55 protein-coding genes are annotated in these 56774 nt (G+C 53.4%); 22 read left to right on the forward strand and 33 right to left on the reverse strand.

Translation table 11 applies throughout. From position 1 onward, the window contains the following. Positions 1-115: 115 nt before the first annotated feature. Entirely contained in the window at positions 116-1759 is a 1644-nt protein-coding gene (locus tag GQE98_RS06285; protein WP_161314839.1) for a serine hydrolase, read from the reverse strand. Positions 1760-1900: 141 nt separating this feature from the next. Continuing rightward, positions 1901-2770 (reverse strand): LysR family transcriptional regulator, encoded by an 870-nt coding sequence (locus GQE98_RS06290; RefSeq protein WP_161314840.1) that lies wholly within the window; start codon positions 2768-2770, stop codon positions 1901-1903. A 96-nt stretch (positions 2771-2866) separates the two neighbouring features. Between GQE98_RS06290 and GQE98_RS06295 the strand changes: the two genes are divergently transcribed. After that, a complete protein-coding gene (locus GQE98_RS06295; RefSeq protein ID WP_161314841.1) occupies positions 2867-3382 on the forward strand; it encodes a lactoylglutathione lyase family protein in 516 nt (171 codons plus the stop codon). A 156-nt stretch (positions 3383-3538) separates the two neighbouring features. Here the strand turns inward: GQE98_RS06295 and GQE98_RS06300 are convergent, their stop codons facing one another. Beyond that, positions 3539-4336 (reverse strand): glutathione S-transferase family protein, encoded by a 798-nt coding sequence (locus GQE98_RS06300; protein ID WP_161314842.1) that lies wholly within the window; start codon positions 4334-4336, stop codon positions 3539-3541. Between the two features lie 214 nt (positions 4337-4550). Between GQE98_RS06300 and GQE98_RS06305 the strand changes: the two genes are divergently transcribed. The 3 genes from GQE98_RS06305 to GQE98_RS06315 are packed head-to-tail and all read left to right on the forward strand — an operon-like array spanning position 4551 to position 9125. Continuing rightward, entirely contained in the window at positions 4551-6221 is a 1671-nt protein-coding gene (locus tag GQE98_RS06305) for an NAD-dependent malic enzyme (protein WP_161314843.1), read from the forward strand. Positions 6222-6247: 26 nt separating this feature from the next. Beyond that, positions 6248-7495 (forward strand): hypothetical protein, encoded by a 1248-nt coding sequence (locus GQE98_RS06310; protein ID WP_161314844.1) that lies wholly within the window; start codon positions 6248-6250, stop codon positions 7493-7495. A gap of 52 nt (positions 7496-7547) precedes the next feature. Next, positions 7548-9125 (forward strand): FMN-binding glutamate synthase family protein, encoded by a 1578-nt coding sequence (locus tag GQE98_RS06315; RefSeq protein ID WP_161314845.1) that lies wholly within the window; start codon positions 7548-7550, stop codon positions 9123-9125. A 7-nt stretch (positions 9126-9132) separates the two neighbouring features. On the opposite strand, the gene GQE98_RS06320 is transcribed toward GQE98_RS06315, so the two are convergent. Both GQE98_RS06320 and GQE98_RS06325 read right to left on the reverse strand, forming a co-directional pair. Beyond that, positions 9133-10854 (reverse strand): chloride channel protein, encoded by a 1722-nt coding sequence (locus tag GQE98_RS06320; RefSeq protein ID WP_161314846.1) that lies wholly within the window; start codon positions 10852-10854, stop codon positions 9133-9135. 213 nt (positions 10855-11067) lie between these two features. Next, positions 11068-12060 (reverse strand): aldo/keto reductase, encoded by a 993-nt coding sequence (locus GQE98_RS06325; RefSeq protein ID WP_161314847.1) that lies wholly within the window; start codon positions 12058-12060, stop codon positions 11068-11070. A gap of 105 nt (positions 12061-12165) precedes the next feature. Here GQE98_RS06325 and GQE98_RS06330 point away from each other — a divergent pair, with 105 nt between their 5' ends. Genes GQE98_RS06330 through GQE98_RS06340 form a run of 3 tightly spaced genes read left to right on the forward strand, consistent with a single transcriptional unit; the run spans position 12166 to position 13949 of the window. Then, complete coding sequence (locus GQE98_RS06330) at positions 12166-12774, forward strand: 2-hydroxychromene-2-carboxylate isomerase (RefSeq protein WP_161314848.1); 609 nt, start codon at positions 12166-12168, stop codon at positions 12772-12774. Positions 12775-12799: 25 nt separating this feature from the next. Then, positions 12800-13498, forward strand: a complete 699-nt coding sequence (locus GQE98_RS06335; protein WP_161314849.1) for a glutathione S-transferase N-terminal domain-containing protein — start codon at positions 12800-12802, stop codon at positions 13496-13498. A gap of 10 nt (positions 13499-13508) precedes the next feature. Further along, entirely contained in the window at positions 13509-13949 is a 441-nt protein-coding gene (locus GQE98_RS06340; protein WP_161314850.1) for a YqaA family protein, read from the forward strand. Positions 13950-13975: 26 nt separating this feature from the next. Here GQE98_RS06340 and GQE98_RS06345 read toward each other — a convergent pair whose 3' ends face one another. Continuing rightward, complete coding sequence (locus GQE98_RS06345; protein ID WP_161314851.1) at positions 13976-14389, reverse strand: SH3 domain-containing protein; 414 nt, start codon at positions 14387-14389, stop codon at positions 13976-13978. Positions 14390-14856: 467 nt separating this feature from the next. Here GQE98_RS06345 and GQE98_RS06350 point away from each other — a divergent pair, with 467 nt between their 5' ends. The 4 genes from GQE98_RS06350 (at position 14857) to GQE98_RS18395 (ending at position 20373) form a co-directional block, all read left to right on the forward strand. Next, entirely contained in the window at positions 14857-15402 is a 546-nt protein-coding gene (locus GQE98_RS06350) for a hypothetical protein (protein WP_161314852.1), read from the forward strand. A 103-nt stretch (positions 15403-15505) separates the two neighbouring features. After that, positions 15506-17053, forward strand: coding sequence for a class I adenylate-forming enzyme family protein (locus GQE98_RS06355; RefSeq protein WP_161314853.1), 1548 nt, complete (start codon positions 15506-15508; stop codon positions 17051-17053). 25 nt (positions 17054-17078) lie between these two features. Beyond that, positions 17079-18299, forward strand: coding sequence for a bifunctional alpha/beta hydrolase/OsmC family protein (locus GQE98_RS06360; protein WP_161314854.1), 1221 nt, complete (start codon positions 17079-17081; stop codon positions 18297-18299). Between the two features lie 319 nt (positions 18300-18618). Continuing rightward, a complete protein-coding gene (locus GQE98_RS18395; RefSeq protein ID WP_161314855.1) occupies positions 18619-20373 on the forward strand; it encodes an ATP-binding protein in 1755 nt (584 codons plus the stop codon). Here GQE98_RS18395 and GQE98_RS06370 read toward each other — a convergent pair. The 6 genes from GQE98_RS06370 to GQE98_RS06395 form a co-directional block, all read right to left on the reverse strand. Beyond that, the gene (locus GQE98_RS06370; RefSeq protein ID WP_161314856.1) at positions 20370-21080 is read right to left on the reverse strand and encodes a GntR family transcriptional regulator; all 711 of its coding nucleotides are present in this window, start codon (positions 21078-21080) and stop codon (positions 20370-20372) included. The two genes, GQE98_RS18395 and GQE98_RS06370, sit on opposite strands and share 4 nt — an antisense overlap. Before the next feature lie 92 nt (positions 21081-21172). Continuing rightward, complete coding sequence (locus tag GQE98_RS06375) at positions 21173-21985, reverse strand: ABC transporter permease (protein ID WP_161314857.1); 813 nt, start codon at positions 21983-21985, stop codon at positions 21173-21175. Then, positions 21975-22745 carry an ABC transporter ATP-binding protein gene (locus tag GQE98_RS06380; protein WP_161314858.1) on the reverse strand — a complete coding sequence of 257 codons (771 nt, stop codon included), beginning with the start codon at positions 22743-22745 and terminating at the stop codon, positions 21975-21977. Before GQE98_RS06380 ends, GQE98_RS06375 begins: the two co-directional genes overlap by 11 nt. Before the next feature lie 7 nt (positions 22746-22752). After that, positions 22753-23787 carry an ABC transporter substrate-binding protein gene (locus GQE98_RS06385; RefSeq protein WP_161314859.1) on the reverse strand — a complete coding sequence of 345 codons (1035 nt, stop codon included), beginning with the start codon at positions 23785-23787 and terminating at the stop codon, positions 22753-22755. A 102-nt stretch (positions 23788-23889) separates the two neighbouring features. Next, a complete protein-coding gene (gene nagA / locus GQE98_RS06390) occupies positions 23890-25020 on the reverse strand; it encodes an N-acetylglucosamine-6-phosphate deacetylase (protein WP_161314860.1) in 1131 nt (376 codons plus the stop codon). Further along, positions 25017-25928, reverse strand: a complete 912-nt coding sequence (locus tag GQE98_RS06395; protein WP_161314861.1) for a glucosamine kinase nucleotide-binding domain-containing protein — start codon at positions 25926-25928, stop codon at positions 25017-25019. Before GQE98_RS06395 ends, nagA begins: the two co-directional genes overlap by 4 nt. Positions 25929-26076: 148 nt before the next feature. On the opposite strand from GQE98_RS06395, the gene pobA reads away from it, so the two are divergent. Next, positions 26077-27258, forward strand: a complete 1182-nt coding sequence (pobA, locus tag GQE98_RS06400; RefSeq protein ID WP_161314862.1) for a 4-hydroxybenzoate 3-monooxygenase — start codon at positions 26077-26079, stop codon at positions 27256-27258. Between the two features lie 6 nt (positions 27259-27264). Here the strand turns inward: pobA and GQE98_RS06405 are convergent, their stop codons facing one another. The 5 genes from GQE98_RS06405 to GQE98_RS06425 form a co-directional block, all read right to left on the reverse strand. After that, on the reverse strand, positions 27265-28839 hold the full coding sequence (locus GQE98_RS06405) for a sulfatase-like hydrolase/transferase (RefSeq protein WP_161314863.1): 1575 nt from the start codon (positions 28837-28839) through the stop codon (positions 27265-27267). 26 nt (positions 28840-28865) lie between these two features. Next, positions 28866-29252: a DUF427 domain-containing protein gene (locus tag GQE98_RS06410; RefSeq protein WP_161314864.1), complete on the reverse strand. Its 387-nt coding sequence runs from the start codon at positions 29250-29252 to the stop codon at positions 28866-28868. A 77-nt stretch (positions 29253-29329) separates the two neighbouring features. Then, positions 29330-30007 carry an RluA family pseudouridine synthase gene (locus GQE98_RS06415; protein ID WP_161314865.1) on the reverse strand — a complete coding sequence of 226 codons (678 nt, stop codon included), beginning with the start codon at positions 30005-30007 and terminating at the stop codon, positions 29330-29332. A 13-nt stretch (positions 30008-30020) separates the two neighbouring features. After that, the gene (sugE, locus tag GQE98_RS06420; protein ID WP_161314866.1) at positions 30021-30341 is read right to left on the reverse strand and encodes a quaternary ammonium compound efflux SMR transporter SugE; all 321 of its coding nucleotides are present in this window, start codon (positions 30339-30341) and stop codon (positions 30021-30023) included. 213 nt (positions 30342-30554) lie between these two features. Continuing rightward, positions 30555-31700 carry an acyl-CoA dehydrogenase family protein gene (locus GQE98_RS06425; protein ID WP_161316203.1) on the reverse strand — a complete coding sequence of 382 codons (1146 nt, stop codon included), beginning with the start codon at positions 31698-31700 and terminating at the stop codon, positions 30555-30557. Between the two features lie 331 nt (positions 31701-32031). On the opposite strand from GQE98_RS06425, the gene GQE98_RS17980 reads away from it, so the two are divergent. The 10 genes from GQE98_RS17980 to GQE98_RS06475 all read left to right on the forward strand — a co-directional run bounded on the left by GQE98_RS17980 (position 32032) and on the right by GQE98_RS06475 (position 43906). Next, the gene (locus GQE98_RS17980; protein ID WP_202526129.1) at positions 32032-32616 is read left to right on the forward strand and encodes a hypothetical protein; all 585 of its coding nucleotides are present in this window, start codon (positions 32032-32034) and stop codon (positions 32614-32616) included. A gap of 317 nt (positions 32617-32933) precedes the next feature. Then, the gene (locus GQE98_RS06435; RefSeq protein WP_161314867.1) at positions 32934-33518 is read left to right on the forward strand and encodes a hypothetical protein; all 585 of its coding nucleotides are present in this window, start codon (positions 32934-32936) and stop codon (positions 33516-33518) included. A 268-nt stretch (positions 33519-33786) separates the two neighbouring features. Beyond that, on the forward strand, positions 33787-34380 hold the full coding sequence (locus GQE98_RS06440; RefSeq protein ID WP_161314868.1) for a hypothetical protein: 594 nt from the start codon (positions 33787-33789) through the stop codon (positions 34378-34380). Positions 34381-35004: 624 nt separating this feature from the next. Beyond that, a complete protein-coding gene (locus tag GQE98_RS06445; RefSeq protein ID WP_202526130.1) occupies positions 35005-36681 on the forward strand; it encodes an ABC transporter substrate-binding protein in 1677 nt (558 codons plus the stop codon). 75 nt (positions 36682-36756) lie between these two features. Then, positions 36757-37689, forward strand: a complete 933-nt coding sequence (locus GQE98_RS06450; protein WP_161314869.1) for an ABC transporter permease — start codon at positions 36757-36759, stop codon at positions 37687-37689. Between the two features lie 14 nt (positions 37690-37703). Further along, a complete protein-coding gene (locus tag GQE98_RS06455; RefSeq protein WP_161314870.1) occupies positions 37704-38588 on the forward strand; it encodes an ABC transporter permease in 885 nt (294 codons plus the stop codon). 10 nt (positions 38589-38598) lie between these two features. After that, complete coding sequence (locus tag GQE98_RS06460) at positions 38599-40692, forward strand: ABC transporter ATP-binding protein (protein WP_161314871.1); 2094 nt, start codon at positions 38599-38601, stop codon at positions 40690-40692. 158 nt (positions 40693-40850) lie between these two features. Then, positions 40851-41606, forward strand: coding sequence for a VPLPA-CTERM sorting domain-containing protein (locus tag GQE98_RS06465; protein WP_161314872.1), 756 nt, complete (start codon positions 40851-40853; stop codon positions 41604-41606). A gap of 155 nt (positions 41607-41761) precedes the next feature. Next, complete coding sequence (locus GQE98_RS06470; protein WP_161314873.1) at positions 41762-42529, forward strand: hypothetical protein; 768 nt, start codon at positions 41762-41764, stop codon at positions 42527-42529. 306 nt (positions 42530-42835) lie between these two features. Next, positions 42836-43906 carry a hypothetical protein gene (locus GQE98_RS06475; protein ID WP_161314874.1) on the forward strand — a complete coding sequence of 357 codons (1071 nt, stop codon included), beginning with the start codon at positions 42836-42838 and terminating at the stop codon, positions 43904-43906. Positions 43907-44151: 245 nt separating this feature from the next. On the opposite strand, the gene GQE98_RS06480 is transcribed toward GQE98_RS06475, so the two are convergent. The 16 genes from GQE98_RS06480 to GQE98_RS06550 form a co-directional block, all read right to left on the reverse strand. Then, positions 44152-45150, reverse strand: coding sequence for a hypothetical protein (locus tag GQE98_RS06480; protein ID WP_161314875.1), 999 nt, complete (start codon positions 45148-45150; stop codon positions 44152-44154). Between the two features lie 206 nt (positions 45151-45356). Beyond that, complete coding sequence (locus GQE98_RS06485) at positions 45357-45695, reverse strand: AzlD family protein (RefSeq protein ID WP_161314876.1); 339 nt, start codon at positions 45693-45695, stop codon at positions 45357-45359. Beyond that, complete coding sequence (locus tag GQE98_RS18265) at positions 45692-45817, reverse strand: hypothetical protein (protein ID WP_281351260.1); 126 nt, start codon at positions 45815-45817, stop codon at positions 45692-45694. Before GQE98_RS18265 ends, GQE98_RS06485 begins: the two co-directional genes overlap by 4 nt. Then, entirely contained in the window at positions 45799-46377 is a 579-nt protein-coding gene (locus GQE98_RS06490; RefSeq protein WP_202526131.1) for an AzlC family ABC transporter permease, read from the reverse strand. The genes GQE98_RS18265 and GQE98_RS06490 overlap by 19 nt, the downstream gene beginning before the upstream one ends. Positions 46378-46437: 60 nt before the next feature. Then, on the reverse strand, positions 46438-47118 hold the full coding sequence (locus GQE98_RS06495) for an ArsR/SmtB family transcription factor (RefSeq protein WP_161314877.1): 681 nt from the start codon (positions 47116-47118) through the stop codon (positions 46438-46440). A 128-nt stretch (positions 47119-47246) separates the two neighbouring features. After that, positions 47247-47939 (reverse strand): type 1 glutamine amidotransferase domain-containing protein, encoded by a 693-nt coding sequence (locus GQE98_RS06500; RefSeq protein WP_161314878.1) that lies wholly within the window; start codon positions 47937-47939, stop codon positions 47247-47249. Positions 47940-48212: 273 nt separating this feature from the next. Beyond that, on the reverse strand, positions 48213-49493 hold the full coding sequence (locus tag GQE98_RS06505; protein ID WP_161314879.1) for a tetratricopeptide repeat protein: 1281 nt from the start codon (positions 49491-49493) through the stop codon (positions 48213-48215). Between the two features lie 106 nt (positions 49494-49599). Further along, positions 49600-50028 (reverse strand): rhodanese-like domain-containing protein, encoded by a 429-nt coding sequence (locus GQE98_RS06510; protein WP_161314880.1) that lies wholly within the window; start codon positions 50026-50028, stop codon positions 49600-49602. A 15-nt stretch (positions 50029-50043) separates the two neighbouring features. Continuing rightward, the gene (locus GQE98_RS06515; protein ID WP_161314881.1) at positions 50044-50382 is read right to left on the reverse strand and encodes a HesB/IscA family protein; all 339 of its coding nucleotides are present in this window, start codon (positions 50380-50382) and stop codon (positions 50044-50046) included. Between the two features lie 32 nt (positions 50383-50414). After that, positions 50415-50783 carry an SUF system Fe-S cluster assembly protein gene (locus GQE98_RS06520; protein ID WP_161314882.1) on the reverse strand — a complete coding sequence of 123 codons (369 nt, stop codon included), beginning with the start codon at positions 50781-50783 and terminating at the stop codon, positions 50415-50417. A gap of 3 nt (positions 50784-50786) precedes the next feature. After that, positions 50787-51242 carry a Fe-S cluster assembly sulfur transfer protein SufU gene (sufU, locus tag GQE98_RS06525; RefSeq protein WP_161314883.1) on the reverse strand — a complete coding sequence of 152 codons (456 nt, stop codon included), beginning with the start codon at positions 51240-51242 and terminating at the stop codon, positions 50787-50789. After that, on the reverse strand, positions 51242-52474 hold the full coding sequence (locus tag GQE98_RS06530; RefSeq protein WP_343044171.1) for a cysteine desulfurase: 1233 nt from the start codon (positions 52472-52474) through the stop codon (positions 51242-51244). The genes sufU and GQE98_RS06530 overlap by 1 nt, the downstream gene beginning before the upstream one ends. Before the next feature lie 3 nt (positions 52475-52477). Then, complete coding sequence (gene sufD, locus GQE98_RS06535) at positions 52478-53767, reverse strand: Fe-S cluster assembly protein SufD (RefSeq protein WP_161314884.1); 1290 nt, start codon at positions 53765-53767, stop codon at positions 52478-52480. Between the two features lie 18 nt (positions 53768-53785). Then, entirely contained in the window at positions 53786-54529 is a 744-nt protein-coding gene (gene sufC, locus GQE98_RS06540; RefSeq protein WP_161314885.1) for a Fe-S cluster assembly ATPase SufC, read from the reverse strand. 14 nt (positions 54530-54543) lie between these two features. Then, the gene (gene sufB / locus GQE98_RS06545; protein WP_161314886.1) at positions 54544-56013 is read right to left on the reverse strand and encodes a Fe-S cluster assembly protein SufB; all 1470 of its coding nucleotides are present in this window, start codon (positions 56011-56013) and stop codon (positions 54544-54546) included. Positions 56014-56016: 3 nt separating this feature from the next. Beyond that, positions 56017-56490: an SUF system Fe-S cluster assembly regulator gene (locus GQE98_RS06550; RefSeq protein WP_161314887.1), complete on the reverse strand. Its 474-nt coding sequence runs from the start codon at positions 56488-56490 to the stop codon at positions 56017-56019. Positions 56491-56774: the final 284 nt, after the last annotated feature.

A 56774-nucleotide genomic window follows, 5' to 3' on the forward strand; every position in this document is an offset into this window, starting at 1 on the left:
GCATTGCAGTGAGTTTAGGGAGCAGGTGGACTGGAGCCGCGCCAGGGCGGCGCCCAATCGGCGTGCTAAAAAGACTCCTTATCGCGGAGGTTGGGTTTGGCATGGGCTTAAATTATTATTTCTGTCGATCAAATACCGCAAGGCCGAATTCATTTAGAAACTCGATAGTGAATGACTTCGCTGTTCCGTCTTCGCGCAAGGCAAATTTGAGCGAGGAGGTTGATCCGAACGGCATGTTTTCATTGAAAACAGGGAACCGGAAAACTTCGCCATCCCAATGGTTCAGGATAAATTCTTGCTTATCCGGACCAAGGATGAGGACCAGAGACTCATTTTTAACTTCCAGTTTCGCCATCCCGAAATAGTCACTGTTATAAAGCCCTTCCAAAAGTGTGAGCTCAGCAGATGGCTCGGGGGTCTCGGGAGGTTCTTGACCAGTGAGCTCACCAATCGGCGAATTCATCGGCGCAAACAGCTTTTGATAACCCGCCAGCCATTCTCGTTGCACTTCGCCATATTGAACCAGGTCCATGAACTGCGCCGTCAAGGCTTCGGCGGCACCAACCGGAGTGCCATTCGTAAAGACAGCTATGCCCAGTTCACTGGACGGAAGCATCATGTAGTTCGTTGCCGAACCAAGGATAAAGGCACCTGAGTGGCTGAGCATTGTCTGGCCTGATGGCCGGATATTAACGCCAACGCCGTAGCCATAAAAACCAGCAGGATCTTTGGACGTGGCCGGATGCCGTGAAATGCTCTCTGGTGTAATCGCCGGTATCAAGGCAGCTTCATCAATGATCACTTTGCCTTCGAATCGACCTTGTGAAAGTATCATGATCATCCAGCGTGAAAAATCGTTGATTGTCGAGCAGACACCCCCGGCCGGCGATTGTGGATCGGGCAAGCGCTGCAGGGCTGGCTTGAAAACCCCTTCAATAAGGGCATGGCCTACTGCCCGGTTTTCTTCCGCCATATAGTCTTCGAACCGGGAACTCGTCGATGTCATGCCAAGCGGCTCATAGACGGCGCTTTTTGACAGACTTTCCCAATCCATGCCAGACGCGGCGGCAACGGCTTCCGCGCCAGTTGTCAGACCAAAATTGGTGTAGGCATAGGTGTTGCGAAATGAATGGAGCGGGATGTATCGCAATTGTTCCAGAATATATCGCCGATCATACCCGATATCCTCCAGATCATCTCCGGCATGGTCTGGGAGGCCGGATCGATGGGCAAATAAATCGCCGATACTGACATGGCGGCTAATCCATGGATCCTGTAACTGAAACCATGGTAAATACTGCTGTACCGGGTCGTCCCAGCTAACCGTTCCTTTGCTCACTTGGTGTGCAACGACACTGGCCGAAACCGATTTTGAGAGTGATGCAATCTGAAAGACCGTATCCGGGTCGATGGGATCGTTCTTGCCGATTTCTCGGACACCGTAACCCTTGGCAAATAATGTCTTACCCTGATGCACAACGGCCACTGCCAGGCCAGGCACTTTTGTCTCCGCCATAATTGCCTGGGTGAGTTCATCAAGCTGCTCAACAGCATCCATGATCTGGCTGGCAGGAACTGGAGCCGTCGCGTCCTGTGCCTGAGACGGGTGGGAGAATGAACCTGTGGCAACTGTGATGGTAATTGCCAATGCGGCGATAATTGCAAGTTGTTTTTTCAAAAGGTGACCTATGGTTAGTTGACGTACGAAAAGCCCAGGCGATACACTCGCTCTGACAGAATATTTAAGGATCTTATTCATATTGCCCTCCCGGCCGCATTTCCTATCTTACCCGGGGTGTTGTTGTAAAGAACCTTGTTCTCGATCTATATATGATAGAATTACCATGGTTTCCGTTCTAATTTTTATCTATAAAAAGGTGATGCTACTGCCTTGATAGCCTTACCAAATAGTATTGAGACATTCCTTGATGAGCCGGTATCTATTGGGGAGCGGTTTATACTTTTTCTCGATTAAATATATGGTTTCCCTGCATGGTGTCTTTAACGTTACCTTGGTTAGTAAATCCGTCTCAGGATGCAAATCGAAAGTATTTTCCGGAATGACCGTAAAGCCCAGTCCCTGTGTAACAGGTAACAGGATTTGATTAAGTTGGTTGATGTAACCTTTAATCGGGATATCCTTAAAACCCGTAAATTTATCAGCGTAATTTTCTTCAAATACCTGCGCCGCGTAGTGGGCGCCATTTGGGTGGTTTATGTATCCCAGAGCCATTAAATCTGCCCATTCGGCTGAGTGGTTCTTGGGCAGGGCAAGGCATAATTCATCATACCCAAGTTCGGTAATTTGTATTTCAGGGTCATCGATGAAACTTGTAATTAACCCGATATCAAATTCATTCTTTTTGACCAGTTCAATCGACGCTTCATTCGGGGCTGCTTCCAATGAAATGGACAATTCCGTAAATTGCTTCTGAAGTTCTAGTAGTTTGGGGTAAAGTTGAATGGCCATGGAGCCTGAACAGGTAATCCTGCACTCTCCTTTATGAGGAGAATCCTCTTTCAGCCTGTCCCGTATTATTTTTTCGGATTGAACCTGTTTATGGGCAAACTGTCTGAAGAGCTCACCGGCAGGCGTTAGTTCTATTTTCTTTCCGGATCGATGGAACAAGGACACGTTCAATTCAGATTCAAGCGCCTTCAGATGCTGGGATACGCCCGGTTGCGTCATGTTCAACGCTTCCGCCGTTCTGGTGAAATGACGCGTTTCCGAGAGGGAAAGAAATGTTTTTATATGGGCAGAGTTTATCATAAAATTACTTTATCAAAATAATCAGAATACATAATTTTACATTATTCAGTAATATTTTAAAGTGGGTTCATCGAACAACTCACTTTAGGAAACGAAATGACCCAAATATCTCATACACCATACCCCCGGACCTTTTCCCATATTGGTCTTTCCGTGCCGGACCTGGAAGCTGCTGTAAAATTCTATACAGAGGTTCTTGGTTGGTACTTGATTATGAAACCGACGGAAATTGTAGAGGATGACTCCGCAATCGGTGAAATGTGCACGGATGTTTTTGGTGCGGGATGGGAACGCTTCCGTATTGCCCATCTATCGACAGGTGATCGCATCGGTGTGGAAATATTTGAATTTAAAAATCAGGAAAACCCTGAGAATAATTTTGAATACTGGAAGACAGGTATTTTCCATTTTTGTGTTCAGGACCCTAATGTAGAGGAACTGGCGGAAAAGATTGTTGCTGCGGGCGGCAAGAAACGGATGAAAGAACCGCGTTATTATTACCCGGGCGAAAAACCCTTCCGTATGATTTACATGGAAGATCCGTTTGGCAATATTCTGGAAATCTATAGCCACAGCTACGAAATGCATTACGCATCGGGTGCCTATAACTAAGCGTTTTTCACTCCTGGGTAATTATCATGCGACAGCGGCTTGATAGAAGTTGGCCCCTGTCATGAGTAAGCCATTTGAGATATTTATAAACCCAAATTTATTTATAAGGTTGCGGGGGTTCGTTGGTTGCGGGCCCCCGCAATCAATTCAAGAATCTCAAACCAACCCTAATTCTGCATCTGTCGCGGACTTCCCGTATTTATCCTTGGGGGGCCAAGGGCGGCTTTGCCAGTCGGGTGTGAAGGCAAAGCTGGAGACCTGGCGCCCTTCCACCAAGGCGCCATTGCCCGCCCCGAGCGCGTAGTCATAGTAGAGTTTGACAATTTCCTCCCGCGTGACCTGCTGCGCCGCTGGATGGGCGAGACAGGCTTCTCGCCATTTCCGCACGCGCGCATATTCCGGGCTGTTGGGGAGGTCAAACCCCTCATAATACTCCAGAAACCAGAAGCGCATAAACATCGGCGTGAACACACATTCGGCAAGGCCGAAATCCTCAAAAAGCCAGGTACCATCCGGGTTGTGTTCCTCAAGGAAGTCGTTGAGATCCCTGTAGAGCGACAGTATCTTGTCAAGATGCCCGTCGCGTGCGGCGGGGTCCCGGTTCATGACAAAAAGATAGCCGGCCATTGTAAACGGCCCTTCCTTGGCAATCATCATATTCTCGATTGCATGGCGATGCGGGTCGGTCGCGCGCACCTGGCCACCCGGCACGATCTCATCAAGATAACGAAGCAACACAAGGCTTTCCTTCAGAATGTCACCATCCGGCGTTTCCAGCACGGGAAGGGCCGTCGTGCCGCGCGTCTTTTTAAGGAGCGCCGGATCCCGTGGCCGGGTAATGTCCACCACCTCGAACCGGGCCTTTTCCCGCTCTCCCTTCAGGGTCAGGAGGATTTCAAGACGTTGGGAAAAAGGACAGACGGGGATATGGTAAATCGAGAATTTATCAGTCATGGCGTTAATCCTATCTGTTTGTCTTGGTGGGAGACGGGAACCATTAGCTTAAACGATCACTCCTCCGTTTTAAAACCCTTATTCCCGGGCGCTCTTGTTACAGGGATTTTCTGGCATGCCGCCTTGCTATCCATAAGCCGACCTGGCTATGTTATTATGGGCAGATATCTATCCGGGATATGCTTCTATATTGGACGCGGGGGAAGAATAACTTATGACCAGATTTACCGAAGACGTGTCGGCTGGCGTTGTCCTGCTGGGGGAGCCGACCCTGAACAAGGGCACCGCTTTCACCTTGCAGGAACGGGAAAAATATGGCCTCCTCGGATTGTTGCCGCCGCATGTCGAAACGCTTCAGGAGCAGACGGTCCGTGCCTATGATGCGCTGCAGGCGAAAGACACGGATCTGGAGCGGCATATCTATCTTCGGGCACTTCAGGACACGAACGAGGTCCTCTTCTATAATCTGGTAATCAGCCATATAGCCGAAATGATGCCGTTGATTTACACGCCGGTGGTGGGGGAGGCCTGCGAGAAGTTCAGCGAGATTTACCGGCGCCCGCGCGGCCTGTTTATTTCCTACCCGCATCGCTACGACATTGACGATATTCTTGATAACGCCGTGAACGAGACGGTGAGGGCAATTGTTGTCACCGATGGGGAGCGTATTCTCGGCCTTGGTGATCAGGGGACCGGCGGCATGGGCATCCCGATTGGCAAGCTCGCGCTCTATACGGCGGCGGGCGGGGTTGACCCTACCGTGACGCTGCCGATTATTCTCGATGTCGGCACGAATAACGAGGAACGCCTGAAAGACCCGCTCTATATCGGCTGGCGCGAGAAGCGCATCAGCGGGGATGAGTATTTTGAATTCGTCGATCTGTTCGTTCAGGCGATAAAGCGGAAATGGCCAAATGTGCTGCTCCATTTTGAGGATTTCGCACAGCCACACGCTGAACCGCTACTGGTAAAATACCGAGATCAACTCTGTACCTTCAATGACGATATACAAGGCACAGCCGCCGTCTCCGCCGGTAGCCTGCTCGCAGCCAGTAAAATGATGGATAAGCCGTTATCCCAGCATCATATTGCCTTTCTCGGCGCCGGGTCGGCGGGCGCGGGGATCGCGGAGCAGTTGATCCGGATCATGATGGATGAAGGACTCTCGGATGCAGAGGCACGAAAGCGCATCTATATGGTCGACCGCTACGGTCTATTGCACAGCGATATGGACGGCTTGATGGATTTTCAGAAGCGCCTGGTGCAGGACCATAGGAGTGTGGCTTCCTGGTCGAGTTCTAAAGATGGCAGTATCAGCCTCCTGGATGTGGTGAAGAACGGCATGCCCAGTATTCTCATTGGTGTATCGGCACAGAAGGGCCTGTTTACTGAAGAGATCATTCGGGAAATGGCTAAAAATAGTGAGCGGCCGATTATTTTTCCTCTCTCAAACCCGACATCCAAGTCCGAGGCGGTTCCTGCGGATATTCTGGAATGGACGGACGGCAGGGCCTTGATCGGGACCGGAAGCCCGTTTTCCGATGTCACCTATAACGGACAGGTCCATCATATCACGCAGAGCAACAACACCTATATTTTTCCGGGGGTTGCTCTCGGGGTCCTCGCCGTGGAGGCAACGCGGATCACGGACAATATGTTTATGGCGTCCGCCAAGGCACTTGCGGAATTGGCGCCGGTGTTGAAAGACCCGCTCGGCGCCATGTTGCCATCTGTCTCTGATATCCGTAAGGTCAGCAGGACAGTGGCCCTTGCCGTTGCCAAGCAGGCGGTGATGGATAAGGTCGCGCCCGAGCAGAGCGACGTGGATATTGAACAAAAGGTTGACGCGGCGATTTGGTCACCCGTTTATAAGAAACTGGGTTAAGATATTGAGATAAAGAGGTCTTTCTTATGGTATTTGACTACGCAGGCTATCAGCCCAAGGGGGACAAGAAAAATTCCGAGTTCTTTAATGAATTTCGCCAGAGGATTTATGAGCGGCGCAAATCCAGCGGGATCGAGGATCTGGTCGGGAATATGCGTAGCCTGGTCATGCAGGTCGAGCCGGGAACAAGCCTTGCGACGATGATCGAACTGTATGAGATGACCCCCTATCGCCATGCGGGCAGCTATATCGGGGAAACCCATAAATTCCATGTCCTGCACAGCCGGCCGGTCTTTCCCGCCCTCATCCTGATGGAACCATTGAGCGAGGCGTTTGAAGAATATATCACCCGCGTCAACCGGATGTATCCGCTTTCGCGGGCAACACCCCACAGCCGCTATGTCGGCGAGATTTATGAAAGTGCGAATAACGACGAGATCCGCAAGGCATTGGAGGATCAGTCTGTCCGTTTCGAGTATAGCGGGGAGGTTGAAAACCCCTTTTATGCGGCCAATGGCTTTCTCTTCACCATGCCGTCGGACTTCACCGGCAACCGGGTTGGCTATAGCGACCTGGATTTCAACGATCCGGACAGCCTCGGCCTCGGTGGGCGTTTCGAAATGACGGCGGATGAGCAGGCGAAGCTTGATGAGGCGGCGGATTTTGCCGAGGCGTCTGGTGTGGGGGAGCTTCTTCTCGGGGTGGATCATATGGCGACCCGTATTCTCGCCGCAGATCGGGAGGATGCAATTCTCGAGTTCCTTACTCAGGTGCCCTATTATTTCTGGGGGGCCTATAATATCATGGACATGAATTCCTCTACTAATGTCAACCGTAACGGCTCGGTGATGGATGACAAGCTTTCTCCAGCCAAGGTTTTTACCGCGAACAACACACCCTCATTCGTCAATTCCTTCGAGAATAAACCCATGCCGACGGAAACTTTCGTGCGCAATTATGGCCGCCGGATGCATCATGTCGCGATTGAGGTGCAGGACGGCGATCATGCAGCAGGCGAGAAGAATGTCGATTTCGTCGTCAACGCCCTGAAGGAGAAGGGCGTGCCGTTCCTGGCCCATGTGGTTGGGGAATGCAAGGATGAGCCGAACCTGAAGCAGATTTTCTCGAAACATTCGAAAAACACCATCCTGATCACGGAGTATGTGGAGCGATGCCACGGCTTCGACGGCTTCTTCACCAAGGACAATGTTGCGGCCCTGACCGAGGCCGCGGGCCAGGATGAGCAATACAAGCATGGACAGATTTTCGATTGACGGGTTACTTTTCGAAAAATAATTAGAAATAGGGACGAAGGGGCGACGCAATATGGCACGTAACATCTTTTTCGGAGTATCCGCAGCAGGATTACTTCTGATCTTTATCGTGCAGTTTTTCTGGTCACCAATCGTTCATCTGCTCTGGGTGCTGGTCCCTTATATTCTGCTCGGCTTTTATGATATGCATTTCGCCAGTCATAATGTGCTGCGCAACTACCCGGTTGTTGGTCATTTGCGCTATGCCCTGGAGTTTATCAGCCCGGAAATACAGCAGTATTTTATAGAAACCAATGAGAGCGGCCGGCCTTATAACCGGCAGCAGCGTAATCTTGTATACGCCCGGGCGCATGGCGGACTGGACACGCAGCCCTTTGGCACACAATGGGACATCCTTGATGTCGGATATCAGCGGGCGAGCCATTCGCTGGCGCCCAAGCATGTCGTGCCGGAGAAGGCCCGTGTTGTCGTTGGTGGTCCGCAATGCAAGCGACCTTACGAGGCATCGCGCCTCAATATCTCTGCCATGAGCTTTGGCGCGCTCAGTGCCAACGCGATCCATGCGCTGAATGCGGGCGCCAAGATCGGTGGTTTTGCCCACAACACCGGGGAAGGGGGGCTCAGCCCCTATCATCTGGCGGGCGGCGGCGATATTATCTGGCAGATCGGGACCGGTTATTTCGGTTGCCGCACGGCGGAGGGCAATTTCGACGCGGAAAAATTCAAGGCCAATGCCAACCGCGATGTGGTCAAGATGATCGAGATCAAGCTCTCTCAGGGCGCGAAACCCGCCCATGGCGGTGTACTGCCCGCGGCCAAGGTGGATGAGGAAATTTCCAGAATTCGTGGTGTTCCGATGGGCAAGGACGTATTGTCCCCGGCCGCCCATACTGCCTTCTCGACGCCTGAGGGGCTATTGCAGTTTGTCGAGGATCTGCGCGGCATGACAGACGGCAAGCCGGTCGGGTTCAAGCTCTGCATCGGGCGGCGCAGCGAGTTTATGGGGATTTGCAAGGCGATGCTGAAAACCGGCATCCTGCCCGATTTTATCACTGTCGACGGGGCAGAGGGCGGCACTGGTGCCGCGCCGCCTGAATTTTCCAACCGGCTCGGCGTGCCCATTGATGAGGCGTTGGTTTTTGTCCATAACTGCCTTGTCGGGACTGGCCTGCGACAGGATATCCGCATTATTGCCAGTGGAAAGGTCGTCACCGGCTTCGACCTGATGGAGAAGATTGCTCTTGGTGCAGATATGTGTAACGCCGCCCGGCCGATGATGTTTGCGCTTGGCTGTATTCAGTCCCTCCGGTGTAATACAAATACCTGCCCGACCGGGATTGCCACGCAGGATCAGACGCGCGCGCGCGCTGTGGATGTGTCGCTACGCAAGCAGCATGTTGCGAACTATCATGACGCGACGATAGAAAGTTTCCGTGAACTGGTCGGGGCTTGTGGGCTTGAAGACCCTGTAGACCTGACGCCCCATCATATTTACCAGCGCCTCGCGGATCAGTCGGAGAAGTCATCGGATGAAATCTACGATTATCTCGACGAGGGCGAACTGTTATCTGATATGATCCGCCCGAGCTACCTCAAGGACTGGGACAAGGCCCGTGCGGAGGCATTCTAAGTGTGGACTATTGCAGGATAGCGGCGTCTTTCAAGGCGTTAGAAATTTCCGTCACTGTAACCACCCCAACGATATCCGCCGCAATTTTTGTGTTTGGTGCGGCGGAGACGAGGGCGATTTCCGCCTGACGTTGCTGCAGTTTTTGCAGAACTTCAACCAAGCCCATTGCCTCTGGCACAATAAGGTGTCTTTCGGCGATGCCGACGGAGAGGGCTTCTTCGGCCCGGTTCTTATCGACAAAACGCCGTTCCACCGAGAGGACATTCCCGTTCCCTGTCCAGATGACGACACCGGGGCTGTTAGGCGGGGTTTCCCCTTTGGGCAGTGCCGTGAAATTATGCGCCATGATATCCTTGATCTCCTTCGCCGCGAGGAAGGCGGACGTCATCCCCTCCGGCACTGCATGGCCACGCCTGTTAAGCTTCAGGGTGTAGATGCTGGCGGGGGAGAGATATCGGCGTAGCGCATAAGCGACCGCCGTTGTGAGAACTGTCGGCAGGACGGTGTTATGATCGCCGGTCATTTCCGCCAGCATGACGACGCTTGTAAAGACCGCACCGGTAGTGGAGCCGATCATGGCCGCCATCCCGGAAATGGCGAAAACCGTGATGCCAACCTCAAGCCCCGGAAAGATCATATGCATAACATTGCCGAAGGCCGCGCCAAGGGTCGCGCCCATAAAGAGCGATGGCGAGAACACACCACCCGAGGCGCCGGAACCAAGCGTGAGACAGGTCGCGATCATTTTAAGGGCGAACAGCAACAGGAGAAACCAGGGATCAGAGAGCGCATTCATCAACACATCAAGGATGGTGGCATAGCCGACGCCCTGTATATAGAAATGCCCGGCATAAAGCTGCATCACATAGATCATCACCCCGACGATCGCCATGCCGAGCATATGCCGGCTGTAATAGTTGCCGGGAATTGCATCAAACTTGTCTTCCGCCCAGTAGATTGCCCGCACGAAGAACGTTGCCGCCACCCCGCAGATCAGGCCAAAAGGGAGAAACAGGATAAGGCCCCAGTTTGCCCCGACCCCGAAGTCTGGAATTTCCAGTGCAGGCACATTGAAGCTTGGCGTCATGCTCAGAAGTTGGCGCCCGATATAGGTCGCCATGATCGACGAAGTGGCGAGAAGGAAGATACTTTCTGCGCTGATCGAGACAAGCAGCAGTTCAACCGCAAACAATATACCGCCAAGCGGCGCGTTGAAAGTGGCCGCGATCCCGGCACCAGCACCCGCCGCTACAAGAATGACCCGCTGACGCGTTGGCATGGCGACCCAGTTTCCAATCAGGGAGCCAAACGTTGCCCCAATCTGGATAATCGGTCCTTCCCGCCCGATGGCGCCGCCGCTGCCGATGGAGAGGGCGGAGGCGAGGGATTTAACGATTACCACCACAGGCCGGATTTGACCCTCGTTATAATAGATGGCATCCATTACCTCGGGGACGCCGTGGCCCTTGGCCTCCGGTGCGAAGGTTTTTACAAGCCAGGCGACGCCGACGGCACCAATAACCGGCACAAGGATCACCCACGCGCCCCAGACATCGGTGGGCGTATGAATACTGGCGTCATATTGCAGGCTGAATTTTCCCAAAAACAGGAGGTTATGGAACAGACCGATCAGAAGCCGGAAAACCCAGGCCCCGATACCGCCGATAACGCCGACAAAAATGGCAAGCAGACATAGCAGCACAAGGCTGCGGTTCTCAGTCTCCGGCATTTCGACCCCCCTCGATACCTAAATTTGTTGCGCATCATAGGGTTTTTCCCGTGGGTTTAAAGCACTTATCGGAAATATTTATATATTAAAGGGGGGCATATTTCTAAGCCTGAAACGTTGTCGAGATTGGCAATTTTAATATTGATCGTCAAGGTGGTGCGCACTGTCAGTTCCTTTCTGGTAAGTCCCTGACAGCGCTAGCGGATTAAAAAATCAGCCGTAGACTGCCGTCCCCCAAAGTTGGTTATGGCTATAACGGGCCCCATGGGCAAAACCGAGGGGGAGGATCTTCTCGATCTCCGCAAGGTCGGTGGCCGTAAGGTTCATGGCGTCCGCTTCCGCGCATTCCTGCATATGATCGGCACTCCGGGTACCGGGGATCGGGATCATGTCGCCGTCCTGTGCCAGCACCCAGGCGATGGCGAGCGTAGCCGGGGAGACGCCCTTGTCGGCGGCCAGGGCGTTGAAGGGCTCGATCGCCTTCATGTTATGCGAGAAGTTCGGCTCGACAAAGCGGGGGTTGTTCTTCCTGAAATCCGAGTCCGAGAAGGTTGAGGGATCGAGGGGTTTCCTGCTGAAAATACCCCGCCCGACGGGAGAGAAGGGAACGAAGGTCACGCCAAGTTCCCGGCAGGCCTGAACCATACCCAGCTCCGGCAGGCGGGTCCAGATGGAATATTCACTCTGTACCGCCATCACCGGATGGACCGCATGGGCGCGTCGGAGGGTCGCGGGCGATATCTCGGAAAAGCCGAAGCCGCCGATCTTGCCTTCCTTCTTGAACTTGACCAGGGTCTCCACCACTTCCTCGACCGGGCGGCTCTGGTCCTGTCGATGGATATAGTAAAGGTCCACATACTCGACACCAAGCCGCTTAAGTGATTTCTCAAGTTCACCACGTAAATATGCTTCACTGTTATCAAATGTGCGTTCCGTCGCGCCGGGTTCGCGCTTGATGCCACCCTTCGTTGCAATCTTGAAAAAATTCGGGTGATCCTTGAGGAAGGCCCCGATAACCTCTTCTGACTTGCCCGCGCCATAGACATTGGAGGTGTCGAGGAAATCAACCCCGAGATCCATCGCCTTGGCCAGCGTCGCATGGCTTTCCGTGATATCCGTCGCCCCGTAAAAACCTGCAAAACTCATACAGCCAAGGCCGACAGCCCCCACCATTAATCCGTCACTTCCAAGCGGTCGCTTCTGCATTTAACAACATCCTTTTTTTCAGCGTCTTGTTTTTTATCCAATAATGTTACTATGTTAAGACCACGGCGCAAGCGGTTAAAAAAATAAAGAGAAGGGACCGACCCCATGCATAAACTTGAGTTTTTCTTCGATTGTTCCAGCCCCTGGACTTTTCTGGCTTTTGAAAGCCTGCAGCAGATGCTGACCCGTCATCCCGACCTGGAGGTCCAGTATCGGCCGTTTTTGGTGGGTGGGGTTTTCAATACCGTCAATCCCTCGGTTTATGCCTCCCGCGAGAACCCGGTGGTCCCCAAGCAGCGCTATGGTAAGAAGGACCTGCAGGACTGGGCAGACTATGTCGGCATCAAGATCATTCCGGCGTCCGACCTGTCCGTTTTTCCCGTCAACAGCGTCAAGGCCATGCGCGGCGCCTTTGTCGCGATTGAGGAGGATTGCCTCGTCCCTTATGCTCGCCGGGTGTTTGAGCGGTACTGGAGCGAAGGCGCGGATATTTCGCAGGAAGAGGAGCTGAACGGCATTATCGCCCGAGTTGGGCTCGACAAGTTCGATTTCTACGACAAGATCAATGATCAAAAATACAAGGATATGCTAAAGGACAATACCACGGAAGTGATCGAGCGGGGCGGCTTCGGCACGCCAACGATGTTCCTTGACGGGACGGACATGTATTTCGGCAATGACCGGTTTCAGCTCATCGAAGCGAAACTAAAATAATAGCCAGTTTTCATAAGGTATTAAAATGATTGATCTTTATTACTGGCCTACACCGAACGGCTGGAAAATATCCATCGCGCTTGAAGAGATGGGGCTCGACTACCGCGTGGTGCCGGTGAATATCGGCAAGGGCGAACAGTTCGAGCCGGATTTCCTAAAAATCAGCCCGAATAACCGTATGCCCGCCATCATCGACCAGGATCCGGCCGACGGCGGGGAGCCGATCTCCGTCTTCGAGACCGGGGCGATCCTCATCTATCTCGCCGAGAAATGCGGCAAATTCCTGCCGAGCGACCTTCGTAGCCGGAAAGAGGTGATCGAATGGGTGATGTGGCAGATGGGCGGCCTTGGCCCGATGCTCGGCCAGAATGGGCATTTCAAGTTCTATGCGCCCGAAAAAATTCCTTACGCGCAGGAACGCTACTCCACCGAGGTACTTCGGCTCTTTGACGTGCTGAATTCCCGGCTGGAAGGGCGGGACTATATCTGCGGGGAATATTCCATCGCCGATATGGCCTGCTGGCCGTGGATCATCACCTATAAACGCCAGGAGATCGACCTCGGCGAGTTTCCCAATATCCGCCGCTGGTATGACAATCTGAAAACCCGTCCGGCGCTTCGGCGCGGCTATGAGGTCGGGCGGGAGTTGAGCAAGCCGACCGGGGAATGGAGCGAGGAATCGCGTAAGCACCTGACAGCGCAGCGTCGGCCAGCCAAGGGTTGATCGCCAACCGATGACGGCAGCCGCCACCTATGTGACCCTGTTCGTCAGTGCCTTTCTCTCGGCAACACTGCTTCCGGGAGCATCGGAGGCAGCGTTTGCCCTGTTCCTAGCCGACGGGGTTGGCGCGCCAGTCCTGCTTCTTATCGCGGCAGTGACGGGGAATGTGCTGGGGTCAGTGGTCAACTGGTTCCTGGGGCGGTTCTTTGCGGAGTTTCGGGATCGGCGATGGTTCCCGATCAAGGAGGCGCATTATACCCGCGCGGTCCGCTGGTTCGATAAATATGGGAAATGGTCGCTTCTGCTCGCCTGGGCACCGATGATCGGTGATCCACTCACGATTGTCGCGGGCGCCCTGCGGGTGCCCTTTGGGGTGTTTTTGCTGCTGGTGAGCATCGGCAAATTAGCGCGCTATCTTTTTATTCTTCAGGCGGCGCTCATCTGGCTAGGGTAACGGCAACAAAGTCGAATGTTCTTGGGTTACTCCGGGCGGTCGGCTTCAAGATACTGGCCGGCGGTCCAGCCAACCATACCATTATACTTGATATTGCACCATTTACGGCGGGTTTCGACTTTACGAATGGCCGTCGTGGAGTTGCGCCATTCAAGATATGGCATCCCGACATGACAGCCGAGATTGACGATCCCGTCTGTTTCCGCCGCCAGGGCACCGATTTTCTTGCCCTTCAACGAGGGGTCCTTACGGACATTTAGGGTCGCCCCCGGTTTCATGTTAACCCGAAAAAACTTTGGATCATCGACCTCTGCATTTGCCGGGGAGGCAAGCGGGGTAAGGGCGACACTCAGCCCTGTGGCAAGAATGCCAATGTAGAAAGCGGTCTTAACTGTCGTCATCAATTTCATTGCGGCAAACGCATCCTGTTTATGGCTCACAATACACCTCATCGGGATAGTAATCTAAATTGACACTTCCAGATGATCAACAAAAGTTATTAAAAAACGGTTGTTAAAATAAGTTAAGAGTTTGTGAAGAATGTCTCCGGTCGCGGTTTTGTGACGGTTGATACAGCTTTTTTCTGCCTGCGGCGGTATTTGATCGTTCTGTTTCGGGCCTTGAAACCCGACTTTTAGGTTAACCAAGTTTGGGTCAGAAAAGACTAAGTCACGGTTTCCATGGAAAGAAATTTCAGCCGTATGGTAAATTTTATCTTCCCTGAAGATTTAATGGAATGGAATCCTCTAATACATTGAATTTTATTAAAAATTTTACGTTTATTTTTTTACATTTATCCCCCGAATGAGGTATGCAATGACCATCTTCCTTCGCTACTCTTTTCTTATTATAAATCTGTCAGGGTTCATTTCAGTACCGTTGAGAGATCACTTAAATGGATAGTCAAATGTTTAGAGAAGACGTTGGTCGGGACATACTGTTTGGGGGAGATGAAAGTGATACACTCTTCATCTCTGCCGTTGAGCAGGACCCGGAAACTATTGAACTTATAAAAAATTTCCCTCATATGCTTGGTGATGAAGAAGAGATATTCGCCGTTGATGCGGTCGCTTATAATGCGGACCCGGTCGACGCGGATATTCCTGTAGATCTGGACGAGGATACTTTTGATCCTGACCTGGTTCTTGCCAAGGTGGACCTACATGCAGAGGATTTCCCTTTACCGCAGTCAATAGAGAATATGGTCATGGAACCAGCGGCGGGACGGGTCGATCTTGATCAGCTATTTGACATCATGCAGGTCAAGCCGCATGCCGGCTATACGGAAATCGACGGTTATGAAACCAGTGGGTATCTTTCCGATGACAAGGGGGCGCCCGCTGAAGGCCGACTGGATAGTTCCGACCTTCCTATGGTGGCGCTCGATGCCCTTTCTTCCAACGCCGGAATTGACGATATTTTCGGAAAACTGGTTTATAGCGACGAAAGTTGAGAGCCTCTTTCACCTCGCAATTAAGTGATTGCGACAATGCCTTTGACGCGGACATATGTTCGTTTATCATCCCCCTAAACTAGAATAAGAAAATGGGGGAGAAATGTCAGCACTTGACGATACCAATGTATTCCTGCCAGAGCTCTGGCATACCTACGCCACTGTCACGCCGGAAAAAGATGCCCTGATCTGCGGCGATAAGAAAAGATCCTGGAGAGATTTCGACAAGAATATGAGCCGGATCGCCAATGCGCTGATCGCCCGCGGGATTGGCCGGGGGGACAAGGTCGCCGTGCTGGTCAGTAATAATATTGAGGCGATGGAGATTATTTATGGCGTGACCCGCGCGGGGGCCTGTGTGGTTCCCTTGAGCGGGCTGCTGACAGCGGAACAGCTTGCGGTGCTGATTGATGACTGCGATGCGTCTTGCCTGATCGCGACAGATAGCTATCTGGACCGGATCTCCGAAATCAGGGACAAACTAACAAAGATCCCGCCGGAAAATTTGATTGCGGCGGATTTCACGGCAGATGGCTGGGTCGGTTTTGACCGCTTTCTCGGCGATGCCTCTGATGCAATGCCGACTGTCAAGTATCGTCTCGAGGATAACTTCAACATCATCTACAGCTCCGGCACCACAGGGTTGCCCAAGGGGATAGTGCAGACTCACCGCGCGCGGCAGCACTGGTCCTACAGCAATGCAGTTGAACTCCGCTTTCACAGAAATGCGGTGGCGATGACGACAACCTCGCTCTATTCCAACGGCACCTGGCTCATGATGCTGCCCAGTCTCTTTGTCGGGGGCACCCTTGTCATCATGCCGGAGTTCAGCCCGGAGGCGTTTCTGGAAACGGCGGTTGCCCATAAGATTACCCATACTTTTATGGTCCCGACACAATTTATCGTCACGCTGGATCACCCAAATTTTGATGACTACGACCTCAGCCAACTTGAATCGGTTCTTTGTGCGGGATCTCCGCTCCGGCCCGACACAAAAGCAGACGTCTTAAAACGCCTGACACCGAACCTGAGCGAGCTTTATGGCTGCACCGAAGGTTTTGCCTCCATGTGCAATCCCGATATGCATGCCGTCAAGCCGGGCAGTGTCGGCAAACCGGTGCTGGGTTTTGATCTCAAAATCTTCGATGATGACGGCAATGAACTCGCCCGGGATGAGGTAGGGGAGATTTGCGGTTACGGCGCCGGTATGATGAAGGAATATTACAAGCGCGAAGACCTGACCGAGGAAATTATCGTGCGGGACCACCATGGCCGGACATTCCTGCGCTCCGGCGATATTGGCCGCATTGATGAGGATGGCTATCTCTATATTATGGACCGCAAGAAGGACATGATTATTTCCGGCGGCTTCAATATCTTCCCTGCGGATATCGAGTCGATCATCGGGGAGCATCCGGATGTCCTCGATGTAACCGTGATCGGTGTGCCCCATGAAAAATGGGGAGAAAGCCCGCTCGCGCTCATCATCGGTCGCAAGGGGCTTGAAGGGACGGCGGAAATAGTTAAATGGGCTAATAGCCGGCTCGCCAAAAGTCAGCGCATAATTGGCGCTGAATTGCGCCAAGATTTTCCGCGCAATGCCCTTGGTAAGGTAGTCAAACGCGAACTCAGGGATCCCTACTGGGAATAATTCCCAAACAGGAAGGAAGAGGCAGATGCGCTCAGAAAAGGTAATGTTCGAGGGGACAAGTGGCAATTTGGCAGCGCGGCTGGACCTGCCGGAAGGGCAGCCATTGATGTATGCGTTGTTTGCCCATTGCTTTACCTGCTCGAAGGATGTGTTTGCCGCTTCGCGCGTGTCGGCAGTGCTGGCAGGTCTGGGTATTGCCACCCTGCGTTTTGACTTTACCGGCCTTGGCGAGAGCGACGGGGAGTTCGAGAACACCAATTTCACATCCAATATCGCGGATCTCCTCCATGCGGCCGGGTTTCTCGCCGAGAAATACGAAGCGCCGAAACTGCTGATCGGGCATAGCCTGGGCGGCGCGGCGGTGCTGGCCGCGGCCTCGGACATACCGGCGGTGAAAGCTGTCGCCACTATCGGCGCGCCCTTTGATCCGGCCCATGTCGGACAGCATTTCATCGACCAGCATGAGAAGATTAAGAAGGAGGGAGTCGTCAAGGTGGACATCGGCGGGCGACCCTTCAATGTCAGCCGTCAGTTCCTGGAGGATATCGAGGATCAGGCCCAGTCAGAAAAGCTTGGCAAGTTACGAAAGGCCCTGCTTATCTTTCACAGCCCGCTCGATAATATCGTCGGGATCAATAATGCGACGAACATATTCGTCGCCGCCAAGCACCCCAAAAGCTTCATCTCCCTCGACAAGGCCGATCATCTGCTCAGTCGGAAGGAGGATTCCCAATATGTAGCTGAAGTCATTGCGAGTTGGGCCCGTCGCTATATCCCGGAACTTATCCGGACGAAACCAAAAACGGGGTTAAAGGCCGGGGCGGGGGATACTCTTGTTATCGGGGCACCGCAGGAAAAATTTCTGCAATATGTCGATACTAACGGTCATCCACTGCTCGCGGACGAACCGCTCAGCTACGGCGGGACAAACCGGGGACCATCGCCTTATGATTTGCTGCTCTCCGGGCTTGGCGCCTGTACTTCGATGACGATCAAGATGTACGCGGACCGTAAAAAATGGCCGCTCGATAACGTGGCCGTGCGCCTGAGCCACAAGAAAATTCATGCAACTGACTGCATCGACTGCGAGACGACGGACGGAAAGATCGACGTGATCGAGCGGGAAATAGAACTTACAGGAAACCTGTCCGGCGAACAGCGCGATCGCCTGATGGAGATTGCCGATCGTTGCCCGGTTCATAAAACACTGCATTCAGAAGTAAAAATCGAGACGGTCCTGGCCTGACAGACGCCTGTGCACACGGCCCTGTGGTTTGTGTCGGTGGGTACATTGAAGCTGACCCTCGCGGGGTAGGTATTTTTGAGCCTTGTGAGGGAAAAAACCGATTCAAACAAAGTTTCGCCATGATTGTATTAGAGAATGGTAAACTGGATAAAAATTTACCAAAATGCATCTTAAATGCCACATATTTTATCCTGCCATAATTTCCTTTCTGCGGTACATTTATAAATTAACAGTATCTTAAACTTTGCCTGAGAGAATATCTGTAGGACCACTGTACCCATCGTTTTTGTATTGAGTATCGATGTAAGGATATTTTTCCGTGACCGAGCAATTTCATAAGAATTTTGGCGTTATTCTCGCCTTTCTTGCAGCGCTCTTCGCCCTGCTTTTTTTCTGGACGTATCAGGTATATTCCCTGAATGCTCCAGCCCGTTGGCTGAATGCGGAGCAGCATTTCAGCGAGACCACTATCAGCAGTGAACAGGTAATGAACCTGGTTGGCTTTCATAGCATGGTTCACAACTTTAAAGATTATATACTCCGTGGCGATCCCAATGATAAAGAGCAGTTTTTTGCTCATTTTGAAGATGCGCGGGAGGAACTGAACCTACTTCGCGCTCATTTTGGGGTGGCCGCAGAGGCGGAAATTTCGGCGATTGATACGACCCTCCGCGACTATTTTGTCAGCATTAACCGGATCGACCAACTCCGCGAAGAGGGAAAATCCATCGCGGAAATTGACAGCAGCATTTCCATCAATGACAGCACTGCCTTCGCCGCGTTTCAACAAATTCTCGAAATGTATCAAAAAGAGAAGGCTGATATCCGTACCCTGGTCCTGGAAGCAATGGATCAGGACCGCAGCAATTTGCAGTCTCTCTATACAACGCTATTCGCCATTGGCCTTCTCCTTGCGATCGCGGTTGTCATGGGACTGCGCTTTGAGTATCTGAAGCGGCGGGCGCTTCAGGAAAAATCAGAGACAAAATCCCTGTTGGAAGGTTTTCTGGATTATTCAACCGTTCCCTTCCTGATAGCCGGTCCGGACAAGATTATCCGTCATTGTAACAAGGCGGCAGCCCGCCTTCTTGAAACCAAACCTGGCAATCTTGTCGGTGCATCGCTTGCGCAGATTGTCGATGTGGATCTGCCCGAGGGGGAGGTGCAATCGTTTAGCGGTGGCCGTGCCAAGCGGATCAGTACGGTTATTGAGTTGCACAGCGGGCGGAAAATTCCAGTATATGCCGATTTTTCAACAAACCGGGATGGGACCATGCGCATTGTTGCCCTGTTCGACCAGAGCACGGAACTTAAAATCCGTGAACGCATCCTGTTCGAGGCGGAGCACAAGCTGGCCAATGACACCATTGACGGCAGTCTTTCGATCCGCCGCGATATCCAGAAATTTAATGACCTGGTGGCTGAATTTGCAGAACATATTGGCGAGGATCGCAAAGATTTCGCGCGCCGTGCCCTCGACATTACCCAGTCGCTGAAATCCAGCCTCACCGATTTTATTTCGCTGTCCAATCCGGTGACTGAAGGGCGGCTTGCTGTCAATTTGGGGGGGCCGGCATCACAGAAAATCGACAAGACCATTTCCGATACGCTTGAAAAATTCAAAAGCGTGATCGCGGACAAGGAACTGATGTTCAACTGGGTTAATCATGTCCCGGAAGGGCGGGAAATTGATTTCCCCGCGCAGTTGCAACGTATCCTGAATAACCTGGTCAGCAATGCCGTCAAATACACAAAAAATGGCGGCGCGATTAAGATTTCCACCTCGCTGGAGGCAGAAAACCTGATGTTGAAGATCGAGGATACTGGAATTGGTATCGAGGAAGAAGATATTCCCCGGATTTTCGAACGCGGCGTGCGGATGAAGAATGCGGCCCAGATGAGCGGCGGGCTCGGTATTGGCCTGTATGCCGTGCAAGAAACATTGCGCAATCTCCACGGTGAGATTACCTGCAATTCCTATGCGGGGATCGGGTCTGATTTCGTTGTGAAAATTCCCATGTCGCAGCAATCAGGAACAGTGATTGCCCTTCAGTCAGCCGCATCGGCGAACTAGAGCCGCGTAATCTCTTTCTCTGCGAGGGTATTGGCAATAACGGTGCCCAGCCATTTATTATGCTCAAGATACCGTTCCCGCGCATAATTTTCATCTGCCCGGAGCAGGAGTTCCTTAACCTCGTTATGATCGCGCAGGCATCGCATTCTGTCGTCCGCCGCGATATGGCGCAGGGCTTCCATGTTGGCGCGTTGGATGATGTCGCGGAAGTTGATGCCGGCTTCCTGTAATCTCGGGTTGCCGTTCAATATAAACAAGCTGCGGTGAAACTTCTCATCCGCATCCGCCCAGGCCTCAAAATTTTCGGCGCGTAAGGCTGCTTCCTCCGCGGACAGGGCATAGAGAAGGGGCATAATATCTGTCCGCGTTAGCTTGCGGGCGCAGATGTTCCCAAGGGCCTGTAACTCCAGCCCGGCGACAATCTGGTAATAGTTGGCAAGGTCGCCAGCACTTAACGCGAGCACGCGAATGCCCCGCTTGGGCACAATTTCCACCACCTTTTCTGTCTGCAGGCGTAACATCGCCTCGCGGATCGGGGTGCGGCTCATCTCCAGTTGATGCTCGATTTCAGGTATATTGATAAAACTGTCGAGCGGAATTTTGCCGGCATTGATCTCTGCCTTGATGGCGGAATAGGCCATGTCGGTCAGCGATTGCTTCTTTGGGACGAGCGACGGGCGCGCTTTATAATGGAGAACTGTTGTCATGATGGCCGCAGTGTGCCATCGGGATAGTTGCAAAAAGGTTAATCAAGACACGAACTTCCGCAAATCTTTATGTTTTTGAATAGGAAAACCTCTTAACGCCATTTCAGGAAATATTTCTCTGCGCGCCCGATGAGCCAGGCGAATATCAAGCCGAGACAGGAGAGAATGGCCACCCCTGTGATCAACTGGTCCGTTGCCATCAGGCTGCCCGCCATAAGAATATAGGCGCCGACCCCGAACTCGGCGGCGATCATTTCCGCGGCCACTAAAAGAATGATCGCGATAGCCGCAGAAATCCGGGCGCCGGAAAGAATTGCGGGCAGGGCGCCGGGCAGGATGATTTTTCGGATAATCGACATCCGGGAAAGTCCAAAGGACTGGCCCATCCGGATCAATCCGCGATCCACATTGTCGATTCCGCCGTAGGTGGCGATAACTGTCGGGAAAAAGGTGCCGAACAGGATGGTGGCGACCTTTGATCCCTCACCAATCCCGAACCAGATGATAAACAGGGGCAGGAGAGCGATTTTAGGGATCGGGAAGATCGCGGATACCAGCGGTTGCAGCCCGGAACGGGCGACGGAAAAGAGCCCGATCATCGTCCCGACGATAACGCCGAGCAGGGTTCCGCAAAACCAGCCGATCAAGAGCCGCTGCAATGAGGCGGCGAGATGTTGCCAGAGAAGACCGGAGCTTAAAAGGTTCTTGAAGGCCTCGAATGCTTCTGACGGGGCCGGAAGGATCAGCGGGCTGATAAAGCCAGTGCGAGCGCCCCATTCCCAGAAGGCAACCAGCCCAATAAAAAGGATTGGCGCGACAATTTTTCGCGACCGTGGCAGGAAACCACCGCCCCGAAAGGGAACCGGCTTACCCATGGGCGTACCATCGGCGACTTTATCGCTCATTTACAAGCTCCATATCGGCGGCGCGGGCCTCATCCCGCATCAGGTTCCAGAGCCGCTTCTGGATTTTTTCCAACTCGGCATTCTCGTTTGTACGCTCGGACAGCGGCATGTTAATCTCGACAATCTCGTGAATTTCACCGGGCCGGCGGGACAGCACGACAATCTTGTGTCCAAGCCGCACCGCCTCGGCAAGGTTATGGGTGACGTAACAGGCGGTATAATTCTCTTTTTCCCAGAGATCGACGAGATCATCCATCAGAAGCTCCCGCGTCTGGCTATCGAGCGCGGATAGCGGCTCATCCATCAGCAAGACGGCCGGGCGAACGCTGAGCGCGCGGGCAATGGCGACGCGCTGTTTCATGCCGCCGGAAAGTTGGCGGGGATAAGCGCTCCGAAATTCGCTGAGTTTGGTGCGGGCGAGGACATCGGCGATAATTTCCTCCCGCTCTGCGGCGCCAATCTTGTGGTCTTCAAGGACGAGGCCGATATTCCCTTCCACCGTCCGCCAGGGAAGGAGGGCGAAATCCTGAAAGATGTAGGTGAGGGGGTTGAGACAGTCTGCGGGCGGATCGCCAAGTTGCAGAACCTCCCCCGAAGCAGGGCGTTCCAGCCCGCCAATCATGCGTAAGAGTGTTGACTTCCCGCAGCCGGACGGGCCGATGATGCAGACGATCTGCCCCTGTTTGATATCCAGATTGATATCGCGAAGGACCTCAACCTCATCATAGTGGTGGGTGATATTGCGAAGACTGAGATCCATAAGCGAACTAAAACGTTTTGACGAAGTTAGTGTTAACCAGGGTATCGATGGTAATGCTCTCCTTGACCAGGCCTTCCGCCTTGAACCAGTTGAGCTGGTCCGTCACATTGGTGAGGTTAAGCGCAGCGTCCTTGTTGATGCGCATCGCCCCATTTCGAATGGATGGGGCCGCTTTTTCAATCGGCCGGTCGGCATACACATATTTATGGATCAGCTCCACCATGGCGGTGGCACCTTCTTCGCCTTCCGTCTTGTCGACGAGCGCCGCGTTGAAGTCATCCGCGCCCTTGGAGAAGGCCGCAAGAAAGCGCTTCGCAATATCTTGCTTATTCTCTGCGATCTCTGTGGATGTGAAGACCGTCGTAACCTGATAATCCGGAATATAGTCGGCGACCACACCGATCTGGAAAATTTCCGGGCTCTTTACCAACCCTTTGGCGATATGGGGCACGATGGTCCAGCTATCAATCTGGCCCGATTTCAGGGCACCGATGAGCGCGCCGACTTTCTGCAGCGGGACGAGTTTTATATCGGCGGTCGAAAATCCTTCCTTCTCGGCGATTTTAGAGGCCATGTAATGGAAGGAGGAGCCGACCTGCGTAATACCGAAGCTGCGGCCTTTTAATTGGGCTGGGCTTGTCACGCCGTCCTCATAGGCCATTTTGGAAACGAGGATTATCTGACCGTCAATGCCGGGCTCTTCCTGCAGGGCGCCGCCGATCACCTTAATCGCGCCTTTGTCCGCGAGGTTGATCAGTCCTCCGGAAATGGCAGTAATGCCAAAATCCACATCGCCCGAGGCAATGGCGACGGCCATTGGCTGTGCAGCCTGGAAGAACTTGAATTCAACCTCCAACCCTTCGTCGGTGAAGTACCCTTTCTCAAACGCGACAAAGCTCGGCGCATGGGATGTAAACCGGAGTGCGCCGACGGTAATCTTGTCTGCCGCACTTGCGCTGAATGTCATGCCGGCGATTGTCGCAAGTGCGGTTAACCCGCCCAGCAACGTCTTGTTAAAAGACCGTTTTGTCATTGAGATCATGAACAGGTTCCTCCCCGATACAGAAAACTTATATTTAGCGTCAGAAATTTGGCCTTTATCTACGTGCTTAAGCCCTCGGGTGTCAATTATTAAACTGACGCCTTATCGGCCTGCGATCCAGCTTTTCAGGACATTCATTCCGGCATCAACGAGGACAAGATCGGCGCGGTAACCTGTGGCAATACGACCCCTGGACTTTTCAAGGCCCAGATAGGTCGCCGGCGTGCAGGTTGCCATGGGAAGGGCCTCCTCCAGCGGAAGACCAAGCAGGGAGGTTGCGTTGCGGATGGCCGTTGCCATATCAAGAGCGGATCCTGCAAGGGTGCCTTCCTCCGTGGTGAGCCTGCCATCCTTCAGTTTTATCAATGTATCCCCCAGGTGAAATTCGGTCATGTCCGTGCCAATAGTGCTCATGGCATCCGTGACCAGCATTAACCGATCGATCCCTTTCGCGGCGATAACCACTTTCAGGGTTGCCGGATGCACATGATGGCCATCATTGATTATACCGCAGTAACAGTCTGGGCAGGTCAGCGCGGCGCCAATCAGGCCCGGAGAGCGGCTTTCCATCGGGGGCATGGCATTGAAAAGATGGGTGGTACCGGTCAGCCCGGCATCGATAGCGGCGGTCATTTCATCGAAACTGGCGGCACTGTGCCCGGCGGAGACACGCACACCCTTGGCGGTGAGTTTCCGGATAGTTTCAAGAGGGACTTTTTCCGGCGCGAGTGTTACCAGGACACAGCCAAGGTCGCCCTGCGTTACGAGGTCGATAAATTTGTCGTCCAGTGCGCGGATCTGCCTCTTGTCATGGACGCCGTTGCGGACCGGGTTGAGATAGGGGCCCTCGAAATGAATGCCGAGAATGCCGGGAACGCCCTTGGCGATGGCCTCCCGGATCAGGGCGGCAACTTCGGTCATCCGCTCCCAGCTATCAGTGATCAGCGTTGGCAGCATTCCGGTGGTGCCAAACTTGCGATGTGCGGCGGCAATGGTCTCAATATCGGCAAGGGTGCGCGCATCGTTCAGCATCATCCCGCCGCCTCCATTGACCTGTATGTCTATAAAGCCTGGCAGGAGATAACCGCCAGCCAGGTCTTCACATTCATAGCCGACGGGGCAGTCGGCAACCCGGCAGAGACCACTGATCTTTTCATCTTCTATCAGTAGGGCCAGTTCATCCTGCCAGGTATGCCCGGTGAGTATATGGCTATTTACCAATGCTTTTTTCATTCCCGTGCCTTTCCGGTCTTGTTGATCAACCCGGTCCGGTTATTGATCAGGCGAAGCGCCCCATCGAACACATCCCCGCGGGGCTTTGCCAGATAGCGCCCATGCGCTTTGTCCAGCCAGGGGCGGATTGGTTCGGCAAAACCGCCGATATGATGAATCTCCTTTACGTCCCGCCGGACGAGCGAGCGGATCATCTGATTAACTTCCTCCGCGATGGTCCGAACAAGGCTCCTTGCGACTTCGTCCTCTTTTACGGCATACTCGATAACAGTGCTGGCGAGGGCCCCGTAGTCAGCGGGCTTTGCCGTACGTGCCCAGCCGGATACCTCTGGCGGATGCGTCCCTACCTCGGCCAAGATTTTCTTGCATAAGGGGGATGTTGGCAGGATGTCGTCATAGGCCTGCAATGCGCGGCGCACGGCAAGATGACCAAGGCGTGCCCCGGATCCCTGATCAGAGACCGGAAAGCCCCAGCCGCCGAGGTAGAATTTCTTGTCCCCTTTCACAGCAAACGCGCAGGAGCCTGTTCCGGTGATCAGCAGGCCGCCATCGCCGCCGGCAAATGCGCCCAGTTGAGCGACAAAAGCATCGGTTTCCGCTGTCATCGAAGCGAAGGGGTGAGGTATACGAAGAAATTCCTGTCGCCGCTCTTCTTCAACCAGGCCCGCAATGGCCAACCCGGCATGCAGACGGGAAAGGGGGATAGTTGCGCCGTTCAGGCGGGCAAGTGCATTTCGTGTGGCCCGGAAAACCTCGCTCAGGACCGGTTCCAGGCCAAGCGAGGCATTGGAGGGTCCTCCCAGTCCTTCACTGAGCAAGGCGCCATCTTCATTGAAAAGCCGGACCCGGCAGTTGGTGCCACCGCAGTCAGCTGCCAGATAAACGGGTGTTTCATCGGATGCTGTCATGAAATACCGCTGTACCTCCCCAACTTATTGAAATTTCTTATTCCCTTTGTTCCAAAATGAAATTCGGTCCCGGGCCTCGTGTCTATAGTATTGCGCTAAATAACAGGCTGCAATGGCGCCATTGGGAAAACTAGGGCAGGGTCCAAAAATGAGAACGCAAGTCGCCATTATTGGAAGTGGCCCTTCCGGTTTGCTGCTTGGTCAGTTGCTCAACCAACAAGGTATCAACAATATCATTCTTGATCGGGTAAGTCCTGATTATATTCTGGGGCGGATCCGTGCGGGCGTCATCGAGCAGGGATTTGTTGACCTGATGACGGAGGCGGGGGTTGCGGAGCGTATGCTGCGCGAGGGCGAGATTCACCATGAGGTCGACATTGCCGTTCACGGAGAATATCACAGCATCAACCTGCTGCAACTGACGGGCGGCAAGTCAGTCACCGTCTATGGTCAGACGGAGATCACCCAAGACTTGATGGACGCACGTAATGCCTCCGCGCAGATATCCTATTACGGGGCGGAGAATGTCGCCCCCCATGACATGAACAGCGACAACCCTTATGTCACCTTTGAGAAGGACGGGGAGACCTTCCGCATCGACTGCGACTATATCGCAGGCTGCGACGGTTCTCATGGCATCTGTCGGCAGAGCATACCGGCTGGCGTCCTGACTGAGTATGAGCGGGTGTATCCCTTCGGCTGGCTTGGATTGTTGTCCGATACACCGCCGGTCAATTTCGAGCTGATCTATGTGAAAAGCGATGAGGGTTTTGCACTTTGCAGCAAACGATCGGCGTCACGTAGCCGTTATTACCTACAGGTGCCGCTGGACGAAAAGGTTGAGAATTGGTCAGACGATCGATTTTGGACGGAACTCAAGAACCGTCTACCGGACGATGCAGCAGATCGATTGGTGACCGGCCCCTCAATCGAGAAGAGCATTGCGCCGCTAAGAAGTTTCGTGGTGGAGCCAATGCAGTATGGCCGCATGTTCCTGCTCGGCGATGCCGCCCATATCGTGCCACCGACAGGGGCGAAGGGGCTCAATCTCGCGGCGAGTGATGTCAACACGCTCTACCGTATTCTGGTAAAGACCTATAAGGAGGGGCGCCAAGACCTCGCAGCGCGCTATAGCGAAATTGCCCTTCGACGGGTGTGGAACGGTGTGCGTTTCTCCTGGTGGATGACCAACATGCTACATCATTTCTACAGCGACAGTATTGAGGACAAGATCCGCGATTCCGAGCTCAACTTCTTCCTTGCGTCCGAACATCGACGTCGCATCCTCGCAGAGCAATATGTCGGTCTTCCCTATGAGGACATTGAGTAGCGCGACCTACCAGACGCCGAAATAGATGCCTCGATTTTTCGCGGTATCCGTCTTCTTTTCGATTTCCTCGTGAGACGTCGTCGTGCGGTTGCGCCGGTGTCGCAGCCAGCGATTGAGCCGCTCTTCCATCTCGGCGCGGATTTCCTTATGCAAATCGCTGGCGCCAAGATCAATCAGCTCGTCCGGGTCTTTCTGCAGATCGAAGAGCTGCGGGCGAAATTGATCGTAAGAGATATATTTCCAGCGTTCGGTTCGAAGCATATAGGCGCGCGCATCGTCCGGCGTAAGGCCAAGCGAAAGGCGCGCCCCGCGCCAGGAATAATCCGCCTCGCTTATCACGAAATCGCGCCATTCCGAGCTATTATTCCCCTCAAGCAGCGGCAGAAAGGATTTGCCCTCCAGCATATGGGGTTTTGCCTCTCCGCCGAGTGCCTCGATAAAGGTCGGAATAAGGTCAATCGCCTCGATCAGCACGTGAAGCTCACTGCCGCGTGTTGACTCGCATGCACTGTCCGGATTGGAGACGATCAGTGGAATACGGACGCTTTCCTCATGGAACATTTCCTTTTCCCCAAGCCAGTGGTCCCCGAGATAGTCGCCATGATCGCTGGTAAAGACAATCATCGTATCGTCTAGGCGGCCCTGTTCCTCAAGAAAGGTCATCAACCGCCCGATATTATCGTCAATCTCCGTGATCAGGCCCATATAGGCAGGAATGACATGGCGGCGTTTTGTCTCGTCGGAGAAATTGACGCTTTCCTCATGCCCCATAAAGGCCTCGATCACCGGGTGCGGGTTTTCTTTTTCTCTCTCCCCGCGATTGGCGGCAATGACATCCTTTTCCGTATACATATTATGATAGGGCTCGGGCGCGATATAGGGCCAGTGCGGTTTGATATAGCTGAGATGCATGCACCAGGGCGTCTCTCCCAGCTCGGTGATTTTCTCCATGGCGCACATCGTCATATAGGCGGCTTCCGAATGCGCCTTGTCCACCCGGGCGGGCAGGTGGGCATTGCGCAGATACCAGCCGCTGACCACGTTCCCCGTTTCATCCACGCCGGAGTTTGCGTAAGTGTGCCACGGGTTGTCGCCGTCATATCCGTTGTCCCGGAGATAGACGTTATAGGCAAGGTTCGGGTCGGTGAAAGCGTCGGGATGCAGGCCGTCGTCACGCTCCCACGGTTCAAAGCCGCATTCGGCGGCGAGCACGCCTTGTATACTGCTCCTGTCGATCCCGAGGCGCTTCATCCCCTCGATATCGGCGGCCATATGGGTCTTGCCGACCAACCCGGTCGCTACGCCAAGGTCGCGCATATGATCGCCCAGTGTCGGCTCCCCTATTTTTAGCGGGACGCCATTATAGGTCGCCCCGTGAGACTGGACATAGCGGCCCGTATAGAAGGACATCCGGGACGAACCACAGACCGGCGCCTGACAGAAGGCATTGGTGAAGCGGACACCACGCGCGGCCAGAGCATCAATATTCGGGGTCTTGATGGAGGGATGACCGGTACAGGCGAGATAATCGGCACGAAGCTGATCACACATGATGAAGAGGATATTTCTGACGCTACCCATTTCTTCTCTTTTCTTACAGATCTTGTTCAGATGACGGGATCATCCAATCGGTCAACATAGAAGGATACATATCCTTTTATGTCCAGCATTTCCTGAAAAGGTTCCTCGTAAGACCAGGCAATATTGGCTTCTGTCCCGAAGTTCCAGTAGCTCGCCATCCCCTTATAGGGGCAATAGGTGTCTTTATCCGACATGGTGGCTTGATCGAGCCGGACATCCTCCGGCGGAAAATAAACGAGCGGTGGATAATCGGCTTCACGCAGGATAATGGCGCGCGTGGTTTGCGCAATAGGTTCCCCCTGAAGCGTCGCGATAAACTCCCGCTCCGGTCTTTCCAGCGTGATCCGGTACTCGGGGTTCTTGGCGAAACCAGGGGACGGCTCCAGCGCGGCAGCGGATGTTTCTGTTTCCATAAAATGTTTCCCTTCTAACTTGGCGGGATAGATGACCAGTATGGTCGTGCTTTTCGCCAGAATACAAGACTGTTTTTTTAGTCGCTTTTTGCACTTTCCGGGCCGGAAAGATCACTTGGTGCCTGTAATATTACCTCCTCATCCGTCATCGGATGGCGTAACTCCAGTCGCTCTGCATGGAGTTGTAATCTGCTTGCACGTTTGCGGATGACCTGGTCTGCATAGAACCGATCCCCGAGGATGGGATGGCCTATTGCCATGCAATGAACGCGGAGTTGGTGGGTGCGGCCGGTCTTTGGCGAAAGCGCCAGCAAAGTCGCATTATCGCGTCGTTCCAGTACCTGCCAGAAGGTGAGGGACGGCTTGCCGTTTTCCAGATCGACTTTCTGCAAGGGACGGTTTGGCCAGTCAACGCAAAGCGGAAGGTCAATCTCGCCCGACTCCGTAGACAACAACCCCGCGACCCAGGCGAGATAGCGTTTGGCAATCTTCCGTTCGGCGAACATGTTGCTTAAGCGACGGTGCGCCTCGGCGCCCTTGCCAAACAGCAGAATGCCGGAGGTGTCCATATCCAGCCGATGAACGGTGCGGGCATTACGATCATGTGCCTTTGCCCGCAACTCCGCGCAGTCGCCTAAGTGATCGCCACGACCGGGCACGGAGAGAAGGCCGCTCGGCTTGTTCAGTGCCAGCAGATACTCATCCTCGAATATTATGTCGCTCTTTCGCGCCGCGGGTGGATTATATGCGGGCATCGGTGTCACGATTTTACGCGTCTGATGATATCTTCAACAGGACAAGGCCCGAGACGATCAGCAATGCGGCGGTGACGCGCATTGGGTTTGCCAACTCTCCCAACACAAAGATACCGACAAGAAACGCACCGACCGCGCCAATTCCGGTCCACACCGTATAGGCAGTGCCGAGCGGCAGAGACCGCATGGCAAGGGCCAGCAGCGTGAAGCTTGCGATCATGGTAATAATGGTGACAATGCTGGGCGTGAGGCGGGAAAATCCCTCTGACTGCTTCATTGAATACGCCCATATAATTTCAAGAAGTCCCGCGGCGACGAGATAGATCCAGGCCATTTCATGGCTCCATTTGATGTGTCGGGTCGTCCCGGAAACGGCTCTGATGTGGGGGTCGTCCCCCAATAAAATTGATATATACAATCGTAGCGGGGTTGCGCAAGAACTAACCTTCTTGCGGGGTATCATTTTTCACAGTCTTTGCCATAGCTATCAGCCGACGCCGCTGCATATCTTGTTGCGGCGGTGTCGGCTGAATTGCACCCGTTTACATCAATCCGCGAGGAGGTCGCGGCTGATGATTTCCTTCATGATCTCGGACGTGCCGCCGGCAATGCGGGCCATGCGGTTGTCCGCCCAGGCGCGGCAGATGGGATATTCCCACATATAGCCATAGCCGCCATGCAACTGCACGCAGTCATCAAGCACATCCCAGAGAACCTCTGTCGATTGCATCTTCGCCATGGCGGCGGTGACGGAATCAAGCTCGCCTTTTAGGTGCGCCGCGATACAGCGATCAACAAAGGCACGCATCATCACGGCCTTTGACTTGATCTCGGCGAGCTTGAAGCGAGTGTTCTGGAACTCGGCGATGCTCTGGCCGAATGCCTTGCGTTCCTTGGTATACTCGACCGTCCATTCCAGCGCGGTCTCGATGCTGGTGGCGGATCGGACAGCGATGACCAGCCGTTCCTGCGGGAGCTGCTGCATCAGCTGCTTGAAGCCGCGCCCCTCGACGCCGAGCAGGTTGGATTTTGGCACCCGCACATCATTGAAGAACAGCTCCGATGTGTCCTGCGCCTTATACCCGACCTTCTCAAGGTTGCGCCCCCGCGAAAAGCCTTCTCGGTCGCCCTCGACCAGTACAAGGGAAACACCTTTGCCGCCCGCATTCGGGTCCGTCTTGCAGGCAACCACGATAAGATCGGCAAGCTGGCCATTGCTGATAAACACCTTCTGGCCGTTGATCACATAGTCGTCACCATCGGCGATGGCAGTTGTCCGGATATTCTGCAAATCCGATCCTGCACCGGGCTCACTCATGGCGACGGCGGCAATCGCTTCGCCTTTCACCAGCTTGGGAAGCCAATGCTTTTTCTGTTCTTCCGTGCCATAGGCGGTGATATAGGGCGCGACAATCTCCGAATGCAGGTGGAAGGAGGGGCCGCTCGTTCCGGCGCGCGCCAGTTCTTCAAGGAAGATTGCGCCAAAGAGGAAGTCGCCGCCCGCGCCGCCATATTCTTCCGGTACCGAGCAACAGAGAAAACCGCCGTCGCCAGCTTCCTGCCAGACCTCGCGGCTTACCTGGCCGTCTTTTTCCCACTGGGCATGAAAGGGGGCAATCCGCTCCTCAACAAAGCGGCGGGCGGAGGCCCGAAAGAGATTATGTTCTTCACTGAAAAGCTCGCGCTGCATGATAGTTCCATCTTGTTATTGTTATTGTTTATGTGGAATCCGTTATAATACTCCGTTGTGGCTTTGTAAATTCAAGCTTCATCATATGCCCTCCAATAGTTTGCGGCACCCTCATGAGATGTTTTTTTGGAATTTATGGTTAATTTATTATAGTAAAAACAATAGCTTGAAGTTGTATAAAAATTAATATAAAGCTAATATAAATTTTAACGGTTCATGTTTGTTTGTAAATTGCATTTGTGAGCTTTCCAGGCGCTGACAGTTACGGCGCTCACACCTAAAGCGCTCACACCTAAAGCGCTCACACCTAAAGCGCTTAAACTCGGGGGTAATAATGAAGAAATTTCTTGGATTGGCTCTCATCAGCGGATTGTTTTTTTCTGTAAATGCTGAGGCAGCACTCTATCGCGTTGATTTCAGTGGCACGGTGAATGAGGGGACTTATAATGGGTATTTCACCTATGATAATGCGGGTCTGGACCTGAACGGTTTTAATTTGGCGCCCGGTAGTATAAATTCCCCGGCGTTGCCGGAGGATGGGCTGGAAACTTCCCTGGTAATGAATATAAGCTCTACAGCCGTTTCGGTAAGCTTTGATGAAACGACGGCGGGATCGTCTTTTCTGGATTTCGCGGCGGGTGAATTGACCGGCTGGGCGATTGGAGGCAATATTCTAGGTTTTGGCACGGTTTCAAACGCCACTGCGCTTGATTTTAGTTTGTCCAATAACCTATTGGCTTTTAATACGGGATCAATTGAGGGCGGTCTAATGTATGGAAGAAGCCCTGATTGGCAGGTGACGGAACTTTCCGCCGTGCCGCTGCCGGGGGCGGTCTGGGCGTTCGGCGCCGGATTGCTCGGCCTGCTCGGGTTAAAACGTCGGCGCAAGATAAAGATGCTGCGTACCGCCACCGCGTAATGCGCAAACCCTCGATAATGAAAAGCCCGGCATTCGCCGGGTTTTTTTTGGCTAAAATTTTAAAATCAAACATCTGGTTGTCTTCTTCCCACGCCAGGCCGGAAAGCCGTTGACGGGAAAAATAGCAATGATTGATTGACAAATATTATAGTTAATTTTATGCAGAAAAATCAATAGCTTGACAGTTGTATAAAATTTATTATAAAGATAATATAAATTTTAACGGTTCATGTTTGTTTGTAAATTTCATTTGTGAGCTTTCCAGGCGCTGACAGTTGCGGCGCTCACATCTAAAGCGCTTAAACTCGGGGGAAATAATGAAGAAATTACTGGGATTGGCTCTCATCAGCGGATTGTTTTTTTCTGTAAATGCGGAGGCTGCACTCTATCGCGTTGATTTCAGCGGCACGGTGGATGATGGGACTTATAATGGGTATTTTACCTATGATAATGCGGGTCTGGACCTGAACGGTATAAATATGTCGCCCGGTGGTTTAGGTTCCGCGGCGTTGCCGGAGGATGGGCTGGAAACTTCCCTGGTAATGAATATAAGCTCTACAGCCGCTTCGGGAAGCTTTGATGAAACGACGGCGGGATCGGCTTGGTTGATTTTCGCGGCGGGTGAATTGACCAGCTGGTTGATTGGAGGCAATACTCTAGGTTTTAACACGGTTTCATCAGGCACTGTGCTTGATTTTGATTTGGCCAATGGCCACTTTATTACTAATAAGGGATTAGGTCAGAACTTTCTAGTTTTTGGATCTGCCCCTGATTGGCAGGTGACGGAACTTTCCGCCGTGCCGCTGCCGGGTGCAGTGTGGGCGTTCGGGGCCGGATTGCTCGGCCTGCTCGGGTTAAAACGTCGGCGCAAGATGAAGATGCTGCGTACCGCCACCGCGTAATGCGCAAACCCTCGATAATGAAAAGCCCGGCATTCGCCGGGTTTTTTTTGGCTAAAATTCGAAATTCATTCACCCGGATGTCTTCTTCCCACTCCAAGCCGGGAGCCGTTGTCGGTAAGACCATCAATGATTGATTGATAAATATTATGGTTAATATTTTATCAGTAAAAACAATAGTTTGACAGTTGTGTAAAAATTATTATAAATCTTGTTTATACGCTAAATTTGTGTAGATAGTATTTGGTTGATTAGCGCTGGAGGATGCGTGATGAAAAAATTACTGGGATTGGCTGTTGTCTGCGGCCTGCTTGCTTCAGGGAGCGTTCAGGCAGCCTCCTATCGCGTTGATTTCAGCGGGACCGGTTCGGATGGTGCAATATATGATGGATACTTCACCTTTGATACCGCCGGGCTTAATCTGGATGGGGTAAATGAAATACCCTGGACTTTTCCAAATCCTAATGTTGCCGGCGACGGGTTCGCGACCTCCTTCCTATACAGTTACGCTGATGACTTCGGTAATGTCGGGTCCTATGATGAGACCACGGGCGGCGTGTCAAAACTGGCCTTTACGGACGGCGAATTGACCCATTGGACCGCTGGCGGTTACGTAGGTGGATATGGGGTAAATGTTCCCGTTCCATTGAATGACTTCCTCCTCTGCACGACCGGTTGCACGAACCTGACCTATGTAAATGGTGCCTTGGGTGGGTTTTATATGCAGACCCCGACGTGGGAAGTGGCGGAACTTTCCGCCGTGCCGCTGCCGGGGGCGGTCTGGGCGTTCGGGGCAGGGTTGCTCGGCCTGCTCGGGTTAAAACGTCGGCGCAAGACGAAGATGCTGCGTACCGCCACCGCGTAACGCGCAAACCCTCGATAGTTAAAAGCCCGGCAATCGCCGGGTTTTTTTATGCACGGGGTTGGGCCGGCTCCGCGCGGTGATTTGACTTTGCCCTATTGCTTTCCCATTTTTTTCAGGAGGGACGAAAAATGGAAAAGCAGCGCGGCGCGACCGAGTGAAATTACCGCATATAGCAATTTCTCTGCAGCTTAAACTCGCCAAATAATTAAATATAATTATAATAAATTCTATTACAGTTTGGAAAATAACCTTCATGTAAGCGTGTCAATAAAAAACTATTTTAAATAGATAATTATATGTGAATTAAAAAACTTTAAAAGTTCTTATTATTTATGACTTAATATTTTAAGTATTTTATCTATTCTATATTTTATATAATAATTATTAAATAAATAATATATTTTCTGGTCTCCATTGACGGATCGTGCATGGTTTCATTATGCTAAGCGCCAGCCTAGCTCAAATCAACTGAAATTGCGGCACTATTTGCCTTCGACAGGAAAATAAGGGTCGTTATATGAACAAGTGGGTGGTCAAAACAGTGGGACACTCATATTATACAAACAAGATATACTTAAATATTCAAAATTTTTTTGATTAAACCGAACAGGGAGAAGAACCAAAATGTCAGTGAAAAAAATGGATCATGAGGCGCCAAATCGCGTCCATCCCATGATCGAAGACGTTAAGGAACAATTTCGCAGCGGAAAAATGGATCGCCGTGAATTCCTGAGAACTTCCACTTTACTCGGTTTGTCTGCGGCGGCGGCGTATTCCGTTGTCGGTATGGCCGACCCAACCATCGAGGCCCAGGCGGCGGAGCCCAAAAAGGGCGGTATCCTGAAATGCTCCATGCCGGTGCAGGAAATGGCCGATCCGGCCACCTACTCATGGAATGAAAAATCCAACATTGCCCGCCAGATAGTCGAATATCTGACGATCACCGGGCCAGACAACGTGACGCGCCCATATCTTGCGGAAAGCTGGACGGCGTCGGATGATCTCAAAACCTGGACATTCAAGCTGCGTCAGGGTGTGAAATGGCATAATGGCGACGAGTTCAATGCCGATGACGTTGTGTTTAATATTACCCGCTGGCTCGATCCGGCGGTCGGCTCCTCCAACATCGGCCTTTTTGCGTCCATGGTGACGACCGAAGGAGAAGGGGAGAACGCCAAGAAATCCATGACACCGGGTGCGGTTGAAAAGGTTGATGACCATACAGTGCGGCTGAACCTTAACAACGCCGTCCTCTCCATTCCGGAGAATTTCTACAATTATCCGACCGCCATCGTGCATCGCGACTTCAAGGGCGATCTGTCGAAAGAACCGAACGGCACCGGACCGTTTACACTGACGGAATTCGTGGTCGGTGAAAAAGCCATTCTGCGCCGCGTGGAACAACCTTACTGGGATGGCGAAGTCTATCTCGACGGCATCGATTATTATGATCATGGCGCCGCTTCCGCCGCGCAGCTCGCGGCCGTTGCCTCTAACCAGGTTGATATGAACTACGAGTTCGACATTGCCTCCCTCGGTATGGCGCAGTCTATTCCGGGCTTTACCATTTACGACGTCCGGACCGCGCAAACCGGTGTGATGCGGTTCCGTACCGACAAGAAGCCGTTTGATGATATCCGCGTGCGTAAGGCGATCCTGCTCTGCTGTGATGCGGAGAGATATAACGAACTAGTCTTTGGCGGGCGCGGTGATGTTGGCGAACATCACCATGTCGCTCCCATTCATCCGGAGTATTATGCACTCAACCGGATGGAGCAAAATATCGAGGAAGCCAAGTCGCTGCTTGCTGAAGCAGGCTATAATGACGGTCTCGAAATTACCATCGACCTTGGCAATACCAATGGTCCGTGGCAGCAGCAGGTATGCGAGATCCTGAAAGAACAGCTCTCACCTGCCGGCATCACTCTGAACCTCAACCTGATGCCTGCGACGAAATATTGGGAAACCTGGCAGACGGCACCGTTCGGCTTTACCGCCTGGACCCATCGTCCGCTTGGCACCATGGTCCTGAGCCTGGCGTATCGGGCGGGCGTGCCGTGGAACGAGACGGCCTATGATAACCCGGAATTCGAGGCAGCACTCGACGCGGCTGAAGCTATTGTCGATGCGGAAAAACGCAAAGAAGCCATGAAAACGGTGGAAGAAATCCTACAGCGGGATGCGATTATGGTGCAGCCTGTGTGGCAGCCGAAAATGTTCCTTGCCAATGATAAGGTGAAGAATCTCAAGGCTCACCCGACACAATATCACCAATTCTTTAAAGTCTGGATTGATAGCTAAAATCAAATGAAAAAAGCAAGGGTGCCGAAAGGGCCCTTGTTTTTTTAGAACCTTACTTTTCTGCTGGGGGTTTCCATGTTGATATTGGCCGCACGTCGTTTTATTTCCATGGCCCTGATTATGGTCGTGATTTCTTTCACCTTATTCGCGATTTTCGAGACCGACAAGCTGGCGGTTGCCGGCAAGGTATTGGGGCCGTATTCCAGCACGGAGCAGCGTGAACTCTGGCTTGAAAATAATGGGTATAATGAACCCTTTTTTGAGCGGTATGTCAGCTGGGTCGGAAATGCCCTTGTCGGTGATTTCGGCGATTCCATCCAGTTCAAGGTGCCGGTCTCCGAAATCCTGTGGCCCCGGCTCGCCAATACGGCCATTCTGGCGGGACTCTATATGGCCTTCATGATACCGCTGTCCCTGACCCTCGGGGTTATTGCCGGCATGAAGGAGGGATCATTTCAGGACCGGGCGGTGTCCGTGGGTTCGGTTCTTACGACCTCGGTGCCGGAATTTGCCTCGGCCACCTTCTTTACCGCCATATTTGTATTCTGGCTAGGCTGGCTGCCCGGCACCTCGGCCATGACCAGTGGTTTCAGCTGGGCGGAGATATTCCTGCCCGTGTTCGTGCTGGTGATGTATGGCTTTGGGTATACGACACGCATGACCCGTGCCTCGATGGCGGAGGTGATGACGTCGCACTATATCCGCACGGCGGTCTTGAAAGGCATCCCCTATCGGCGGGTGATCATGAAACATGCGCTTCGAAACGCGTTGATCGCGCCTTTTACGGTTATTATCCTGCAGCTCAACTGGCTGCTCTCGGGGGTGATCGTGGTTGAAGTGTTCTTCGCCTACAAGGGCTTTGGCAAGCTCATCCTGGATAGCGCCCTGTTTGGTGATATCTATTTGATAGAGGCCTGTACCCTGGTTGCGGTGTTCGTCGCCGTCTTCTCGCAATTTATCTCGGATATTGGCTATACGCTGCTTAATCCGCGGATCCGGTTCACATAAGGGGAGGGAGAGTTATGACAGCTGACGTTCAAAATAACGATACCGCCCCATCGGCGATCGGTAAATTCTTTAAGTCAATCGGATTGCTTCGGGAAAGCCCGATTGCCATTTTCGGCCTATCGCTGATCCTGTTCTGGGTGATCCTCGCCATTCTTGCGCCGGTATTACCGCTATTTGATCCAAATGCCCCGTTGGAGCCGTTCAAATTCCCGATGTCAGAAGCACGTGATGGCGGACTTTACTGGCTCGGTACGGACCATAAGGGACGGGATATCCTCTCACGCGTCATCTTTGGCGCGCAGCAGGTGCTAATCTGGGCAACAACCGCGACGGTCGTTGCCTATATCGTCGGCATGCTGATGGGCGTAGTCGCGGGTTATCTCGGCGGCTGGTGGGACGAGGCGATCTCCTTTATCTCCAACGTTTTGCTCTCCTTCCCGGTGATCGTTCTTTATATCATCATCATCACCTATCTTGGCGCAACCGGCTTTAACATTGTGCTTGCCGTGACCTTCGCGTCGGCGCCGGGCATCATGCGTATTGTGCGTGGCCTCGTGCTCGACCTGCGAACGCGGGACTATATCTTTGCGGCGCAAACCCGTGGTGAAAGCTCGCTCTATATCATGCTGGTGGAACTGCTCCCGAATGCGCGTGGGCCGCTGATCGTTGATGCCTGCCTGCGTCTTGGTTATACGACGATTACCATTGCCATGCTCGGCTATCTCGGCCTTGGACTGCCGCCGCCAGATCCGGACTGGGGAAAGATGATTGCGGAAACGCAACCTCTCGGCAGTTTTGCTGGCCATATGGCGGTTGTTCCCGCTGCGGCGATTTCGTCACTCGTGCTCGGGTTTAACCTGCTGGCTGACGGATTGCGTGAAATTTCCCTGAAGGATTAGGAGAGAAGCGATGGAACAGACACCTATTCTGGAATGCCGCAATCTCTGCATTTCCTATGAAACGCGCGCCGGTGAAATACCGGCGGTCATCGACTTTAACTTGAAGGTGATGCCGGGGCAGGGCGTTGGCATTGTGGGGGAGAGCGGCTGCGGGAAGTCCACCGTCGCCCTTGCCATCATGCAGTATCTCGGCTCAAACGGCTATATCAAGAGCGGGGAGATCTTCTTCCATGGCCGCGACATGCGCACCATGTCACAGGAGGAATTGCGGGCGCTTCGTGGCTCCAAGATTGCAATGATCTATCAGGAACCCATGGCGTCTCTCAACCCGTCGATGAAAATCGGCGATCAGCTTGCCGAAGTGCCGCTCTTTCACGAGGACGTCACGATATCGGAGGCCAAGGCCCGCGCCCTTGAACTGCTGGAGGCCGTCAAACTCCCGGACCCCAAGCGGATCATGGACAGTTACCCGCACCAGATTTCCGGTGGGCAGCAGCAGCGCGTGGTGATTGCCATGGCGCTCCTGTCGAAGCCAGACCTGTTGCTGCTCGATGAACCCACTACTGCGCTTGATGTCACGGTGGAGCGGGGCATTGTTGAACTGGTCAAGGAAATCTCGGCCGAGTTCGGCACGGCGATGGTTTATATCTCCCATAACCTCGGGCTTATACTGGACACCTGTGATCGGGTGACGGTGATGTATTCTGGCGAGGCGGTGGAAGATGGCACAGTCAATGAAGTGTTTGATGACATGTACCATCCTTATACGAGTGGGCTTTTCGCTTCGATCCCGCTGCCGGGGGCGGACAAGAACGAGCGGCCGCTAGTGCCCATTCCAGGCCAGTTGCCCTTGCCCCATCAGCGGCCAAAGGGGTGCTTCTTCGGGCCGCGCTGCGCCTTTTTCAAAGATGGCGTTTGCAATACCGACAAGGTTGACATGCGTCCCGTACCCGGCCAGGAAGCCCACACCGTACGTTGCGCCCGGTTTGAGGAGATCGACTGGGCAGAAGGCGACCATACAGCTGTCACGGTGAAATCCGTCAAATCGGGTAAGGTCGTGCTCGATGTGCGCAACATGAAGAAATATTATGAGGTGCGCTCCAGCTCGATCTTCTCCATGATCCGCGGCGACGCGGTGAAAACCGTGAAGGCGAATGAGAATATCAATTTCAACGCACGCGAAGCGGAGACGGTCGCGATTGTCGGGGAATCCGGTTGCGGCAAGTCAACCTTTGCGAAGGTATTGATGGGACTGGAGGAAGCGACTGGCGGGGAAGTCATTCTGAATGGCGAGGATCTCGCGCATGTCACCGTGCAGAAGCGAAAGGCCCGTACTGTGGGCCACTTGCAGATGGTGTTCCAGAACCCGTTCGATACGCTTAATCCCTCTCATTCCGTGGGGAGCCAGATTGCCCGGGTAATCCGAAAATTTGGCGTTGAGAAAGACCCGAACAAGGTACGTGAAAAGGTAAACGACCTGCTTGATTTGGTGAAACTACCGCGTGATTTTGCCCATCGACGTCCGCGGCAGCTTTCAGGTGGCCAAAAACAGCGTATCGGCATCGCCCGGGCCTTTGCCGGCAACCCGGCCGTGGTGGTTGCGGATGAGCCTGTCTCGGCGCTTGATGTGTCGGTGCAGGCGGCAGTGACGGGCCTGTTGACCGAGATCCAGAACGAACTCCGCTCAACCCTTCTCTTCATCAGCCATGACCTTAGCGTTGTCCGTTACCTCTCTGATCGCGTCGTGGTTATGTATCTTGGCCATATCGTGGAGCAGGGGACAACAGACGAGGTTTTCTCGCCGCCTTACCATCCCTATACGGAGGCGCTCCTGTCCGCCGTGCCGATCGCCGATACCTCGGTCGAGCAGAAGCAGATCATCCTGAAAGGGGATATTCCGTCGGCCATGAACCCGCCACCCGGCTGTCCGTTCCAGACCCGCTGCCCGCGCAAGATCGGTAGTATCTGCGAGACGGAAATGCCGCCGGTGAAGGAACTCTCGCCCGGTCATACAATCCTCTGCCACCTCGAGGATGACGAGCTGAACGCCATGGAGCCAGTCATCGTTATGCATGATGAGGAAAAGACCGCCTCGGCCAGCTAAACCCGCCATAATTCCAAGCTTAAAAGGCGCTCAACGGGGCGCCTTTTTTGTGTCTGTCCGGAGCATGGGCATTAACCATAATTGAAATTATTATTGCTATCCAGAGTAGAGCCAATATAGTTTTAATAAAATATATTTAAAATTGTATTGAGGAGATCATGAAACATATTATTCGGATTACTTCGACACTTCTTATCAGTTTAGGACTGGCAACAACAGCCCAGGCCGCCTCCTATAGCTTTTCAACGGCAGATTCACCGTTGTACGGTACAAATCCCGCCAATTTTTGGTCGAGCGATTTGAATCAAGGATGGTGGTCCTCTGGGTATGATAACAAAAACGATAATCCCAACATCGTCGTAGGTGATTCCACGAATTATCTTTACAGAAACTTTTTCACTTTTGATCTGTCAGACTTGTCGTTGGCTCCAGATGAAGTAATTGTCAGTGCGTCTTTCTCTGGATTTACTCACACTATTGAAGTTGCGGGCGGCCTATTTGAAACGGTTGAGTTTTTTGATGTCTCTACGGACGCAGGGACGTTGAACTATAACGTAGCTGCCAATCCAACGATCTATGAGGATTTGGGGACCGGTAAAAGTTACGGAAGCCGTGATTTCTACGCTTCAGAATCTAATACTAATTTTTCGATGGCATTGAATGACAATGCCATTGCCGATATCACAACGGCACAAAACGGATGGTTTTCAATTGGTGGTATGTTGACAACGTTGGACAATTCCGGTCAGCCTGAATGGGTATTTGCCTTTTCCAATGAAGATGTTGCTCCCTACAAGCTCGACATAGAAACCCAGATCTCCGCCGTGCCGCTGCCGGCCGCGTTGCCGCTCTATGGTGCGGGCCTTGCGGTCTTGGGCTTTGTTGGCTGGCGGAAGAAGCGTAAAACGGCTTGAACTTCAGGGTCATATCCCATCCAGAAAGGCGCTCAAACGGGCGCCTTTTTTGTGCGGAAAATCTACAAAAAACAGCCGCAAATTAACGGTTTCTTTATCCTGTTTGCCTAGGCTGCAGGCTTCCCCCGGTTTTTGGGCGGGATTGAAGGATAGAGATGACACCGGATACAAAGACATATTCGCAATTTGTTGTCCAGACGCTGTTTGATACCAAATGGCGCAGCTTTGGCCGCTATGAATGCGAAAAACCGGCACAGGATATCGCCCGCCAACTCGTCACGGAGTGGGGCGGTCCCCGTGTGCGGATCCTCGGCGGGTATTTCTCGCCTGAGAAAAACCGCAATGTCTATCACACAGTCGAGATTGCAGAGCCGGCCCGCTTCCGCGATAGCCGCACCTATAAAAATTCAAAATTCGCGATTGGCAGCATGGCCCTCGGCGGGGCGATGCTCGCGATCTTCCTTATCGGTTACAGTTTTATTGCTCCCATTTCGTCAATGGCAGACGACGGGAAGGGATCGGAGCAGGCATCCCAGGGACAGCCCACCACGATCGCTCCCATTGTCAAGCCCGTCAATTTGCGTGCACGCTTTACTGAAGTCATCAAGGTCCCCTACGACAGGGTATGGGACTTCGATCGCGTGCCCCTGCGCCTTCGCGGCGAGTGGAGCACGGCTTGCAATACAGACGGAGGGAAAGTTGTCCTCGGCGAACGGGAGCTGATCCCTTCCGAGGAAGAGCCCCGCACACCGCTGACGTCCGTCTGGCAGACCGGCCAGCGCTACGGCCTGGTCCGTGAGGGCGGTTCTGTTGATATGGTTGACATGATCTCTGCGGATCGTCTGCAGAAGATCGGCACCATGAACCGCCTCGGCGAGTTTGTCGCCGATACCACCGGTGCCATCCTGAAACGCTGTCTCTGAAGGCGAGGACCCTGCCAACCTGCACAATGTTGTCAGACTGGCCGCTCCCGGCCTTATAGGGGCCGATCTAACCCCGGACAGACGCCGCCCGGCAAACCGATTTACGAATACCCGCAAGACTGACGGTACAAAACGCCGGGTACCCTTTATTCGCATATATATGGAATTTGGCTGAAGGGGCAGCCACCCCTTCTCACGCCGAACAGCCTCTCAAGCCGCAACGTGAGGATGTAATTATAGAAGAATATTGCGTGTTTTGCAAGAGTTCGGAGATAATAGTTACGCAAAACCGCTCATAATTCAGCAATGGAAGCTAACAATATCGCATTCGTTGCTGATGAAATTGACATGTTCTATACTACTAAAATGGGAAATGAAGACGACAAATCGAAAATCAACCGACTGCGTGATGGTGCAATGTCAATGACAGTCGGCAACGAAAATGATGGTAAAATTACAGATTTGATCAGTGTGGCTGATGAGAACCTTTATATAGTAAAAGAGAATTCGATATATCGAGTTATGTTGGCAGATGATATAGATCCAGAAAGAACCAACATCAATATTCCCAACAGCCATCAACGTATTGTGTCAGCAGGATCAACATCACCTGTTGTCGCTCGCAGTTTTTTATCCGCTGATACATTGTTCAATTCGACATTGTTTGATCAAAATTTCGATCAGAAATTGCTAATGCAAATCAGCATAGATTTCATGAAGGAACTACTAGCTGCTGATCGATACTTGGATAATTATGTTTCCGCCGAGCTCGCTGCTTGTGCTGGAATGAATGAGCCAAAAAATCGTGAATTTACAATTCCTACAATTGATGACCTCGAAGGACAGGTCAAATCCTACTTACAAAAAATAGAGCATGCCGTACAAAAGATCTATCAACTTACAAAAGTTTTCTATGATCATAACAAGAAATTATTTACGGGATTTGCTGAAAAAATTGAGGAAAAATATGGAACTGACGACAATTTTGCCAAATTTGCGAAAGAAATGGCAAAGTTTATGCAATTTGTAAGAAATGCTCGTCATTGCATCGAACACCCAAGTAAAACACAAATGCTTATAACTAAGGACTTCACATTAGATGCAAGTGGTCAGTTGTCTCCTCCCAGCATTGAAATAATTCACGCTGAGACGCCACAATCACAAATGGCTATTGCTGATTTTATGAAACAAACCTTGGAATATATGATTCTAATAAATGAAACTTTGATGCTTCATTTAAGTGATAAGCATATGCTCAAGACTGATGGATTTGAATTTGCTGTCGGATTTATTCCGGAAGAGCAACGTCGAGGCGATACTTTAGTAAGAGTAGGTTACCTAATTAATATAAATGGGCACTGGCAAGTACTAGGATGATTTTGCAGTAACTAGGAGCGTAAAGGCATTTTTGGCAATATATCCTTCCCCGCTTGTCTTAAAACTTGCATTACGGGAGCCTTCAATGCACCTCGCGACAATCCCGCGCCCATCTGCTACGCTTCCCCCCCAAGGGAGGAGGGCAGTATGAAGAGATCACTTGTTCTGAATGGCAATCCGATGGAGGAGATTGTCGGCTTTGCGCAGGCGGTGCGCTGCTTTTGGATATCAGTTACTTCACGTGATCAATCTCCGAAATGCCGCATTTTGCCTTGCTTTGCGCTATCCAGTTGCTGAATGGCCTGATCGAGTTCGTTCCTGAGGCGCGAGAGCTTTTGTGCATGGGCCGCAAGGTCGAGAGAGAAATCCGGCTCATTCACCAACTGCATCATTTGGCGGGCGCATCGCAACGCGACATGGCGACTATACTCCGCGCCGACCGTCTCTTCCGGTTCGGCAAAGATCAGCTGGTCAACCGCGGTGTAGTCATCGACGGACATATCGGCGTAGCTATAGCCGTTGACGAGTGTGATGCGCTCTCCCGGTTTACTCAGCCCCTTGGCGCGGTGAACGACGTAATTGCCCTGCATGAGGACTGCATAGCCCGGACCGGGCATCTCGGGCGAGATAATCCGGTCTTCGGGAATTGCCTCGCCCCGTGCTTTGATTGCAGCCATTTCATCGCGGGTTCCCCGAAAATACTGGAACTCTCCGCCGGAGACAGACTTGGGGTCGGTCACGAACATGACCGTATCAACCTGCAGGGTGTCGCAGTGCCATTTGTCCACATTTTTGCCCGCTTCTTTTGGCGCATAATTGAGGTGGGCGAGTTGATGACCCATGGAAATGGGGCGCAACGGGGCTTTCAATATACCGGACAGGTGTTCGGCGACCTCAGGGCTTAGGGAAAAATCTCTCAGAAATCGGGATCGGTACACGCCACCACGTGTATTGCGTTCAATGCGTGGATTGGACGTCGTAAAGGCCTCTAGCTGTTTACAGACATGGTACATGGCTGCGACACCTTCATCCGACAGGACGCGAAAACATGCGGAAGCGGCGATGTCGCTCCCCGTTGCGGATTCATTTTCTAATTCGTAACCCAGGTCAGCCAGAGAAATAGTGAATTCCGGTTCTTCCAATGCCAAATGTCGATTGGGGTCAAAGGGCGGGTCATCTGATATTACTTCGTTATAAGGTGACGTCGTCGGAAATAGATTTAGGTGGATATCATTAACTGACATCAATCATCCTTTTCAATTGTTGGAAGTTCACCAGCAGCAGCCATAGTAGTAGCACTATCGGCAACGCAACAGTTCGTCAAGCATCCCAAATATTCACTCCCTGAAAGAGGTAGGCTTGGTTTCCATGTGTATGTAAGCCATTTTTTTGTTTGTTGTGGAGAGGAGAGTCTAAGTTACAAATTTACTGTATCTCTCAAGCGAGATTTTCATCCAAAGTTGAATGTCTTTTCGCTCTGTTTTTTTCCCCCCATCCCAAAATACTGCATCCCGAATATCGCCGTAAACCCAAGCGCCATGGTGATCACGACGTTATTGGTGAGGATGGCCACGACAAGGGCGAAGGCGGCGGCGATCCAGGTGAGGGGGCTCGCGTCGGCGAGGGAGGTGGCGACAAGGGCGACGATCAGGCAGCCCGGCAGGTCATCGAGCAGGGTTTTAAGCCGCTCATTGCGCAAAATGGCCTGTCCGCCGATCAGCCCGGCGAGGCGGAGGCCATAGGCCCCGACGGCAAGAAAGGCAATCAGCAGCGAGTGATCGAGGATCATGGCGTCTCCCCCGTCTTGGCTTGCCGACGGAGGAGGGCGGCGATGGCCATGCCGGCCAGGCTGCCGAGCAGGATGGCATAGGCACTCTCCACACCGAGCTTTATCAGCAGGATTGTTGCCACAAAATGACTGCCCAAGGCGCGATATTGTGCCGTCCGCGCCACATCGCCCGCGCCATGGCAATAAAGGCCGCGGTAAAGGCAAAACCGAGGCCATAGCTCGCGAGATCGGGCATCGACTGGCCGAGCAGGGCGCCGAGCGCGGTCGAGGTCGTCCAGCTGGTCATCAGGGTGAGGCCGGAGCCGATCAGGAAGGCGGCGCCGATTTTCGGGTCCTGCGCATGTCTCGCCATGGTGAGGGCCCAGTTCTCATCCCCCGTGATATGAATGGCGACCAGCTTCTGCCAGAGCGGGATATCCTTTAATATGGCGCTGAGCGTGGCGATGATGCCGAGATAGCGGAGGTTGAGCGCAATCCCGGCGAGGGCCGCGCCGATCACCAGCCCGTCCATGCCGAAGCGCTCCACCGCGACAATCTGCGACGAGCCCGCATGCACGGAAAAACTCATCAGCGCCACGCCCCACCACGGATAACCCGATTGAGCGGCAAGAATGCCAAAGGCAAAGCCATAGGCCGCCGCGCCGAGGGCGAAGGGCAGAATACCGTAGAATCCCTGTTTCATGGGGAGAGAATAACGCCGATCCTGATTGACGGCGAGCGAACTATTGTCCCAAGGACAAGTTTAAACGGGGAAGGTTTTCAGGAAGGCTTTCTCGCCTTTCGGATTGAAGGCGACAATACGGGAATTTTCCACGCGTTTCGCCCAGCCGAGATCGTAGAAACGGGTAAGCAGGGCGTTCCCCAACGATCCGGCGAGGTGGCTGCGCCGGTTGCTCCAGTCGAGGCAGGACTTGCAGAGCGGGCGGCGGAGTTTCTCCAGCGGCTCGAAATCAATCTCAAATTCCTCGAAAAAGGCTTTGCCATCGCCGGTCAGGCCGAGACCTTCCGTCTCCGGCGTGAGGAAATTCTTTGCGAGCAGACTGTCCATCATGCGCACGCCAAGATCGCCAGCAAGATGGTTATAGCAGACGCGGGAATAACGGAGCGCCGGGTCCTTCGGTCCTGTCCGGGTGCGCAGATGGCCTTTTTTTGCGGCGAAGCCCATCATTGCCTCCAGCAAGCTGCCAACATCATCATCGGCGAGGGCGAAATAGCGATGCCGACCCTGCTTGCGGAGCTGAAGCAGACCCGCAGCTTCCATCTTGGAAAGATGCGCACTTGCCGTCTGTGGGGTGATCCCGGCTTCACCTGCCAGTTCGCTTGCCGTCAGGGCCTTGCCCGAAAGCAGGGCGGTCAGCATATTGGCGCGCGCCGGGTCCCCGATAAGAGACCCCAGAAAGGCTATGTCCGGTCCTTCTTTCATGGTTCGATGATAAGCGAAGTATTGTTGTTCTGCAATCGGAAAAATTCATCCTGTGCGAGGATTGGACCGTCCTCAAGCTTGCGTCCCATCCGCCGGGCAATATACCCGGCGGACGGTAAGAAAATGTATCAGGCTGCCTTTATAGCCCTGATCTGGTCTAGCAGCGCCTCCGCCACCCCGGTCGAAGAGGCGGGGTTCTGACCGGTGATGAGGTTGCCGTCGACGACCGTATGGGGAGCCCAGTCGGCCCCCTTGGAATAATGGCCGCCGTTTTGGGTCAGAGCATCTTCCACAAGGAACGGCACAACCTTCGTCAGGCCGGCGGCTTCCTCCTCACTATTGGTGAAGCCGGTGACTTTACGACCGGAGACGAGGGGCTGTCCTTTCGCATCCTTCGTATGGCGGAAAATGCCGGGTGCGTGACAGACCGCGGCAATGGGGAGGTTCTTCATCGCGAATGCCTCAATCAGGCTGATGCTGTTCTTGTCTTCCGCAAGATCCCAGAGCGGGCCATGCCCACCGGGATAAAAGACACCGTCAAAGGTACTGTAGTCAACGTCGGCGAGGACTTCCGTCTTTGCGAGTGCTTCCTGGGCGGCTTTATCATTTTTGAACCGGCGTGTATCGTCCGTCTGGGACTCCGGCGCATCGCTTTTCGGATCGAGTGGCGGCTGTCCTCCCTTTGGCGAGGCGAGCACGATATGGGCGCCGGCGTCCTTTAGCGCATAGTAAGGCGCCGCGAATTCCTCCAGCCAGAATCCGGTTTTCTCTCCGGTGTTGCCCAGCTTGTCGTGGGATGTCAGGACCATAAGAATATTCATTGTCATTATCCTCAGTTTTGAGTGTGTTGCGGTGTATCACCAAATGAGGATCAACGTACCGCCGACGAATTATCGGTGGGCACTCCCGCTTTTCGGGGGTGGAAATGGGACTGATCAACCCTCTTGGATGGGGTTGCCCCTTCGTCATGACAACTACCTATGTCTGGCGGCACCGCTTTTCCATAGAGGGAATTTAAAAAGCTTTATTCGCCCGCATGGCATAACAGGTTGCGCGGGTATCGGTGCCAGAATGAGCCCGCCGGAGGTGTGTTTCTATGACCCGAAAAGGGTGGCGGGCAGGCCATCTTTTGCGAGGAGAGGTCGACGCATTCTGAAGGCGCGGACGGCTTCTTCTGTCTTGCCGAGTTTCAGCAAGGCATGGATAAAGGTAAATTCGATCAGGTCCCGCTGCGCGTTACTGCCACCGAGGCGTTCATGATTGCTCATCATCGGGAGGAGGCCGTCAATCACCTTTTGCCAATCGCCCGCGGCAAACGCCGTGAACACATCGGCAAGGGCGCGCACCATGTCGCTTGCGAAGCCTGCCTTTGTTTCCCTCAGTTTTTGAAGGCCAGCGTCATTTCCCGCCATGGCATGGGCGAGGGCGGAATGCGCATCGGCAAAACTCACACCGGGGGTGGAAAAATGGATGGTGGCATAGTCGCTAATCTCCCGCCAGAGCATCTCGTTGCGGGCAATGCCGGCGAGTTCCACCCGGAACAGGAAGGATGCCATATCGGTCAGGACATTGATCGGCGGACCCGAGGTCGCCCCAGGGCGGACCGCCGACTTAATGACAGCCCAGGCGGTATCTGTCTCGCCCAATTCAAGCGCCCAGAGTGCGTCATGCCAACTGATATGGCAATGCATGAATCCCGCCGGATCATAGGTTTTGAGCCACTCGCGCACGAAATGCCATCCCGCCTTATGCTCTCCCGCCTCATATAGGAAATGCCCCCGGTAATGGGCGGCATTGGCATTCGCGGGGTTGGTAGCGCAAGAGCGGTCGATAAAGGCCTCCGCGTCACTCAGGCGGCCCATTTCGGACAGCGCAAAGGCATAGACTGAATCGAACCACCAGTCTGCCTCAAAATTATTTTTCAAATTATCAAAAAAGGCGAAGGTCTCCGCCTCACGCGACTTGCGGCCGCTGAAGGCAATCAGACTGAAGACCCCGGCGCAGGGTTGCAGGGTGAGCATATCGCGCGGGTAGTCCGCAATATGTTCCTTGATGGCGCTATAGGCCCCCTGGCTATTCCCCTCAATCAACTTGCCGATAATCGAAATATGGGACTGTTCCCTTACGGTATATCCGGCGCCAAGCTCCCGCGCGGAAATTATTGACTTTACCGCTTCCGTCGGGCGGGCATACATCTGGTGATGACGGGCGAGGGCGGCATGGGCAAGCGCGAAGGAGGGATCCTCGGCAATGGCACGTTCCAGGGCTATATCTGCACCAGTCTGCGCCGCGAGAAAGAGATTGACCCCTTCGTTATAGGCGTCAAGCGCCGCGCGGGAGCCTGTGCTTACCTCATTGCCATAAAGATCCTGCATAATCCTGATTTTCCTCTATTCGTTTGCTGAAGAGAAGACTAGCAATTCGGGGATTCTATGTCACGGGCGGACTTTGTGGAAAATTTTGCAAAGAGCCCAATGGGGATCAGGGCACTACAACCTCAAGTCCGGCGTCTTTCCAGCCGTCAAACCCGGCCTCAAGATGATGGACATTGGTGATGCCGCTGGCGCGGAGAAGGGGTAGGGTATTGCCGCTGCGTCCGCCAGACTTGCAATGCAGGAGATATGTCGCTGTCGGGTCAAGGGCCGCAATCCGGTCATCGAAATCGGCGGCGAAATAATCGATATTGATCGCCCCTTTTATGTGCCCGCTGTTAAATTCCTCGGGTTTACGAACATCAAGGACAACGACGTCCGGTCTTTCTTTTAATAGCGCATCAGCTTCAAGAGGGTTCACGATCCGATATCCATATTTATCAATAATTTCTGATGCCTGGAGCGGCAAGATAACGGGAAGGGTTAACGTCGCAAAGACGAACATGGCCACTATCGACAATGATAAGACTGGGCGCATGTTTCCCTTCCAAGGCTAGACGTGGAAGGAGGAACCGCAGCCGCAGCGGCCCTTTTCATTGGGGTTTTCGAAGGTGAAACGTGATTGCAGCCCTTCTTCCAGCCAGTCCATTTCAGTGCCCGCAACGAACTGCACGGCGTCATGATCGATCAGCAGGGTAATATCCCCTGCAGCGACCACGGCATCGTCCGGTTTCTGGTCCGAGGCATAGTCCATGGTATAGCTGAGGCCATTGCAACCGGTATTGGTAATGCCGATGCGAAGACCCAAGGGTTTTTCCGTCGCCTTGCCGAGGAGCGATTTAACGCGCGCGGCGGCCCGGTCAGTCATTGTCATAATTTGCGTATCAGTCATATTTCACCTGTACTCTTTAATATAAGCACGCCTTAAAACATTCCAAGGTCGAGTTTGGCCGCCTCGGACATATTTTCCGGCGTCCATGGCGGATCCCAGAGGATTTCGACCTCGACATTCTTCACGCCCTCGACGGGCAGAACCGCATCGCGGACCCAGATCGGGATTTCCCCGGCGACGGGGCAGCCCGGCGCGGTCAGGGTCATGCCAACGAAGACATCGCCATTTTCAGAGATATCAACCACATAGATCAGGCCGAGATCGAAGATATTGACCGGGATTTCCGGGTCATACACCTCACGCAGAGCGGCGACGATCGGTTCCTCCAACGGGGAGCCCGTGGTGCCTTCCTCAAACGGTCCGGTTGCGACCGGGCGTTCTATTTTTCCAATTGCCGTCATGGTCTACTCCGTCGAAACATCAGGCTTTTCATCCATGGCTGAGGTCATGGCGTGCCAGGCAAGTGTCGCACATTTGACGCGCATGGGAAATTCCTTCACGCCGGCCAGCATCATCAGCCGTTCGGTATCCTCGCCGGCGTCAAAGTCATTTTCCTCGCCCTTCACAAGCTTCTGGAAGCCGTCAAAGATATGCCGGGCCTCGGATTCAGTCTTGCCCTTGATGATATCTGTCATCATCGAGGCGGAAGCCAGCGAAATGGCGCAGCCCTTGCCTTCAAACGCCGCATCCTCGATCAAGCCATTATGGCCCATCTTGAGATAGACATTGACCGTATCGCCGCACAGCGGGTTATAACCATGCGCCTCATGGTTCGCATCTTCCGGATGGCGGAAGTTGCGGGGGTTCTTGCTGTGATCAAGGATCACTTCCTGATAAAGTTCTCTCAAATCATCAAGCATCAGCCAAAAATCTCCTGTACCGATTTCACCGCCGAGACGAGCGCATCGACATCGGCGCGGTTGTTATAAAGCGCGAAGGACGCACGAGACGTGGCCGCCACATCGAAATGGTCCATCAGCGGCTGGGCGCAGTGATGGCCGACCCGGATGGCGACACCGCCGCGATCGACGATGGTGCCGATATCATGCGGATGCACATTATCCAGCGTGAATGAGATGATCGCGGCTTTATGCTTTGCCTGACCAATAATTCGCAAGCTGTTGATCTGGCTTAATTGTTCGGTTGCATAGGCGAGCAGCATTTGCTCATGCGCGCCGATCTTTTCAAACCCGATCTCGTTTACATAGTTGATCGCCGCGCCAAGGCCAATAGCCTGTACGATGGGCGGGGTGCCCGCCTCAAATTTTGAATGACCCTTGGCGTAGGTGGTTTTCGCGAACGTCACCCGTTCGATCATGTCCCCGCCGCCGAGGAAGGGTGGCATGGCGTCCAGCAGGTCTGCCTTGCCATAGAGCACACCAATGCCCGTCGGACCAAACACCTTATGTCCGGTGAAGACATAAAAGTCCGCGTCCAATGCCTGCATATCGATCTTCATATGTGGCGCGGCCTGGCTCCCGTCGATCAGGACCACCGCGCCCGCATCATGGGCGGCATTGATAATCTCTTTCACCGGCGTGATCGTGCCGATGGCGTTGGAAATATGGGTGACCGCGACGATCTTCGTCTTCGGCCCCAGCATCTCAAAATAGGTATCCAGCATGAATTCCCCATGCTCATCGATGGGGACGGCCTTGACAACGGCACCGGTTCTCTCGGCAATCAGCTGCCAGGGCACGATGTTCGAATGATGCTCCAGCGTGGAAAGGAGTATCTCGTCGCCGGGCTTCAGATTGGCCCCGCCGTAGGATTGCGCTACCAGATTGATGCTCTCGGTCGCGTTCTTGGTGAAGATAATCTCTTCAATGCTGGCCGCATTCATATGGGCGCGGACAATCTCCCGCGCACCTTCATAAAGGTCGGTCGAGACCTGGCTCAGGTAATGCACACCGCGATGGACATTGGCATAGGTTTCCGCATAGGCCTTCTCCATGGTGTCGATTACCACCTGCGGCTTCTGCGCCGATGCGCCACTATCAAGAAAAGCGAGGGGCCTGCCATGCACTTCCTGCGAAAAAATCGGGAAATCGCGGCGGATTTTTTCGACGTCAAATGTTGTCATGTCGTTCATCGGCTACACCTTCTCCATCCAGCGGGCAGTGATGGTCGCAAAATACTGCCGCACCGCTTCGTCCGAGATTTCATCCAGTACATCGGCGAGGAACGCATCAATGAGCATCTTGCGCGCCGCTTTCTCCTCGATCCCGCGTGATTGCAGGTAAAAGAGGGCGTCCTCGTCAAGTTCACCCGAGGATGCGCCATGGCTGCATTTCACATCATCCGCATGAATTTCAAGCTCCGGCTTGACCGAGACTGATGCCCGGTCGGACAGGAGCAGCGCCCGGCTCAACTGATCGCCGGCAACTTGCTGCGCATCCGGGACAATCTGGATTTTTCCCTGAAACACGCCTTGCGCCTCGTCATCGAGAATACCTTTGTAAATCTGCGCGCTGTCGTTTTCCGGCACCAGATGGCGGGTCACGGTGGTCGTATCGCAATGCTGCGCACCCCGCATCAGATAGGCACCGTTCAGTATGCTCTTGGATTTCCCGCCGCTAAGGCGTGTTTCAAGTTCATTGCGGCTGAGACGTGCGCCGGTGGAAAGGGCAAAATTCTCATAAACCGCATCCGCTGGAACTTCACAATCTGTATTGGCAAGGTGGAAAGCGCTGTTACTCTCAGCCTGTAGCTTATAATGATTGAGTCGCGCACCCTTTTTAAGGGTAATATCCGTCACCGGGTTCGCGAAATAGGCATGACCGTCAGCGCCGAGATGTTCCTCAAGCAGGGTAACGCAGGCTTTTTCGCCAAGGCGAATGATGTTCCGCATATGATGGGCATTCTCCGTCGCATCCGCCTTTGTCACGAAACGAATGAGAAGGGGGGTCTCCATCGTCACCATGTCATCGGCGGTCAGGACAAAACCATCTTCCATAAAGGCGGTATTGAGTGCGACGACGGCACGGTTATCTTCTGTGTCCGACCCGAGCAGCGCAGAGTTACCCGCTTCCAGCTCTGCGGCAAGAGACGTGATTTTGATGCCATCGGGCAGTTTATCAAGTCGGCTCTCGCTGGCGGAAAAGCGCCCATTCACAAAAGTCATGACATGGGGCGTCTCAAACTCGGCGGCGGGCAGGGCGGCATTCGCCGGTGCGTCCGTCGTCTTGATCCCCTTGGTCAGCGCCGTGAGGTTGGTAAAGCGCCATTCCTCAACTTTCCGGCCCGGAAAATCGAGCGATGCGAAACGGGCAAGGCCGCTTTTCCTCAGGGCCGCGACCGCCGGGCTGTTATGGCCGGGCAGGGAGCCGCTTGCCGCACTAAAGCGATCAACGTAAGTCTGAGCTAATGGCGTTAAGTTTTTCATTTCACTCACTAATTCCTTTTAGGCTGCGCTCAGGGCCGCATAGCCTTTTTCTTCAAGTTCAAGCGCGAGGCTCTTGTCGCCAGACTTGACGATCTTTCCGTCGGCCAGCACATGCACGAAATCTGGCACGATATAGTCCAGAAGCCGCTGGTAATGGGTGATGATCAGTCCGGCGCGTTCCGGGCTGCGCAGGCGGTTGACGCCATCGGCGGCAATTTTGAGCGCATCAATATCAAGTCCACTATCCGTCTCGTCGAGCAGCATCAGGTCCGGTTCCAGCAGGGCCATCTGCAAGACCTCGTTCCTTTTCTTCTCGCCGCCGGAGAAGCCGACATTGACGGCGCGTTTCAGCATGTCGTCCTTGATGTCGAGCTCTTTCGTCTTCTCGCGGATCAGTTTCAGGAATTCCATGGCGTCCACTTCGGGCTCGCCGCGGTATTTCCGCTGCGCGTTATAGGCGGTTTTCAGGAAGGTCGCGGAGGCAACCCCCGGAATTTCCACCGGATACTGGAAGGCGAGGAAAATACCCTTCGACGCCCGCTCATCCGGCGACAGCGCGAGCAGGTCCTCGCCCTTGTAGAGGACTTCCCCCGATGTCACTTCATAACCGTCACGACCGGCCAGCACATAGGATAAGGTGCTTTTCCCGGCGCCGTTCGGGCCCATGATTGCATGAATCTCGCCCGCCTTGATGGAGAGGTTGATGCCTTTCAGGATTTCCTTATCCCCAACCGTGGCATGTAAATTTTTGATTTCCAACATAACTTTATCTTTCCTTAACCGACACTGCCTTCAAGGCTGATGCCGACGAGTTTCTGGGCTTCCACCGCAAATTCCATGGGGAGTTTCTGCAATACTTCCTTGCAGAAACCATTGACGATCAGCGCCATGCTTTCCTCTTCCGAGAGGCCGCGCTGCTGACAGTAAAAGAGCTGCTCCTCACTCACCTTGGAGGTGGTGGCTTCATGCTCGACCGTCGCGGTGCGGCTCTGGTTCTCGATATAGGGGACCGTATGGGCACCGCATTTATCGCCGATAAGAAGACTGTCGCAGACTGTGTGGTTCCGCGCATTCTCCGCCTTCCGGCCCATGCGGACGAGGCCGCGATAGGTGTTCTGGGCCTTGCCGGCCGAGATCCCCTTGGAGATGATCGTGCTCGACGTATTCTTGCCCAGATGGATCATCTTGGTGCCGGTATCCGCCTGCTGCATATTGTTGGCGATGGCAATCGAATAAAATTCCCCGACCGAGTTATCGCCCTGCAGGATGCAGGAAGGATACTTCCAGGTAATTGCCGAGCCGGTCTCGACCTGCGTCCAGGAGACTTTCGCATTCTCCCCGCGGCAGGCGGCGCGCTTGGTCACGAAGTTGTAAATACCGCCGACGCCGTTCTCATCGCCCGGATACCAGTTCTGCACCGTCGAGTATTTGATCTCGGCGTCCTTCATGATGATAAGCTCGACCACTGCGGCGTGAAGCTGGTTCTCATCGCGCATGGGGGCGGTACAGCCCTCAAGATAGCTCACATAGCTTCCTTCCTCGGCGATGATCAGCGTCCGCTCGAACTGGCCGGTCTGGGCCGCGTTGATGCGGAAATAGGTGCTGAGCTCCATCGGGCAGCGCACGCCCTTCGGGATGTAGCAGAAGGAACCATCGGTAAAGACCGCGGAGTTAAGTGTCGCGTAATAGTTATCTGTATAGGGGACGACAGAGCCAATATACTTCTGTACCAGCTCCGGATGATCGCGGACGGCCTCGGAAATCGGGCAGAAGATGACGCCTTCCTTCTCCAGCCGTTCCCGGAAGGTTGTGGCAACGGACACACTGTCGAACACCGCATCGACGGCGACGTTATGCGCCCCCTCTACACCGGCGAGCACTTCCTGCTCTTTCAGCGGGATGCCGAGTTTCTTGTAGACTTCCAGAAGTTCCGGATCGACCTCGTCGAGGCTTTTCAGCTTTTCTTTCTGCTTGGGCGCGGAATAGTAGTAGATATCCTGAAAATCAATTTTCGGATAATGCACATTGGCCCATTCCGGCTCCTCCATCGTCAGCCAGTGACGATAGGCCTTCAGCCGCCATTCGAGCAGCCATTCCGGCTCCTCCTTTTTGGCGGAAATAAAGCGGACAATATCCTCAGACAAGCCAATCGGCGCGGTGTCCGCCTCGATATCGCTGATAAAGCCGTATTTATATTTGTCGGAAACAGAGGCTACCTGTTCGACGGTCTCCTGGCGAATAGCCATTTATTACTCCGCTTGGGTTTGGGCGGGCTGATCGGTTATCCCGAACGGCCGCGCCGCAGTGCTTACATTCTCCGTGTCATGGCACATGTCGGCCAATGTCACTTCCTCGAGCGCGGTATTGAGCGCCCGGTTGATCTTCTCCCATCCGCCCCGCATCGGGCAGCTTGCCTCGACCGAGCAGTCAAGCTCACTCTCATCGACGCAGGACGTAACCGCAACCGGTCCTTCCATCGCCCGAACAATCTCGGCAATCGAGATATCCTTCGGCGTGCGTGTGAGCGAATAGCCGCCATGAGCGCCACGCTGGGATTGCAGGAACGGGCTTTTGGCGAGAATACGCAGGATCTTTGCCGCCGTCGGTACCGGCAGGCCTGTATAGAGCGACACGTCCGGCGCCGTCATTGTCCGGTCTGGCAGTCGGGCCATTTCGGACATGATTACTACGCCATAGTCAGTCATTTTGCTCAGTTTGATCATGATATTATCTATATCGTACCATTTTAGTCTCAATTCAAGAGATTTATAACAGACGGATTTGGTCTTGTATATAGAAGGAGCATAATATTCTGGCAAGCGGTGGATTGCCGCAGCTGCACTTATTTTTCCGCTTTATGGCCCTTTGGGGGAAACTGTGTTTCAGGCCGAAAAAAAACCACCCGCAGGTCCGGAAAAAGGGCAGATTTATTTGAAAGTGGCTTGACAAATGGCGCCGATCTGCCGTTTAAATATGCCCATGGCATACAACACGAACATTATTGTGG

The sequence above is a fragment of the Sneathiella litorea genome, assembly GCF_009882915.1.
Classification (GTDB): Bacteria; Pseudomonadota; Alphaproteobacteria; order Sneathiellales; family Sneathiellaceae; genus Sneathiella; species Sneathiella litorea.

Excerpts from the sequence above, each read along its gene's own strand:
- GQE98_RS06285 (WP_161314839.1), bottom strand. The coding sequence starts at position 1,759 with ATGAATAAGATCCTTAAATATTCTGTCAGAGCGAGTGTATCGCCTGGG.
- GQE98_RS06290 (WP_161314840.1), bottom strand. The coding sequence starts at position 2,770 with ATGATAAACTCTGCCCATATAAAAACATTTCTTTCCCTCTCGGAAACG.
- GQE98_RS06295 (WP_161314841.1), top strand. The coding sequence starts at position 2,867 with ATGACCCAAATATCTCATACACCATACCCCCGGACCTTTTCCCATATT.
- GQE98_RS06300 (WP_161314842.1), bottom strand. The coding sequence starts at position 4,336 with ATGACTGATAAATTCTCGATTTACCATATCCCCGTCTGTCCTTTTTCC.
- GQE98_RS06305 (WP_161314843.1), top strand. The coding sequence starts at position 4,551 with ATGACCAGATTTACCGAAGACGTGTCGGCTGGCGTTGTCCTGCTGGGG.
- GQE98_RS06310 (WP_161314844.1), top strand. The coding sequence starts at position 6,248 with ATGGTATTTGACTACGCAGGCTATCAGCCCAAGGGGGACAAGAAAAAT.
- GQE98_RS06315 (WP_161314845.1), top strand. The coding sequence starts at position 7,548 with ATGGCACGTAACATCTTTTTCGGAGTATCCGCAGCAGGATTACTTCTG.
- GQE98_RS06320 (WP_161314846.1), bottom strand. The coding sequence starts at position 10,854 with ATGCCGGAGACTGAGAACCGCAGCCTTGTGCTGCTATGTCTGCTTGCC.
- GQE98_RS06325 (WP_161314847.1), bottom strand. The coding sequence starts at position 12,060 with ATGCAGAAGCGACCGCTTGGAAGTGACGGATTAATGGTGGGGGCTGTC.
- GQE98_RS06330 (WP_161314848.1), top strand. The coding sequence starts at position 12,166 with ATGCATAAACTTGAGTTTTTCTTCGATTGTTCCAGCCCCTGGACTTTT.
- GQE98_RS06335 (WP_161314849.1), top strand. The coding sequence starts at position 12,800 with ATGATTGATCTTTATTACTGGCCTACACCGAACGGCTGGAAAATATCC.
- GQE98_RS06340 (WP_161314850.1), top strand. The coding sequence starts at position 13,509 with ATGACGGCAGCCGCCACCTATGTGACCCTGTTCGTCAGTGCCTTTCTC.
- GQE98_RS06350 (WP_161314852.1), top strand. The coding sequence starts at position 14,857 with ATGTTTAGAGAAGACGTTGGTCGGGACATACTGTTTGGGGGAGATGAA.
- GQE98_RS06355 (WP_161314853.1), top strand. The coding sequence starts at position 15,506 with ATGTCAGCACTTGACGATACCAATGTATTCCTGCCAGAGCTCTGGCAT.
- GQE98_RS06360 (WP_161314854.1), top strand. The coding sequence starts at position 17,079 with ATGCGCTCAGAAAAGGTAATGTTCGAGGGGACAAGTGGCAATTTGGCA.
- GQE98_RS06370 (WP_161314856.1), bottom strand. The coding sequence starts at position 21,080 with ATGACAACAGTTCTCCATTATAAAGCGCGCCCGTCGCTCGTCCCAAAG.
- GQE98_RS06375 (WP_161314857.1), bottom strand. The coding sequence starts at position 21,985 with ATGAGCGATAAAGTCGCCGATGGTACGCCCATGGGTAAGCCGGTTCCC.
- GQE98_RS06380 (WP_161314858.1), bottom strand. The coding sequence starts at position 22,745 with ATGGATCTCAGTCTTCGCAATATCACCCACCACTATGATGAGGTTGAG.
- GQE98_RS06385 (WP_161314859.1), bottom strand. The coding sequence starts at position 23,787 with ATGATCTCAATGACAAAACGGTCTTTTAACAAGACGTTGCTGGGCGGG.
- nagA (WP_161314860.1), bottom strand. The coding sequence starts at position 25,020 with ATGAAAAAAGCATTGGTAAATAGCCATATACTCACCGGGCATACCTGG.
- GQE98_RS06395 (WP_161314861.1), bottom strand. The coding sequence starts at position 25,928 with ATGACAGCATCCGATGAAACACCCGTTTATCTGGCAGCTGACTGCGGT.
- pobA (WP_161314862.1), top strand. The coding sequence starts at position 26,077 with ATGAGAACGCAAGTCGCCATTATTGGAAGTGGCCCTTCCGGTTTGCTG.
- GQE98_RS06405 (WP_161314863.1), bottom strand. The coding sequence starts at position 28,839 with ATGGGTAGCGTCAGAAATATCCTCTTCATCATGTGTGATCAGCTTCGT.
- GQE98_RS06410 (WP_161314864.1), bottom strand. The coding sequence starts at position 29,252 with ATGGAAACAGAAACATCCGCTGCCGCGCTGGAGCCGTCCCCTGGTTTC.
- GQE98_RS06415 (WP_161314865.1), bottom strand. The coding sequence starts at position 30,007 with ATGCCCGCATATAATCCACCCGCGGCGCGAAAGAGCGACATAATATTC.
- sugE (WP_161314866.1), bottom strand. The coding sequence starts at position 30,341 with ATGGCCTGGATCTATCTCGTCGCCGCGGGACTTCTTGAAATTATATGG.
- GQE98_RS17980 (WP_202526129.1), top strand. The coding sequence starts at position 32,032 with ATGAAGAAATTTCTTGGATTGGCTCTCATCAGCGGATTGTTTTTTTCT.
- GQE98_RS06435 (WP_161314867.1), top strand. The coding sequence starts at position 32,934 with ATGAAGAAATTACTGGGATTGGCTCTCATCAGCGGATTGTTTTTTTCT.
- GQE98_RS06440 (WP_161314868.1), top strand. The coding sequence starts at position 33,787 with ATGAAAAAATTACTGGGATTGGCTGTTGTCTGCGGCCTGCTTGCTTCA.
- GQE98_RS06445 (WP_202526130.1), top strand. The coding sequence starts at position 35,005 with ATGTCAGTGAAAAAAATGGATCATGAGGCGCCAAATCGCGTCCATCCC.
- GQE98_RS06450 (WP_161314869.1), top strand. The coding sequence starts at position 36,757 with ATGTTGATATTGGCCGCACGTCGTTTTATTTCCATGGCCCTGATTATG.
- GQE98_RS06455 (WP_161314870.1), top strand. The coding sequence starts at position 37,704 with ATGACAGCTGACGTTCAAAATAACGATACCGCCCCATCGGCGATCGGT.
- GQE98_RS06460 (WP_161314871.1), top strand. The coding sequence starts at position 38,599 with ATGGAACAGACACCTATTCTGGAATGCCGCAATCTCTGCATTTCCTAT.
- GQE98_RS06465 (WP_161314872.1), top strand. The coding sequence starts at position 40,851 with ATGAAACATATTATTCGGATTACTTCGACACTTCTTATCAGTTTAGGA.
- GQE98_RS06470 (WP_161314873.1), top strand. The coding sequence starts at position 41,762 with ATGACACCGGATACAAAGACATATTCGCAATTTGTTGTCCAGACGCTG.
- GQE98_RS06475 (WP_161314874.1), top strand. The coding sequence starts at position 42,836 with ATGGAAGCTAACAATATCGCATTCGTTGCTGATGAAATTGACATGTTC.
- GQE98_RS06480 (WP_161314875.1), bottom strand. The coding sequence starts at position 45,150 with ATGTCAGTTAATGATATCCACCTAAATCTATTTCCGACGACGTCACCT.
- GQE98_RS06485 (WP_161314876.1), bottom strand. The coding sequence starts at position 45,695 with ATGATCCTCGATCACTCGCTGCTGATTGCCTTTCTTGCCGTCGGGGCC.
- GQE98_RS06490 (WP_202526131.1), bottom strand. The coding sequence starts at position 46,377 with ATGAAACAGGGATTCTACGGTATTCTGCCCTTCGCCCTCGGCGCGGCG.
- GQE98_RS06495 (WP_161314877.1), bottom strand. The coding sequence starts at position 47,118 with ATGAAAGAAGGACCGGACATAGCCTTTCTGGGGTCTCTTATCGGGGAC.
- GQE98_RS06500 (WP_161314878.1), bottom strand. The coding sequence starts at position 47,939 with ATGAATATTCTTATGGTCCTGACATCCCACGACAAGCTGGGCAACACC.
- GQE98_RS06505 (WP_161314879.1), bottom strand. The coding sequence starts at position 49,493 with ATGCAGGATCTTTATGGCAATGAGGTAAGCACAGGCTCCCGCGCGGCG.
- GQE98_RS06510 (WP_161314880.1), bottom strand. The coding sequence starts at position 50,028 with ATGCGCCCAGTCTTATCATTGTCGATAGTGGCCATGTTCGTCTTTGCG.
- GQE98_RS06515 (WP_161314881.1), bottom strand. The coding sequence starts at position 50,382 with ATGACTGATACGCAAATTATGACAATGACTGACCGGGCCGCCGCGCGC.
- GQE98_RS06520 (WP_161314882.1), bottom strand. The coding sequence starts at position 50,783 with ATGACGGCAATTGGAAAAATAGAACGCCCGGTCGCAACCGGACCGTTT.
- sufU (WP_161314883.1), bottom strand. The coding sequence starts at position 51,242 with ATGCTTGATGATTTGAGAGAACTTTATCAGGAAGTGATCCTTGATCAC.
- GQE98_RS06530 (WP_343044171.1), bottom strand. The coding sequence starts at position 52,474 with ATGAACGACATGACAACATTTGACGTCGAAAAAATCCGCCGCGATTTC.
- sufD (WP_161314884.1), bottom strand. The coding sequence starts at position 53,767 with ATGAAAAACTTAACGCCATTAGCTCAGACTTACGTTGATCGCTTTAGT.
- sufC (WP_161314885.1), bottom strand. The coding sequence starts at position 54,529 with ATGTTGGAAATCAAAAATTTACATGCCACGGTTGGGGATAAGGAAATC.
- sufB (WP_161314886.1), bottom strand. The coding sequence starts at position 56,013 with ATGGCTATTCGCCAGGAGACCGTCGAACAGGTAGCCTCTGTTTCCGAC.
- GQE98_RS06550 (WP_161314887.1), bottom strand. The coding sequence starts at position 56,490 with ATGATCAAACTGAGCAAAATGACTGACTATGGCGTAGTAATCATGTCC.